General features: G+C 69.5%; 47 protein-coding genes and 1 pseudogene (2 of these 48 running past the window's edge). 35 read left to right on the plus strand and 13 right to left on the minus strand.

Annotated features, from left to right (window positions below; translation table 11 throughout):
• Positions 1-589: the 3' portion of a cysteine desulfurase family protein gene (locus CGUA_RS05655; RefSeq protein ID WP_290198107.1), read on the plus strand. It extends 536 nt beyond the left edge of the window; only the last 589 of its 1,125 coding nucleotides appear in the window; its start codon lies beyond the left edge, outside the window; the stop codon is at positions 587-589.
• A 35-nt stretch (positions 590-624) separates the two neighbouring features.
• On the opposite strand, the gene CGUA_RS05660 is transcribed toward CGUA_RS05655, so the two are convergent.
• Positions 625-1,485 carry a spermidine synthase gene (locus CGUA_RS05660; RefSeq protein ID WP_290198108.1) on the minus strand — a complete coding sequence of 287 codons (861 nt, stop codon included), beginning with the start codon at positions 1,483-1,485 and terminating at the stop codon, positions 625-627.
• A 104-nt stretch (positions 1,486-1,589) separates the two neighbouring features.
• Here CGUA_RS05660 and mnmA point away from each other — a divergent pair, with 104 nt between their 5' ends.
• Both mnmA and CGUA_RS05670 read left to right on the plus strand, forming a co-directional pair.
• Complete coding sequence (mnmA, locus tag CGUA_RS05665; RefSeq protein WP_290198109.1) at positions 1,590-2,675, plus strand: tRNA 2-thiouridine(34) synthase MnmA; 1,086 nt, start codon at positions 1,590-1,592, stop codon at positions 2,673-2,675.
• An 11-nt stretch (positions 2,676-2,686) separates the two neighbouring features.
• Positions 2,687-3,682, plus strand: a complete 996-nt coding sequence (locus CGUA_RS05670; protein WP_290198110.1) for a uroporphyrinogen decarboxylase/cobalamine-independent methonine synthase family protein — start codon at positions 2,687-2,689, stop codon at positions 3,680-3,682.
• Here CGUA_RS05670 and CGUA_RS05675 read toward each other — a convergent pair.
• Both CGUA_RS05675 and CGUA_RS05680 read right to left on the minus strand, forming a co-directional pair.
• The gene (locus tag CGUA_RS05675; protein WP_290198111.1) at positions 3,679-4,698 is read right to left on the minus strand and encodes a bile acid:sodium symporter family protein; all 1,020 of its coding nucleotides are present in this window, start codon (positions 4,696-4,698) and stop codon (positions 3,679-3,681) included. The genes CGUA_RS05670 and CGUA_RS05675 overlap by 4 nt on opposite strands.
• A 154-nt stretch (positions 4,699-4,852) precedes the next feature.
• The gene (locus CGUA_RS05680; protein ID WP_290198112.1) at positions 4,853-5,527 is read right to left on the minus strand and encodes a 3'-5' exonuclease; all 675 of its coding nucleotides are present in this window, start codon (positions 5,525-5,527) and stop codon (positions 4,853-4,855) included.
• Positions 5,528-5,678: 151 nt separating this feature from the next.
• On the opposite strand from CGUA_RS05680, the gene CGUA_RS05685 reads away from it, so the two are divergent.
• The 3 genes from CGUA_RS05685 (at position 5,679) to ligA (ending at position 10,607) form a co-directional block, all read left to right on the plus strand.
• Positions 5,679-7,112 (plus strand): alpha/beta hydrolase, encoded by a 1,434-nt coding sequence (locus CGUA_RS05685; protein ID WP_290198113.1) that lies wholly within the window; start codon positions 5,679-5,681, stop codon positions 7,110-7,112.
• A gap of 265 nt (positions 7,113-7,377) precedes the next feature.
• Positions 7,378-8,535 (plus strand): alpha/beta hydrolase, encoded by a 1,158-nt coding sequence (locus CGUA_RS05690; protein WP_290198114.1) that lies wholly within the window; start codon positions 7,378-7,380, stop codon positions 8,533-8,535.
• Between the two features lie 47 nt (positions 8,536-8,582).
• Entirely contained in the window at positions 8,583-10,607 is a 2,025-nt protein-coding gene (gene ligA, locus CGUA_RS05695) for an NAD-dependent DNA ligase LigA (RefSeq protein WP_290198325.1), read from the plus strand.
• On the opposite strand, the gene CGUA_RS05700 is transcribed toward ligA, so the two are convergent.
• Complete coding sequence (locus CGUA_RS05700) at positions 10,604-11,593, minus strand: glutathione S-transferase family protein (protein ID WP_290198115.1); 990 nt, start codon at positions 11,591-11,593, stop codon at positions 10,604-10,606. The genes ligA and CGUA_RS05700 overlap by 4 nt on opposite strands.
• 157 nt (positions 11,594-11,750) lie before the next feature.
• Here CGUA_RS05700 and CGUA_RS05705 point away from each other — a divergent pair, with 157 nt between their 5' ends.
• On the plus strand, positions 11,751-12,917 hold the full coding sequence (locus CGUA_RS05705) for an alpha/beta hydrolase (RefSeq protein WP_290198116.1): 1,167 nt from the start codon (positions 11,751-11,753) through the stop codon (positions 12,915-12,917).
• Here the strand turns inward: CGUA_RS05705 and CGUA_RS05710 are convergent.
• Positions 12,914-13,576: an ACT domain-containing protein gene (locus tag CGUA_RS05710; RefSeq protein ID WP_290198117.1), complete on the minus strand. Its 663-nt coding sequence runs from the start codon at positions 13,574-13,576 to the stop codon at positions 12,914-12,916. The genes CGUA_RS05705 and CGUA_RS05710 overlap by 4 nt on opposite strands.
• Positions 13,577-13,839: 263 nt before the next feature.
• Between CGUA_RS05710 and gatC the strand changes: the two genes are divergently transcribed.
• The 4 genes from gatC to CGUA_RS05730 all read left to right on the plus strand — a co-directional run bounded on the left by gatC (position 13,840) and on the right by CGUA_RS05730 (position 18,921).
• The gene (gatC, locus tag CGUA_RS05715) at positions 13,840-14,142 is read left to right on the plus strand and encodes an Asp-tRNA(Asn)/Glu-tRNA(Gln) amidotransferase subunit GatC (protein ID WP_290198118.1); all 303 of its coding nucleotides are present in this window, start codon (positions 13,840-13,842) and stop codon (positions 14,140-14,142) included.
• Positions 14,142-15,632, plus strand: a complete 1,491-nt coding sequence (gatA, locus tag CGUA_RS05720; protein WP_290198119.1) for an Asp-tRNA(Asn)/Glu-tRNA(Gln) amidotransferase subunit GatA — start codon at positions 14,142-14,144, stop codon at positions 15,630-15,632. The genes gatC and gatA overlap by 1 nt, the downstream gene beginning before the upstream one ends.
• A 321-nt stretch (positions 15,633-15,953) precedes the next feature.
• Positions 15,954-17,114: a P-loop NTPase family protein gene (locus CGUA_RS05725; protein WP_290198120.1), complete on the plus strand. Its 1,161-nt coding sequence runs from the start codon at positions 15,954-15,956 to the stop codon at positions 17,112-17,114.
• Positions 17,115-17,181: 67 nt separating this feature from the next.
• Entirely contained in the window at positions 17,182-18,921 is a 1,740-nt protein-coding gene (locus CGUA_RS05730) for an ABC transporter transmembrane domain-containing protein (RefSeq protein ID WP_290198121.1), read from the plus strand.
• A 6-nt stretch (positions 18,922-18,927) separates the two neighbouring features.
• Here CGUA_RS05730 and CGUA_RS05735 read toward each other — a convergent pair whose 3' ends face one another.
• Positions 18,928-21,024, minus strand: coding sequence for a glycosyltransferase (locus tag CGUA_RS05735; RefSeq protein WP_290198122.1), 2,097 nt, complete (start codon positions 21,022-21,024; stop codon positions 18,928-18,930).
• The gene (locus CGUA_RS05740; protein ID WP_290198123.1) at positions 21,015-22,052 is read right to left on the minus strand and encodes a WcbI family polysaccharide biosynthesis putative acetyltransferase; all 1,038 of its coding nucleotides are present in this window, start codon (positions 22,050-22,052) and stop codon (positions 21,015-21,017) included. The genes CGUA_RS05735 and CGUA_RS05740 overlap by 10 nt, the downstream gene beginning before the upstream one ends.
• Before the next feature lie 92 nt (positions 22,053-22,144).
• Here CGUA_RS05740 and CGUA_RS05745 point away from each other — a divergent pair, with 92 nt between their 5' ends.
• The 11 genes from CGUA_RS05745 (at position 22,145) to mgrA (ending at position 34,342) form a co-directional block, all read left to right on the plus strand.
• The gene (locus CGUA_RS05745; RefSeq protein WP_290198124.1) at positions 22,145-23,125 is read left to right on the plus strand and encodes a glycosyltransferase family 4 protein; all 981 of its coding nucleotides are present in this window, start codon (positions 22,145-22,147) and stop codon (positions 23,123-23,125) included.
• Complete coding sequence (locus CGUA_RS05750) at positions 23,122-24,189, plus strand: glycosyltransferase (protein WP_290198125.1); 1,068 nt, start codon at positions 23,122-23,124, stop codon at positions 24,187-24,189. The genes CGUA_RS05745 and CGUA_RS05750 overlap by 4 nt, the downstream gene beginning before the upstream one ends.
• A complete protein-coding gene (locus CGUA_RS05755) occupies positions 24,186-25,130 on the plus strand; it encodes a hypothetical protein (RefSeq protein ID WP_290198126.1) in 945 nt (314 codons plus the stop codon). The genes CGUA_RS05750 and CGUA_RS05755 overlap by 4 nt, the downstream gene beginning before the upstream one ends.
• Entirely contained in the window at positions 25,127-25,900 is a 774-nt protein-coding gene (locus tag CGUA_RS05760) for a glycosyltransferase family 2 protein (RefSeq protein ID WP_290198127.1), read from the plus strand. Before CGUA_RS05755 ends, CGUA_RS05760 begins: the two co-directional genes overlap by 4 nt.
• Positions 25,901-25,909: 9 nt before the next feature.
• Positions 25,910-27,328: an MFS transporter gene (locus tag CGUA_RS05765; RefSeq protein WP_290198128.1), complete on the plus strand. Its 1,419-nt coding sequence runs from the start codon at positions 25,910-25,912 to the stop codon at positions 27,326-27,328.
• Between the two features lie 55 nt (positions 27,329-27,383).
• Positions 27,384-28,412, plus strand: a complete 1,029-nt coding sequence (locus CGUA_RS05770) for a 6-phosphofructokinase (RefSeq protein WP_290198129.1) — start codon at positions 27,384-27,386, stop codon at positions 28,410-28,412.
• A gap of 198 nt (positions 28,413-28,610) precedes the next feature.
• The gene (locus tag CGUA_RS05775; RefSeq protein ID WP_290198130.1) at positions 28,611-29,615 is read left to right on the plus strand and encodes a bile acid:sodium symporter family protein; all 1,005 of its coding nucleotides are present in this window, start codon (positions 28,611-28,613) and stop codon (positions 29,613-29,615) included.
• 11 nt (positions 29,616-29,626) lie between these two features.
• A complete protein-coding gene (locus CGUA_RS05780; protein WP_290198131.1) occupies positions 29,627-30,022 on the plus strand; it encodes an SRPBCC family protein in 396 nt (131 codons plus the stop codon).
• A 51-nt stretch (positions 30,023-30,073) separates the two neighbouring features.
• Complete coding sequence (gatB, locus tag CGUA_RS05785) at positions 30,074-31,579, plus strand: Asp-tRNA(Asn)/Glu-tRNA(Gln) amidotransferase subunit GatB (protein WP_290198132.1); 1,506 nt, start codon at positions 30,074-30,076, stop codon at positions 31,577-31,579.
• A 229-nt stretch (positions 31,580-31,808) separates the two neighbouring features.
• Complete coding sequence (locus CGUA_RS05790) at positions 31,809-33,125, plus strand: YkvI family membrane protein (RefSeq protein ID WP_290198133.1); 1,317 nt, start codon at positions 31,809-31,811, stop codon at positions 33,123-33,125.
• 128 nt (positions 33,126-33,253) lie between these two features.
• On the plus strand, positions 33,254-34,342 hold the full coding sequence (gene mgrA / locus CGUA_RS05795; protein ID WP_290198134.1) for an L-glyceraldehyde 3-phosphate reductase: 1,089 nt from the start codon (positions 33,254-33,256) through the stop codon (positions 34,340-34,342).
• Positions 34,343-34,379: 37 nt separating this feature from the next.
• Here mgrA and CGUA_RS05800 read toward each other — a convergent pair whose 3' ends face one another.
• Positions 34,380-34,859 carry a MarR family winged helix-turn-helix transcriptional regulator gene (locus CGUA_RS05800; RefSeq protein ID WP_290198135.1) on the minus strand — a complete coding sequence of 160 codons (480 nt, stop codon included), beginning with the start codon at positions 34,857-34,859 and terminating at the stop codon, positions 34,380-34,382.
• Between the two features lie 123 nt (positions 34,860-34,982).
• Here CGUA_RS05800 and CGUA_RS05805 point away from each other — a divergent pair.
• A pseudogene (locus CGUA_RS05805) lies at positions 34,983-35,924 on the plus strand (aldo/keto reductase).
• A gap of 132 nt (positions 35,925-36,056) precedes the next feature.
• Here CGUA_RS05805 and CGUA_RS05810 read toward each other — a convergent pair.
• Complete coding sequence (locus CGUA_RS05810) at positions 36,057-37,157, minus strand: glutathione S-transferase C-terminal domain-containing protein (RefSeq protein WP_290198136.1); 1,101 nt, start codon at positions 37,155-37,157, stop codon at positions 36,057-36,059.
• 178 nt (positions 37,158-37,335) lie between these two features.
• Between CGUA_RS05810 and CGUA_RS05815 the strand changes: the two genes are divergently transcribed.
• Together CGUA_RS05815 and CGUA_RS05820 are read left to right on the plus strand one after the other, a co-directional pair.
• Positions 37,336-38,049, plus strand: a complete 714-nt coding sequence (locus CGUA_RS05815; protein WP_290198137.1) for an HNH endonuclease family protein — start codon at positions 37,336-37,338, stop codon at positions 38,047-38,049.
• A gap of 85 nt (positions 38,050-38,134) precedes the next feature.
• Positions 38,135-39,238, plus strand: a complete 1,104-nt coding sequence (locus CGUA_RS05820; protein ID WP_290198138.1) for a DoxX family protein — start codon at positions 38,135-38,137, stop codon at positions 39,236-39,238.
• Between the two features lie 53 nt (positions 39,239-39,291).
• Here CGUA_RS05820 and CGUA_RS05825 read toward each other — a convergent pair whose 3' ends face one another.
• The 4 genes from CGUA_RS05825 to CGUA_RS05840 form a co-directional block, all read right to left on the minus strand.
• Positions 39,292-40,572 (minus strand): glycosyltransferase family 87 protein, encoded by a 1,281-nt coding sequence (locus tag CGUA_RS05825; protein WP_290198139.1) that lies wholly within the window; start codon positions 40,570-40,572, stop codon positions 39,292-39,294.
• A 72-nt stretch (positions 40,573-40,644) separates the two neighbouring features.
• Positions 40,645-42,495 carry a dihydroxy-acid dehydratase gene (gene ilvD / locus CGUA_RS05830; RefSeq protein ID WP_290198140.1) on the minus strand — a complete coding sequence of 617 codons (1,851 nt, stop codon included), beginning with the start codon at positions 42,493-42,495 and terminating at the stop codon, positions 40,645-40,647.
• A 79-nt stretch (positions 42,496-42,574) separates the two neighbouring features.
• Positions 42,575-43,195, minus strand: a complete 621-nt coding sequence (locus CGUA_RS05835) for a PH domain-containing protein (protein ID WP_290198141.1) — start codon at positions 43,193-43,195, stop codon at positions 42,575-42,577.
• Positions 43,196-43,206: 11 nt separating this feature from the next.
• Complete coding sequence (locus tag CGUA_RS05840) at positions 43,207-45,054, minus strand: mechanosensitive ion channel family protein (RefSeq protein WP_290198142.1); 1,848 nt, start codon at positions 45,052-45,054, stop codon at positions 43,207-43,209.
• Between the two features lie 368 nt (positions 45,055-45,422).
• Here CGUA_RS05840 and CGUA_RS05845 point away from each other — a divergent pair, with 368 nt between their 5' ends.
• The 10 genes from CGUA_RS05845 to CGUA_RS05890 all read left to right on the plus strand — a co-directional run.
• Positions 45,423-47,333, plus strand: coding sequence for an acetolactate synthase large subunit (locus tag CGUA_RS05845; protein ID WP_374725027.1), 1,911 nt, complete (start codon positions 45,423-45,425; stop codon positions 47,331-47,333).
• Positions 47,333-47,881: an acetolactate synthase small subunit gene (ilvN, locus tag CGUA_RS05850; protein ID WP_290198143.1), complete on the plus strand. Its 549-nt coding sequence runs from the start codon at positions 47,333-47,335 to the stop codon at positions 47,879-47,881. The genes CGUA_RS05845 and ilvN overlap by 1 nt, the downstream gene beginning before the upstream one ends.
• Positions 47,882-48,019: 138 nt before the next feature.
• The gene (ilvC, locus tag CGUA_RS05855) at positions 48,020-49,036 is read left to right on the plus strand and encodes a ketol-acid reductoisomerase (protein WP_290198144.1); all 1,017 of its coding nucleotides are present in this window, start codon (positions 48,020-48,022) and stop codon (positions 49,034-49,036) included.
• Positions 49,037-49,185: 149 nt separating this feature from the next.
• The gene (locus CGUA_RS05860) at positions 49,186-50,190 is read left to right on the plus strand and encodes a cation diffusion facilitator family transporter (protein WP_290198145.1); all 1,005 of its coding nucleotides are present in this window, start codon (positions 49,186-49,188) and stop codon (positions 50,188-50,190) included.
• A gap of 52 nt (positions 50,191-50,242) precedes the next feature.
• Positions 50,243-52,036, plus strand: a complete 1,794-nt coding sequence (locus tag CGUA_RS05865; protein WP_290198146.1) for a GmrSD restriction endonuclease domain-containing protein — start codon at positions 50,243-50,245, stop codon at positions 52,034-52,036.
• On the plus strand, positions 52,020-52,970 hold the full coding sequence (locus CGUA_RS05870) for a hypothetical protein (RefSeq protein ID WP_290198147.1): 951 nt from the start codon (positions 52,020-52,022) through the stop codon (positions 52,968-52,970). Before CGUA_RS05865 ends, CGUA_RS05870 begins: the two co-directional genes overlap by 17 nt.
• Before the next feature lie 160 nt (positions 52,971-53,130).
• A complete protein-coding gene (serA, locus tag CGUA_RS05875; RefSeq protein WP_290198148.1) occupies positions 53,131-54,714 on the plus strand; it encodes a phosphoglycerate dehydrogenase in 1,584 nt (527 codons plus the stop codon).
• 296 nt (positions 54,715-55,010) lie between these two features.
• Positions 55,011-57,278, plus strand: coding sequence for a carbon starvation CstA family protein (locus CGUA_RS05880; RefSeq protein WP_290198327.1), 2,268 nt, complete (start codon positions 55,011-55,013; stop codon positions 57,276-57,278).
• Positions 57,278-57,469, plus strand: coding sequence for a YbdD/YjiX family protein (locus tag CGUA_RS05885; RefSeq protein ID WP_290198149.1), 192 nt, complete (start codon positions 57,278-57,280; stop codon positions 57,467-57,469). Before CGUA_RS05880 ends, CGUA_RS05885 begins: the two co-directional genes overlap by 1 nt.
• A gap of 83 nt (positions 57,470-57,552) precedes the next feature.
• Positions 57,553-57,671 carry the 5' end (the start) of a 3-isopropylmalate dehydrogenase gene (locus CGUA_RS05890; RefSeq protein WP_290198150.1) on the plus strand. Its footprint extends 901 nt past the window's final position, so 119 of the gene's 1,020 nt are visible here — the first part of the coding sequence; the start codon lies at positions 57,553-57,555; its stop codon lies off the right edge, out of view.

Genomic DNA, 57,671 nt, shown 5'->3' on the forward strand with positions numbered 1-57,671 from the left:
TTTCCACGACCTCGGCGCCACGACGCTGGCCTCCTCCGCCCACAAGTACGGCGGCCCGCGCGGAGTCGGCTTCCTGCTGGCCAAGCGCTCGCCGGCGCCGACGGCGATCCTGCACGGCGGGGGACAGGAGCGCGGCATCCGCCCGGGCACCGTCGACGTCGCCTCGGCCGCCGCCATGGCCGCCGCGCTGCAGGAGGCGGTCGACGAGATGGTGGCCGCCAACGGGCGCATCAGCGCCCTGCGCGACGAACTGCGCGAGCGCATCCTCGCCGCCGTCGACGACGTCCGCGTCAACACCGCCGAGCCCGCCCTGCCCGGCCACCTGCACCTGTCCTTCCCGGGCGCGGACGGCGACTCCATGATCATGCTGCTCGACTCCCTCGGCGTCGAGGCCGCCACCGGATCCGCCTGCAGCTCCGGGGTCAGCCGCATGAGCCACGTGCTCGAGGCCATGGGCGTCGCCGACGCCGAGGGCATCGGCTCGCTGCGCTTCACCCTGGGCCGGACCACCACCGCCGAGGACGTTGAGTACCTGGCGGCGCACATCGCCGAGGTCGTGGAGAAGGCCCGCCGCGCGGGTCTGCGCTGATCGGGGGTCGGCCGTACCGCGCCCGGATCGCGGACTCAGTCAGTCCTCGGGACAGCGCCCGAGAAGAAGGCCCGCGTCCAGCGCTCGTCCTTGTAGTGGGCCGGGACCGCGCCCGCGAGCAGGGGCTTGGCGACGCGCGCCGCCCCCGGCGAACCCTCGACCGGCAGCTCGGCGTCCGAGGCGACGAGGATGATGTTGCCGTAGCGCCGCCCCTTGAGCATTGGCGGATCGGCGATGACCGCGACGTGCTCGAAGACCTCGGCCATGCCCGCCAGCTCCGCCTTCGCCCCGGCGAGGTCGGCGTGGTCGCCACAGTTGGCGACGTAGAGCCCGCCCGGGGCGAGGGAGGCCGACACCCGGCGGAAGAACTCGACCGTGGTCAGGGGCCTGGGCGTGGCGTCACCGGCGAAGACGTCGCGGATGAGCACGTCCCGCGAGTCCGGAGCGAAGGTCTCGGTGACGGCGCGGGCCTCCCCGGCGCGGATCCTGACGGTCGGGGAGCGGGGGATGTCGAACCAGGCGCGGACGTAGTCGGCCAGGGTGGCGTCGAGCTCGACGACCGTGTGCCGGGAGGCCGGCCACATGTCCGCGAAGTAGCGGGCCAGCGAGCAGGCCGCGCCGCCCAGGTGGGTCACCCGCAGGCGGGCCGGATCCAGCCGCTCGGCGACGATCTCCTCGACCATCGCCGCGATCCACCGCATGTACTCAAAATCAAGCTCCCTGGGTTGACCCGGGACGATATGCGAGGAAGGTACCCCGTTGACGTGGAGGACGTAGGCGCCGGGCCGGAACTCGTCCTCCCGCACCTCGGCGACGCCGGTGGCGATGTCGTAGGTGCCGAGGATCGACGGATCCGCCGCGCGGTGCCCTCGTCGGGTGGTTCGCTTTCGTGCCATTGATTCAGACTAACCGCTGCCGGGCGCCGGCCGTGCTTGGGGAATACTCCGGCCCGGAGGTAGGTTGTTCCCTGAGTCAACGAGAGTCCCGGGAGGCAGAAGACATGCGCGTACTTGCAGCGATGAGCGGCGGCGTCGACTCGTCCGTGGCCGCGGCCCGCGCCGTGGCGGCCGGGCACGAGGTCATCGGCGTCCACCTGGCGCTGAGCCAGGACGCCCAGCAGACCAGGGAAACCGCCCGCGGCTGCTGCTCCCTGGAGGACTCCGCCGACGCGCGCCGCGTCTGTGACAAGCTCGGCATCCCCTTCTACGTGTGGGACTTCTCTGACCGCTTCAAAGAGGAGGTGATCGGTGACTTCATCGACTCCTACGCCGTCGGCGAGACCCCGAACCCCTGCCTGCGCTGCAATGAGAAGATCAAGTTCTCCGCACTGCTCGAGCGCGGCATCGCCCTGGGCTTCGACGCGGTGGCCACCGGCCATTACGCCGTGCTCGACTCCGACGGCCACCTGCGCCGCTCCCCGGACGACAAGAAGGACCAGTCCTACGTGCTCGGCGTGCTGAGCAGGCAGGACCTCGACCACTGCCTTTTCCCGGTCGGTGACACCGAGAAGCCGAAGATCCGCGAGGAAGCCGCCGCCTACGGCTTCTCGACGGCCGCCAAGCCCGACTCCTACGACATCTGCTTCATCCCCGACGGCAACACCCAGGCCTTCCTCGGCCGCTCCATCGGCCTGCGCCCGGGCATGATCGTCGACCAGGACGGCACCGAACTACGTGAGCACGACGGCGCCTGGAACTACACCATCGGCCAGCGCAAGGGCCTGGACATCAAGACCCCGGCCGCCGACGGCCGACCCCGCTACGTCACCGACATCGACGCCGCCACCGGCACCGTCACCGTCGGCCCGCGCGAGGCCCTGGCCGTGAGCCGCATCGAGGCCGACCGCCTCAAGTTCCTTCACCCGGACATGGACGGGCAGCTCCGCTGCGAGGTCCAGGTCCGGGCCCACGGCTCGGTGGTGGGCTGTACGGTGAGCGTCGACAAGCAGGCGGACCGCATGGTCCTCGACCTGGACGAGCCGCTGCACGGCGTGGCCCGCGGCCAGGCCGCGGTGCTCTACCTGCCGACCGACGACGGGCTCGGCGACATCGTGCTGGGTTCCGGCACCATCTGCGGCACCGACTAACCTGGGGGCCCATGACCCGCGCTTATGGACTAGGACCCCTTCCCGGCACCTCGGTCGCCGAGGCCTGTGACGTCATCGTCTCGGAGACCGGCGGCCTGCCGCACATTCCGCAGCTGCCCGACCGCGGACTCGGCTCCGATCCGGTGGGGCGCACCGCCAGCCTGCTCGAGGCCGTCCACGTCGACCGCGGCCCCCGCTCCTGGCGGATGAGCCCGCGCCCGCAGCTGATCTCCCGGCGCACCGCCGACCGCCTGGAGCGCGACCTCGACGAGTGCCAGGCCGCCTGGAACCGGACCCTTCCCGCGGTCAAAATCCAGCTCACCGGGCCGTGGACGCTGGCCGGGGCGATCGAACTGGCCGACGGCCACCGCGTGCTCACCGACCGCGGGGCCCTGCGCGACCTCACCGACGCCCTCATCGACGGGGCCAACCTCCACATCGCCGACGTGGCCCGGCGCTTCGGCGCCGCCGAGATCCTCGTCCAGCTCGACGAACCCTGGCTCACCGACGTGGTGGCCGGCAACCTCCCGGGCACCACCCGCCTCGACGAGGTCCGCGCCGTCCACCCCAGGGACGCCGGGAAGCGGCTGGCCCATGTCGTCGACAACCTCGACGCCGGCGAGGTCGCGCTCAACCTCACCGGGCAGATCCCGGAATGGGAGGTCGTCCGGCTCTCCGGGGTGCAGACGCTGCAGCTGACCCTAGACAGCATCACCGGCACGAGGCAGCTGGACGCGCTCGGCGAGGCGGTCAGCGGCGGTCTGCGCATCGGCGTCGGCGTCACCGCCGCCGGCGAGGAGATTGATGAACGCCAGGAAAAGCCGAGAACCCGGGCGATGGACATCGCCCGGGTGTGGCGGGAGCTCTCGCTCGACCCGAGCCAGCTCCGCGAGGTCGACGTGCACCCGAAGGGCGCGTTGAGCGGCTCGCTTCTCGACGCCTCCCGCGCGTACGCCATGGCGCAGGCGGTCGCAGGCATCCTGGACCGGGACGCGGGAAACCTCTAGGACTTGACCTCCGCCGGAACGCCCGGCTCGGCGCCGGCGGCCGTGCGCTCCGCCGGGAGCGGAATCCGGCGCATGATGGCGGCGTAGACCGCTCCCGTGATGTTGTGCAGGACGGCGGCGACCGCGCCCGGCAGCGCGGCCTCGGGGCTGAAGAACTTGCCGGCCATGCCCGAGGCCAGCCCCGCCGACTGCGTGGAGACCTCGATGCTCATCGTGCGGTTGGCCCGCTCATCCAGGCGGAACACCCGGCCACCGAGGTAGCCCAGGACGTAGCCGATGACGTTGTGCAGCAGCACCGCGATGATGACCAGCCAGCCGGAGGCGACGATGAGGTCGCCGTTGGCGGCGACGGTGGGGAAGACCACCCCGCCGATGCCGAGGATGGAGATCAGCGGCAGGATCGGGGCGATCCTGGTGATGAAGCCGTCGAAGAGGTAGCGGATGACCAGTCCGCCGATGACCGGGAACAGGACCGTCTGGGCCAGGGACTTGGCCATGCCGAGGCCGTCGACCTCGGTCTGGGCGCTGGCCAGCAGCAGCATCAGGGCCGGGGTGACGATCGGGGAGAGCAGCGTCGACACCGACGTCATGGTCACCGACAGGGCGACGTCGCCGCGGGCCAGGTAGGCGACGACGTTGGAGGTCGTTCCGCCCGGGACGGTGCCCAGCATGAGCAGACCGAGGGCCAGCTGCGGGTTGAGGTTCAGCGCCCAGGCCACGGCGAGGGCGCCCGCCGGCATGATCGTGAACTGGAGGATCACGCCCAGAATGATGGGGAAGGGGCGGCGCAGAACCTCGGTGAAGTCCGGGATGGTCAGCGTCAGACCCATCGAGAACATGATGATCATCAGGAAGTACGTGATGTACTCGCGCATGGGCAGGAAGGGGGCCGGGAAGAAGTAGGCCAGTACCGCCCCAGCGAGAATGAACAGGGGGAAAATTCCCACGATGATGACCGCTGCGCGATCTTCCTGAGGGGTGGCGTCATTGCCGTGCTGATCCGTGGAGATGCTCACCAGCGGGGCCTCTTTTCATCCGATTCGGGGTCACCCCCGCCCCGCGTCTCATTGTCGGGGGAGGGATGACCGGTGGGTGAGACGGATACTAGCAGCCGTCTGTGACAGGGCTGTCATATACCTTGTTGTTGTGGCATGCAACTCACGGCGGGGGTCAGTCCTGCATCGGCCACGACGTGTTGACCGAGGACCCGTCCCGCCCCCGTGACTCGAAGTACTTCCGGCGATTCTCCTGGTTGTCGTAGTAGCCGACGGCCTGGAACTCCATCAGCTCGTCCGTGCTCATCGCCTTGAGGTCCGGGTAGACCTTGTTGACCTGCTTCCAGGCGATGCGCGCCGCGGCGATCGCGTCGGAGGTGGCCTCGTGGGCGTTGTCCAGCGTGACGCCGTAGTGCTTCGACACGTCGGTCAGGGTCCGTCGGCCCTTGCGGTAACGGTCCTTGATGTTATCGACCGTGTACGGATCGTAGACCGGGCCGGTGACGGTGAAACTCCCGGTCAGCTGCCGCAGCACGGTGAGGTCGAAGGGGGCGTTGTAGACGACGAGGGCGAAGCCCTCCTCCCAGGCCTTCTTGATGCGGCGCACGGTCTCCGCCAGCACCTCGTCGTGGGGCTGGCCCTCCGCGCGCGCCTTCTCGGTCGTGATTCCGTGAATTCTGGCGGCCTCCTCGGGAATCTCGATTCCCGGATCCGCCAGCATCTCCAGCATGTCCGTCTGCGCGCCGTCGATGGACACCAGTGCGGAGGTGACGATGCGGGCCTCCATCGGGTCGGCGGAGGTGGTCTCAAGATCAAACGAGAGCATGCGCGAAGCGTCGAAGTGTGCCATGGCGTCAACCCTACTTCGTGGGCCGGACACCAACCTGGCCGGTCGCCCCGGACGGTTGGTTCGCGCGTTCACCCGTCGTTCACCTAAAGTATTACGAAAACCTGGAGAATGCCTCCCAGAATACCGAGTTTTCACCGAGGAGAACGTGATCGTGAACCGCCTACCCACCCGTGCCGGTGCCGTCCTCACAGCCGTTACCGTGGCCTCCCTCGGCGTCAGCGGCGCCATGGCAGTCCCGGTGCCGGCCCCCGTCGTCGAGATCCGGCAGCAGGCCGAGCAGCAGCTGCAGGCGGCGATCCGCTCCGGCGAGGCCGCCCTCGGCCTGGACGGCGTCGACCCGGCCGATCCGAGGACCTGGCCGGTCGAACTCATCGCGGCCGGCGTCGGCGTCACCGCGCTGGCGGCCATTCTGCTGGTGCATTCCTCAAGCACCGCCCACGCCGGGGCCGCCGAGGACGAGACGCCCGTCGAGACCCCTCCGGAGAGCGCCGAGACCTCATCCGAGGAGCAGCTCGACGCGGAGCTCGCGGATTTCGTCGTCGGTTCGTCGCGCACCGTCTTCAACCAGCCGGAGGTGCTCGGTTCCAGCCTCAACGGCCTGGGCGCGCTCGGCTCCTCCGACTTCGCCATTCCGGAGGACGGCTACGACATCGCCGCCAACGGGCCCCAGAATTACTCCGACACCATCACCGAGGCCAAGGTGATCCGCAAGGAGGAGCAGGACATCCGCGACCTGACCGCCGGGGCCGAGGGCATCCAGCGCTGGTGGGTCGCGTCTCCGGCCATGGGCAGGAACGTCGAGATCCAGATTCGCCCGGCCGCGGACACCTCGACCGAGGCTCCGGTCCTCTACCTCCTCGACGGCGTCAACGCCCCGAGCCGCTCCGGCTGGGTCTCCTACGGCGCCCACAGGATCATCCAGGACAACGTCACTCTGGTCATGCCGACGGTGGCGCGGGCATCCTTCTACCTCGACTGGGAGGAGGACGACGAGGTGCTCGGCCGGAACCAGTGGGAGACTTTCCTGACCAGGGAGCTGCCGCCGCTTCTGGAGTCGGATCCCGACCTGAACACCAACGGCAGGTACGGCGTCGGCGGCCTCTCGATGGGCGCGACCGGCGCCGTCACCCTGGCCAACGCCAACCCAGAGCTCTTTGACGCGACCTTCGGCATCTCGGGCTGCTACTCCGCCGAGTCGGAGGTGGGCTACCAGACCATGCGGCTGACGATCGAGTCCCGCGGCGGGGATCTCAACAACCTCCTGGGTCCGCTCGGTTCCGACACCCGGGAGCGCTACGACGTCGTCGGCGACCCGGAGGGGCTGCGCGACCAGGCCGTCTATCTGTCGGCGTCGGCCGGCGAGTTCCCCGAGGGCGCGGAGGCCGGGAACTTCCCGGTCGCCGCCCTGGGCGTGCTCCTGGAGCAGGGCGCGTACCTCTGCACCCAGGATCTCGAGCGAGCGATGGAGGCGGAGGGAATGACCCATCAGCAGGTGGTCTACCAGCGAGAGGGCGTCCACAACTGGGACACCTTCCAGGCCCAGCTGGCCCCGGCGTGGGAGCACATCCGGGGAGCGCTCATGTAGCGGAACCGCTACGCGCCGGGCCCAAGGGGGCGGTTCGGCACAGGACTTGACGGCCAGCGGCGCCCGCGCCTGGCCGTTTCCCGTCCCGGGGCCGGGGTCGGTGAAGCAGCGGCTCGACCGCCCCGGGGACACCGTCGGGCCGCAGCGCGGGCCACCCCGGAAACAGGTCAAGGGGGCGTTACCCGCCGGGGCGGTGGAGTAGCCTCCTAAGAAATCGCACCGGCAACGCCCAGTTGCCGGACACGGACGGCTAAGGGAGCGCACGATGAACACACGCACGACCGTACGATACGCGGCGGCGCTGGTGGTGGCGGCGGTGGCGGCCGCCCCCTTCCCGGCGACCGCCCAACAGTCCGCCGATGACTTCGGCCGTTCGGCCCTGGCCACCTCGTCGCAGTCATCCTGGCCCACCGTCGGATCCGTCGACGCGGCGCTCAGCTCCGCCGACCTGCTCGGCTCAGCCAGCTTGCCGACGCCCCCGCGCACCGGCTCGTCCCTCCCGGCGCCGGTCGGGGAGAGCCCCGTCACCGAGTCGAGGATTGTCTCGATCACCGACGACCGCCTGCCCCGGCTTGAGCGCTGGACCATCGCCTCACCGGCCATGGGCCGGCACGTGGACGTTCAGATCCTGCGCCCCGCGGAGACCACGGAGCCCGCCCCGATGCTCTATCTGCTCGACGGGGTCGACGCGCCCCGGGATTCCGGCTGGCTCCATGAGGGCCACGTGGACGAGCTATTCGCGGAGGAGAACGTGACCCTGGTCATGCCGACCGGAGCCTACGCGTCAATGTACGCCGACTGGTACGCCGACGACCCGGTGCTCGGGCGCAACCAGTGGGAGACCTTCCTCACCGAGGAACTGCCCCCACTGCTCGAGGACCCCGCCAGCGGACTCAACTTCAACGGCCGCCGCGCCATCGGCGGTCTGTCCATGGGCGCCAGCGGCGCGGTGGCGATCGCCAACGCGAATCCGGGCGTCTTCGCCGGCGTGATCGGGATTTCCGGCTGCTACTCCACGACGTCGACCGCCGGGCGAATCATGGTGGGCAGCATCGTGGAGAACGCCGGCGCCTCCGTCTACAACCTCTACGGCCCGCCGGGCGCGCCGGGCTGGGATCGCCACAACGTCGTCAAGGACCCGAGGGGCCTCGCGTCCACCGCGGTGTACCTCTCGGCCGCGGAGGGCGTGGTCACCCCCGAAGAAGAGGAGTACTTCGGTGACCGGACGTCCAGCGCCCTGGCCAACGGCATCGTCCTGGAGTGGGGCTCGCTGAGCTGCACCGTGGATCTTGACCAGGCGATGCGGGCGCGGGGTATGACGCACCAGCAGGTCGATCTTCTGCCCGCGGGCGTGCACAACTGGCCGAACTTCAGCGGCGCGCTCCTGCCGGGCTGGGATCACATCCGTCCCGCCCTGTACTAGCTAGAATTGTCCGGGTGAGTGACCCGACTGATTCTGATGCGCCCGACCTGACCGCCTCCTCCGCCGAGATCCGCGGCCGGTGGACCGAGCTGGCCGAGGAGGTCCGCCGGCACCGGGGCCTCTACTACAACCAGACCCCGGAAATCCCGGACGCGGATTTCGACGCGATGTTCCGGGAACTACAGGAGCTGGAGGCCGAGCACCCGGACCTGGCGGTCCCGGACAGCCCGACCATGGAGGTCGGCGCCCCGGCGGTGGCGACGAGCTCCTTCGCGAACGTGGAGCACCTCGAGCGCCTCATGAGCCTCGACAACGTCTTCTCCCTGGAGGAGCTGCGTGACTGGCTGGGGCGCACCCCGGCGCAGACGTACCTGACGGAGCTCAAGATCGACGGCCTGTCCATCGATCTGGTCTACCGCGACGGCCTCCTCGAGCGCGCCGCCACCCGTGGCGACGGGCGGGTGGGTGAGGACATCACCGTCAACGCGAAGGTCGTCGAGGGCATCCCGCACGAGCTGCGCGGCGAGGCGCCCGCCCTGCTGGAGGTCCGGGGTGAGGTCTACATCCGCCCGGTGGACTTCGAGGAGATCAACGACGAGCGCCGGGAGCGGGAGCAGAAGCTCTTCGCCAACCCGCGCAACACCGCGGCGGGCGGCATCCGCCAGAAGAACGTCGAGGACGTGCGCAAACGCCGCCTCCGCTTCATCGCGCACGGCATCGGTGCGCGGGAGGGCTTCGAGCCCCGCAGTCAGCACGAGGCCTACACGGCGCTGGCGGCGTTCGGTTTCCCGGTCTCGGCGCACACCCGGCAGGTGCACTCCGTCGACGAGATCATCGAGCAGGTCGAATACTGGGGAGCGCACCGCCATGACGCGGAGTTCGAGATGGACGGACTCGTCATCAAGGTCGATTCCCTGGCGGAGCAGCGTGGTTACGGCGCTACCAGCCGTGCGCCGCGGTGGGCGATCGCCTACAAGTACCCCCCGGAGGAGGTCACCACGACGCTGCTGGACATCCAGGCCAGCGTCGGCCGCACCGGCCGCGTCACGCCCTTCGCGGTGATGACGCCGGTGCTGGTGTCCGGATCGACGGTGTCGATGGCCACCCTGCACAACCAGACGGAGGTGGAGCGCAAGGGCGTGAAGATCGGCGACACCGTCATCATCCGCAAGGCCGGCGAGATCATTCCCGAGGTCCTGGGGCCGGTGGAGGAGAAGCGCGACGGGAGCGAGCGCAGCTACATTTTCCCTACGCTGTGTCCCTCCTGCGGCACCCGGCTGGCTCCGCAGAAGGAGGGCGACGCCGACTGGCGCTGCCCCAACACGCGCAGCTGCCCGGCGCAGCTCTCGGCGCGGCTGACCTACCTGGCCGGCCGCGGGGCCTTCGACATTGAGGCGCTGGGGGAGAAGGGCGCCCAGGATCTCATCCGTACCGGCATCCTCGTCGACGAGGGCGACCTCTTCGATCTCACCGAGGAGAAGCTGGCGGCCTCCAGCGTCTACACGACCACCGCGGGCAAGGTCAACGCCACCGGCAGGAAGCTGCTCGAGAACCTCTCGACGGCGAAGCAGACCGAGCTGTGGCGCGTGCTGGTGGCCCTGTCCATCCGCCACGTCGGCCCCTCGGCCGCCCGTGCCCTGGCCGCGCGCTACGGCTCCCTCGAGGCGATGCGCGCGGCCGAGGTCGAAGACCTGGCGGAGACCGATGGCGTCGGCCAGATCATCGCGGAGTCCTTCGCCGAGTGGTTCACCGTGGACTGGCACCGGGGCATCGTCGACAAGTGGGCCGCGGCCGGGGTCACGATGGCCGACGACCAGACCGAGCGGGCGGAGCAGACGCTGGCGGGGCTGACCGTCGTGGTCACGGGCACCCTGGAGAACTTCTCCCGGGACGGGGCCAAGGAGGCCATCCTCGCCCGCGGCGGCAAGGCCTCGGGGTCGGTGTCGAAGAAGACGGACTACGTCGTCGTGGGGGAGAACGCCGGTTCCAAGGAGCAGAAGGCCCGTGATCTCGGCGTCACCATCCTGGACGAGGCTGGGTTCGAGACCCTCCTTGCCACGGGGTCGGCCTAGTAGGGGGCCGGGGTCTTCGGGAGGAACTTCCGGTCCGGGGTGGCGCTCAGCCGGGCCCGCTCGTGCGGGGTGGTCCACCCGGACTGGTCCGGGCCCTTCGGGATGATCGGCTCGCCTTCGCCGATGACGCCCTCGCCGCCGAAGTAGCCCTCCTTGATGGCCTCGAAGTCGGTGGTCGAGCCGAATCCGGGGGTCTGGTAGAGATCGCGGGCGTAGCCCCAGAGATGGGTGAAGTCGATGAGGCGCTGCCGGTTCGCCTTGAAACCGCCGTAGTAGGCGGCGTCGAAGCGCGCCAGCGTCGCGTAGAGGCGGACGTCGGAGTCGGTGATGTGTTCTCCCCACAGGAAGCGTCGCGTCGTCAAGCGTTCCTCGAGCTGGTCGAGGGCGTCGAACAGGGCGTCGTAGGCGGCGTCATATGCCTGCTGCGAGGTGGCGAAGCCGCACTTGTATACCCCGTTGTTGACGTTGTGGAAGAGCCACTCGTTGAACTGGTCGATCTGCCCGCGCTGGTCGGCGGGGTAGAGGTCCGGCGCGTCGGCCTTGTGGAAACGCTCCCAGCTGACCTCGAGTTCGTTGCTGAGCCGGTGGTAGTGGTTGTTGACGACGCGGCCGGTGGCGACGTCGACGATCGCCGGGACGGTGCCGCGCTTGTCGTAGCCCGGGTCGGCGGCCAGGTAGGCCTCCTGCAGGTATTCGACGCCGAGGACGGGGTCGCGGTTGTCCTGGTCAAGCGCGAACCGCCAGCCCTGGCGGGTGCGGCGCGGGTGGACGACGCCGACGCCGATGACGTCCTGGAGACCGAGCAGCTCGCGCACGATGAGCTGACGGTGGGCCCAGGGGCAGATCATCGCGGCGATGAGTCGGTAGCGGCCGGCCTCGACGGGCAGTTCGCCGGGACCGTCGCCGAAGGAGGTGGTGAAGGAGTTGCTCTGCCGGCTGAAACCGCCGCTGCCGTCCGACTCCTGGGTGCGTTCGCTGATGGCCATGGGGTGCTCCTTAACGCGGGCAAGGGGGATGCCGTCGAGCGTAGGGCCCCCGGGACAATTAGTCCAGAGTTAAAGTAAAATGGCCCGGAGGTACCGCCCCGGGTATCCTGGCGCTGCCCATCGTTTCCGTCAATCCTCCCCGGGAAGGCCCGCACCCTTGTCACCGACCCCACGCCGCCTCGCCGCGACGGCCGCCGCCCTGGCGGTCCTGGCCAACGCGTTCCCCGCCGCCGCGCAGAGTTCCTCCCCGCTGCACGACGCCGTGGCGCTGTCCTCGCAGACGTCGGCCTCCTCGACCGGCAGTGCGGTCGGCTCGGCGGCCTCGGCGGTGGACGCCGTCGGTTCCGCCCGCTCCTCCGTCCCCGGCGCCTGGGTCATGCCCGGCAGCGGCAAATACCCGCTGCCGACCGACGAGGGCATCGTCGTGCCCGAGGTCCTGGCCATCGAGCCGGACGTCGGCATCAACGTCCAGAAGTGGTCGGTGGCCTCGCCGGCGATGAAACGCGTCGTCCAGGTGCAGGTCCGGCCCGCGCCGGAGGGCGCGGGCGCGGCGCCGATGCTCTACCTCCTCGACGGGGTGGAGGCCACGCACCCCTCCGACTGGATCATGCTCGGCCACGTCGACACCAAGCTCCGCGACGATAGCGTCACGCTCGTCATGCCCACCGAGGCGAGGGCGTCGATGTGGGCGGACTGGTACGCCGACGACGAGGTCGGGGGCCGGCACCAGTGGGAGACCTTCCTGACCGAGGAGCTGCCGCCGCTGCTCGAGGACCCCGCCCACGGCCTCGACTTCAACGGGAAGCGGGGCATCGGCGGCATTTCGATGGGGGCGACGGGGGCGCTGGCCATCGCGAACCGGAACCCGGACCTCTTCGACGCGGTCTTCGGCATCTCCGGCTGCTACTCGACGACGGAGTCGCTCGCTGCGATCTCGAATTACCTCACCGTCGAGACCAGGAAGAACGATTTCGACAACCTCTACGGTCCCCCCGGCGACTGGCGCTGGCGGCACTACGACACCGAGGCCGACCCCACCGGACTGGCCGACATGACGGTGTACCTCTCCAGCGCCCGCGGCGTCACGCAGGCGTCCTCGGCCGATCACGCCGACGCCGACCTGATCAACTACGTCACCGGCACCGTCATCGAACAGGCGACGCTGGTGTGCACGGAGAACCTGGACGCCGCCATGCGGACGCGGGGGATGGCCCACCAGCGGGTCGACTACGTCGAGGACGGACTCCACAACTGGAGGAATTTCCACCGCTTCATCGAACCCGCCTGGGAGCACATCGCCCCGGCACTCGAAGCGAGTCCCTAGCGCAGCAGCGCGCCGACGATCGTCGCCAGGTTGTGCAGGTGGTCGATCTCGCCGGCCAGGAAATCCGGCCCGCCGGCACGGGCGACGACGATGACCATGTCGGTGCCCTTGAGCGGGGCGGCGGCCAGGGCGGACTCGAGGACGGTCCAGCTCTCGGGGAGCCAGAGATCCTTCTCCGGGTGGAGCGTGCGCGCCCTGTCGACGTCGATGCGCTCGGGGGTGGAGCCGTCGTCCTCGGGCGCGGCGGCGGAGGCGGCGACGCGGGTGATCGGGCCGTCGGTCCGCAGCACCAGCGCCCAGGAGGCGGTCATCGAGGTCGGCAGCACGAGCATGAGGTCGGCCATCGCCTGGGGGACGTTGTGCGCGTGACGGGCGACCTGGGCCAGCATCTCGATCTGGCCCCGTCGGTCGACCCGGCCGGAGAAGGGGCGGATGGAATCGACGTCGGCGCCCTCGACGGAGTTGGCCGCGGTGATGACCACGTCCGCCATCACTCCCGGGGACAGGCTCACGACGATGTCGTCGACCACGACGCGACCCGGGGTGACCTCGACGATGTCGACGGACTGGATGTTGGCTCCGACCCTGCCGAACGCCTCCGCGAGGCGGCCGAGGCTGCCGGGGGTGTCGGGCAGGGCGACACGGATGAGAAAAGACATCGGAAGTGGATCACGCTCCGTCTGGGAGAAAGGGGTCGGTGGGGAAAATCGGTGCTGACTATAAGGCCGGGATGCGCCGTCGTGAGAGTGCGGGCGCCGGGCGTCCGGGAAAAATTCTGTGCGCTATCTCGATATAGGCCCAATATTATGGCGCGCAACACAATACGTCACCGTCGGGGTAGGGGTAAGCGGATTCCCCGCCACGGCGGTGCAGTAGCATTGCTGCTTGACTACCCGACCAACTGCGCAAAGGATTGTTTCACGTGGCTGAAATTTCGCGTGACCAGGTGGCACACCTGGCCAAGCTGTCCCGGCTGGCGCTGAGCGACGAGGAACTCGACGCTCTGGCACCCCAGATCGACGACATGATCGACACCGTCTCGGCCGTCCAGAAGGTCGACACCGCGGGCGTTGAGCCCATGAGCCACCCGCATTCCATCCTGGCGCCCATGCGCGAGGACGTCGTCGTGCGCACCCTCACCCAGGAGCAGGCGCTCGATCAGGCCCCGGACTCCGCCGAGGGCCGTTTCAAGGTTCCGCAGATTCTGGGGGAGGACTCCAACTAATGAGCACCGTCTACACCGTGCCGGGCGAGGGCCTGCTGTCCCTGACCGCGGCTGAGCTGGCAGAGAAGATCCACTCCCGCGAGCTCACCTCCCGTGAGGTCACGCAGGCCTTCCTCGACCGCATCGCCGAGACCGACGGGGAGCTCAACGCCTTCCTGCACGTCGGTGCGGAGGAGGCGCTGGCGGCGGCGGACGCCGTCGACGCCTCCCTCGACGCGGGGGAAAAGCCGGCGTCCGCGCTGGCCGGCGTCCCGATCGCGCTCAAGGATCTGTTCGTCACCACGGACGCGCCGACCACCGCGGCGTCGAAGATGCTCGAGGGCTGGATGAGCCCCTACGACGCCACCGTCACCGTCCGCCTGCGCGAGGCCGGCATCCCGATCCTGGGCAAGACCAACCTCGACGAGTTCGCCATGGGCTCCTCGACGGAGAACTCCGCCTACGGCCCGTCCCACAACCCCTACGACCTGGAGCGCACCGCCGGCGGTTCCGGCGGCGGTACCTCCGCGGCCGTCGCCTCGGGCCAGGCCCCGCTGGGCATCGGCACCGACACCGGCGGCTCGATCCGTCAGCCGGCGGCCCTGACCAACACCGTCGGCGTCAAGCCGACCTACGGCACCGTCTCCCGCTACGGGATGATCGCCGCCGCCTCCTCCCTGGACCAGGGTGGCCCGAGCGCGCGCACGGTGCTCGACACCGCGCTGCTGCACCAGGTCATCGCCGGGCCCGACAAGTTCGACGCGACCAGCGTCGACAAGCCGGTCCCGGACGTGGTGGCAGCGGCGAAGGAGGGCGCCGGCGGCGACCTGACCGGCGTCAAGGTCGGCGTGATCAAGCAGCTGTCCGGCGGCGCGGGCTGGCAGCAGGGCGTGCTCGACCGTTTCCAGGCGGGCGTGGAGCAGCTGACGTCCCAGGGCGCCGAGATCGTCGAGGTCGACTGCCCGTCCTTCTCCGAGGCGCTGGCGGCCTACTACCTGATCATGCCCAGTGAGTTCTCCTCCAACATCGCCCGTTTCGACGGCATGCGCTATGGCCTGCGCGTCGGCGATGACGGCACCCGCTCCGCAGACGAGGTCATGAGCCTCTCGCGCGCCGCCGGCTTCGGCCCCGAGGTCAAGCGCCGCATCATCCTGGGCACCTACGCCCTGTCCGTCGGCTACTACGACGCCTACTACCTGCAGGCGCAGCGGGTGCGAAACCTGGTCGCCCGTGACTTCGCCAAGGCCTACGAGGTCGCCGACGTCCTGGTCTCCCCGGTGACACCGACCACCGCCTTCAAGTTCGGCGCCTTCTCCAAGGACCCGGTCGAGATGTACAACTTCGACCTGTGCACCCTGCCGCTGAACCTGGCCGGCCTGTGCGGCATGTCCGTCCCGAACGGCTTCGCCGCCGAGGACGACATGCCGGTCGGCCTCCAGATCATGGCCCCGGCGTTCCAGGACGACCGTCTCTACCGGGTCGGCGCGGCCTTCGAGGCCGGCCGGAAGTAGAACACGCCACGCGTGAGCCATAGGGCCGGTGAGTTCACCCCGTTCGTCAGGACATGACGGACGGGGTGCGCTACCCTCTGAAAGACTGCACGACCCTCCCACCTTCAGGCGGCGATCTACGAGTCGCATCCTGGCAGGTGAGGAGGGTTTTTCTGTGTGATGGGGCGGAGGTGACTCCCGCGTGGGACAAGCATTAAAGATTATTAATCGCGTTTTCACGGAGATTTCACACCCCCGCTCAACAATGGGAACCATCGCCAGACGAGCAGGCGACCCCCGCCGCCCGCCGGCTTCACCGTCTCTACCGAAAGGGTTCCTCCCATGACCTCCACGTTCGCCTCCGCCACCGCCGTCACCTTCAGCTCCGGCGTCCCCGCCGACGTCTCCGGCATCGTCGCCCCCGCCGCCGCCGCGCTGGGCGAGCGCCGTTCCCTGCCCCTGCCGGAGCGTGTCCAGTTCTCCTACACCACCCGCTTCGTCTCGGAGCAGGTCGCCGCCGACCGCGACGCCTACGCCCTGGTCGCCGGCGCCGACGTCACCCCGCAGGCCGGTGACCTGGTCATCGCCCGGGTCAGCGAGATCGTCAACCACAAGCGCATTGAGACCGAGACCTCCCGCAAGGCAATCCTCTACACCGACGCGATCGTCGCCCTGGCCTACGGCCACCGCTACGCCGCCGACCAGTTCCTCGCCCACGTACCGGGCAACCTGGACCACTGCCACCTCGTCGCCGCCGGCGGCATCGCCGGTGTGGTCACCGAGTGCCACTCCAAGATCGTCGGCCCGACCCAGATCGAGCCGCTCGGCCTGCTGACCCGCAACGGTGAGGTCGTCAACGTCGTGGACACGGCCCCCTTCGCCAACACCCCGGTCTACGGCGCTCCGGCCGGGCGACCCGAGGTCATCGCCGTGCTGGGCACCTCCATGAACTCGGGCAAGTCCACCGTCATGAGCTGCCTCGTCAACGGCCTGACGAAGGCCGGCTACCGCGTGGGGGCCGGCAAGATCACGGGCACCGGCGCCGGCAACGACCGCATGCACTACCACGACGCAGGCGCCCACCAGGTCATCGATTTCACCGACTTCGGCTACGGCACCACCTTCCGCCAGGACTTCGACTCCCTGCGCTCGCTGACGGTCAACATGATCGACGTCCTCGGCGCCGGCAACGACCTCGTCCTCGTCGAGATCGCCGACGGCATCTACCAGGAGGAAACCGCCCGACTCCTGCGCGACGGCGTCTTCCAGGACTCGGTCGACCAGGTCCTCTTCGCCGCGGTCGACGCGCTGGGCGCCCGCGCCGGCGTCGGCGAGCTTCTCGACGCCGGACTCCGGGTCGCCTGCGCCTCCGGCGTCATGACCTCCTCGCCGCTGGCGGCCCGGGAAGCCGACGCCGTGCTGGCCCCCTTCTCCGTCCCGGTGATCGGCACCTTCGACCTCACCGACCACGAGATCGCCTCCGGGCTGCTGGTCCGCCAGTAACCTGGCGGCACGGCCCCGGATGGCCGACCAGCGCCCCAGAGACAGAGGAATCGTCCAGGTTGCACCCATGACTTCACCGACATCAGGGCCGGACGGCACCGGCCCGAACATCGACGCCGCCGAGGAGCGCACGGTGGCGGCCATGCCGGCCGTCTGGGCGGGCCGACGCCGGCGCCTGCTGGTGTTTCTGGCTGTCCTCGGCGTCCTGCAGGCGCTGCTCGCCGTCATCATGGCGCTGACCGTCGCCTCGATCCTCAGTCCTGAGGTCTCCTCGGACCCCTGGGATCTCGCCGCGCTGCTCGGTTCCGTCCTCGGCATCGGACTCGCCCGCTGGATGGAGCGGGTGCTGGCCGAGGACCTGGGGCAGCACTACGTCTCCGAGCAGCGTCGACGCCTGGTCACCGCCGCCATCGGCGACGCGGACTACTCCCAGTCCCTCGGCGTGACCGTCACCCGCGCCTCCAACGACCTCAGCGCCCTGCGCAACTGGGTCGCCCTCGGCATCGTCCCGCTGGTGACGGGCGTTCCGCTGATCGCGGTGCTGCTGGCCGCGCTGTTCGTCTACGAGTGGCACATCGGCGTGGCCGTGGCGGCGCCGCTGGTGCTCATCGGCTCGCTGCTTCCCTCGCTGTCCCGGCTCACGCTGGAGCGCGCCCGCAGACTGCGCAGGCGTCGCGGGCGCATGTCCGCCCGGATAGCCGACACCGTCCTGGCCGGCGAGTCCGTCCGGGTCGCGGGAGCGGTGCAACGCGAGGTACGCGCCGTCGACCGGGAGTCCAGCCGGGTCGTCACCGCCGCCGTGGACCGCGCCTGGATCACCGGTTTGACCCGTTCCCTGACGGCCACCGCGGCGTCCCTGTCCACGGTCGGGGTGGTGGTGCTGTCCATGCTCGGCACCATCACCTCCGCGGAGGTCGCGTCCGTCATGACGCTGCTCGGCGTGCTGGCCACCCCGGTCGGTGACCTCGGGCGCGTGGTCGAGTACCGGCAGAACTACCGGGCGGCCACCCTCATCCTGGCGCCCGTGCTGGGCCAGGCGGACCAGCTCCGGGCCCAGGAGCGCGACCGCCTCCGGCAGTGGCGCGACGAGTACGACGGGCTGGAGCTGGATCCGGATCGACCCCGCGGCGTGCGGGTGAGCGGGCTCATCGCCAACGACCGACACGTCCCGGATCTTACGGCCCGCCCCGGCGAGCGCGTCCGGATGGTGGCCACCGACCCGCATCACCTGCGCGTGGTGATGGGCATGCTCAGCGGCTTCGGCGAGGAGGGGGTGCTCAGCATCGACGGCCACGACTACGGCGTCGCCCCCGGCAAGATCCGGCGGATGCTGGTGGGCATGGCCAGCGAACACATCCCGCTGGAGCGCGGCAGCATCCGACGGCTGGTGTCCTTCCGCGCCCCGGCCGCCACGGACGCGGAGGTCGAGGACAAGCTCGTGCGCGTCGGGCTGTGGGATCTGGTCCAGGCCGATCTGCGGGGCTGGAACCTCAAACTCAAAAATGACGGGCAGCCGTGGTCCATCCGCAACGTCACCCTGCTCAAGATCGCCCGCGCGATGCTCGGCCACCCGCCGCTGCTGGTGCTCGAGGGCGTGGACAACCTACTTGACGACGCCGCCGTGGCCCGGGTCCGTCGGCTGCTCGCCGACTACGAGGGGGTCGTCGTGTTCTCCTCCGCTGCGCCGGGGGATCTGGTCGGGGAATACTCCGTCTGGAACGTCGACGGCGTCGAGGTCGACCCGGAGGAGAGGGGCGACGACGACACACCGCCCGCCGCCGCTGGGCCGGGCGACGACGAGGGCTAGGAACGGCTACCAGCCGGCGAAGCGTCTCTCCAGACGCACCGGGTCGGACAGGAGCGGCCAGTCGACGTGGACAACGGCCGGTTCCTCGGCCGGGTCGTGACGCGGGGCGGTCACCTCAGCCAGCGCCTGCCCGTCGCCCCGGACCCGCGCGCGCCCGCCGAGCGCCTCCACCCGTGCGACCAGGTCCGCGGGGGAGGAGACCGGGACCACCGCGGCGGTCAGCCGCACCTCCACCCGGCCGCGGGCATCCGGACCGACCCGGGGGTCGGCGGCGGCCAGCGCCGGGGCCTGCCCGATCGAGACATGGACGTCCCCGGCCGCCAGCCAGGCGCTGACGAGCTCCTCGAGAACGCCCGGGTTAAGGCCCTCCGACAGCTCGCCGGGAATCCGGAGCAGGATGTCGGCCTCGGCGAAGACGACGCCGCGGGGGCGCGCCAGCGGGTGCGTGACGCGGTGGGCGAGGGCGACCGATTCCCGGTTCTTCTGCGTGACCCCATCCAGGGACAGCCCCTGGCCCGCGTCGTGGCGGGCACCCCAGTCGGGTTCCCGGTGGGTGGCGACGGCCTCCGGGTCATGGCGGAACCGGGCGCCGGCGTTGTAGCACCGCCACCCGAACTCCCAGTCCTCCCCGCCGTAGCCGACCATGCTCGCGTCGAAACCGCCGACCTCGTGGAAGAGGGTGGCCGAACAGGTCAGGACGGAGGAGATGACGAAGCGCCAGGAGGCGTCGTCGAGGTGTCGCAGCTGCCGGGTGTCGCGCCAGGCGTCGGCAAGCCATCCCGGCTCCCCGCCGTCCTGCCGGCGCGCGCCGACGACCAGGGCGCGCTCGTCGGCGGCGACCCAGCGGGCGGCGGCCCGCAGGTAGCCGGGGGCCGGGACCGTGTCGCCGTCGAGGAACACGAGCACCTCGTGGCGGGCCGCGGCGGCCCCGAGGTTGCGGGCCGCGGCCGCCCGGAAGCCCAGGTCATCCTGGTGCACGACGGTCACGTCCAGATCCGTGTCCGTCCGGGGCGGGGCAGCGGAGCCGTCGTCGGCGACGATCACCTCCAGCGGGCCCGGGTACGCGGCGGCCGAGAGTCCGGCCAGCACCTCGTCGAGACCGGCCTGATTCTCGTAGTAGGGGATGACCACGCTGATCGGCGGGGTCGCCGCCGGTGCCTGCGGGGGCAGGCGGTTGCCGCGGAAATCCTCGGCGAAGCAGGTCACCCACGCGTCCTGCCACGCCCTGGCCACCTCCGCCCAGCCCCAGCGGCGGCGCGAGGCGTCGGTGACGGGCGTCGAAAAGCCCGGATCGGCGGCGGCCGCAGCCAGCGCCGCGGGCCAGTCGGTCACGGGCACGATCTGCCCCGGCCACAGGTCGGCGATCTCCCGGGTGTAGGCGCTGTCGGCGACCAGGACCCGGCGCCCCGCCGCCAGCCACCGCATCAGTGACCCGGAGGCGGAGAAGTGCCGGTGCGCGCAGACGGGCACGGCAATCCGCGCCATCTGCCGCCACAGTTCCTCATCGCTGAGGTAGCCGGTGATCTCCATGCCGGGCAGGTCCATGTCCTCGTGACCGGCGGAGAATCCGCCGAGGGCCCGGACGCGCAGGCCATCGGCGGCCTCGAGCACGGTCCGGTGGCCCTTGCCGGGGTAGATGAAGCCGAGAATGCCGACGCTGCCGGGCTCGGGCTGGACCGGGATCCGCGGGGCGTTGGGCAGCGGCAGATGGATGACCCTGAGCCGGCCGTCCGGGAGCCGGCCGTGGAAGAAGGACGCCTCGTGGCGGGAGTTGCACACCACCACGTCGGCCGCCTCCGCGAGCCGGCGGTAGGCCGGGGCGCGCCGGGCGAAGCGTTCCCGGCCCTCCTCCGGCTGGGGAATGTCGTGCAGGGAGACGCTGAACGGGCGATCGCCCACGGCCGCCAGGACCGCGTCGACGGCGTGGTCGGGGCTCGGGCCGAAGAGGTGGTCGGTGAAGGTCACATGCACGGGGCCGGAGGCGCCGGGTTTCAGGGCGGAGAGCTCGCGCACGTGGTCCCCGCCGGTGGCGCGGTGCAGGGCCAGGGCGTACTCGGTCACCCCGTGTTCGGCGGGGCCGACGATGACGTGGGTCAGTCGCATGCGCTCTGCTCCTCGGGACGGTGGGATGCGGGATCGTGCGGGGCACCCTGCGCGGTCAGTCCGAGCAGGGCGAGCCGCTCGGCGTGCCGAGTCAGGCCCGCCGCCACGACGTCCGGGTGTCGGCGGTAGAACTCCAGGTGGGCCTCGGTCAGTTCTTCCGCCCCGGGGCGCCATCCGTCGCGGCCCTGGACACGCACGCCCAGGGCGGCCGCGGCGGCCGGGTCGACGGGGGCCTGCACGGCGCCGAGCATCTCCCGGTCCGCCGGGAGCTGGACCGCACCGGGGGCGGGGGTGCCGAGGGCGTCATGGAGGGCCCGGGCGATGGCCTCGGCCAGGACGCCGAGGGTGGCGTTGTCGGGGTGGTTGATGGTGTGCCACACCGGGGCGGTGGCCAGGTGCCCGGACACCCGCACCGTGCCGTGGGCCTCCTCCCGCCGGCGCAGCTGCGCCACCGACATGGCCGCGAGCCGGCGCAGCGCGTCCGCCCCGGGGGCGGGATCGGGGACGTCCGCCGACGTGCCCCCGGTGGCGGCCGTGGCCAGGATCCGCAGGTCGTGATAGGGGACGAGGGGCGGGTTCAGGGAGGGATCGCTCGGTGAGCGGACGATGGCCTGGTAGGGCATGAGCCCGTCGTAACGCAGCACCGGGAAGGTGACCACCCGCCCGTGGGCGGGCAGCAGGTCGGCGAGCTGCGCGGTGCCGCAGGCCAGGCCCCGGTAGTTGTCCCGCACCGGCTGCATGACCAGCGCGTCGGTCTCGGGCAGCAGGGCGTGGACGCGTTCGGCGTCCTCGCGCGTCCATTCGTGCACGGGCGGGATCCGGAAGGACACGGCAGTTCCGGTCGAGGTCACCAGCTGGCGGGTCGCCTCCGCCTGGCAATTGCCCACGACGAGCATGCGCGGCCGGTCCGGGGAGCCTTCCGGCAGTGGCCGGAGTCCGTAGAATTCGCCGTAATGAACCCGTCGGGCCTGCTCAGCCGGCGTGGGGGACGAGGATGCGCTCGATTCGGAAACACTGTCATAAATCATCGGTTATAATTCTACGCTGATAGTCAGGTAAACACGGACAGTGGAGAAGGTTTGAAAACTCTTTCGATCAGGGAGGCGGCCCGGCAGTGGACGTGAGCGTACAGCCGGTGCCGGCCGGGCACCCCTACACCCGGTCGGTGACGATGCCCACGCCGGCCGGCGTGCGGATTCTCCCCGATCCGGTCGTCGACCCGGGCGAGCCCGGGCGGTGGTGGCCACACCCCGCGTTGGAGCCGGAGTTTCACGCCCGCCACGACGTCGACGTGCTCCACATCCACTTCGGGTTCGAGCATCTCGGTGCGCAGCGTACCGCTGACCTGCTGCGGGCGCTGGACGAGCGGGGAGTGCGACTGGTCCTCACCGTTCACGACCTCGACAATCCCCACCTGGCGAATCAGGCGGAGTTTCACCGCCAGCTGGCCCTGCTCGTCACGCGGGCAGACCACGTCATCACCCTGTCCCCGGCGGCCGCCGCGGAGATCCGCTCCCGGTACGGGCGCCCGGCGGAGGTGCTGGCCCACCCACCGATCGCCCTGCCCGGCACCCATCCGGCCGCGCGGCCGGGGCAGAGGCCCGACTGGTCGGGACGCAGCGGCACCGCCGGGGTCTTCCTGAAGTCGTTGCGCGCCAACGTCGTCACCGATCCGGGGTTCTACCGCGCACTGGCCGCGGAGACCTACCTCCACGAGGGAGTGGACGCCCCCGACCTGGCGGGCCTGGTCACCCACCGGCATCCGCCGATGGCCGACGCCGAGCTTTTCGACGCGGTCGCCCGGCACCGGGTCGTCGTCCTGCCGTACGCCCGGGGCACCCACTCCGGATGGCTGCGGATGTGCCGCGACCTGGGGACCTCCGTGGCGGTCCCGGACTGCGGCTGCTACGCCTCGCAGGCGGGCGCCGGTGAGGGGGTGGCCGTCTACCGCACCGGCGACGGCCCGGACGCGGCGCGCGCCGTCGAAGAACTCCTGCGTGACGGCCCCGCGCCGGTCCCACCCGTCGACGCCGCGGCCATCCGGGCCCGCCATCATGAGATCTACCGCGGCCTGGCCGCAGGAAGGGGACTACCCCGATGAAGATCGCTGTCGTGGCGCCCGCCCGGTTCCCCATCCGCGAACCCTACGCCGGGGGACTGGAGGCGTTCTGCGGGTTGCTCGTCCGCGGTCTGCGCGCCCGGGGCCACACCGTGGACCTCTACGCCGCCCGCGGCTCCGAAGGGCACCGCCGGGACCTGGAATTTCCCGGGGTGGACTGGTCGGGCACCCAACTGCCCCCCACCGACCACACGTTGCCGCCGGGGCAGCGGGAACTCGACGACGCGGCGTTCCGGGCCCTCCGGGACCACCTGGAAGCCGGTGACTACGACGTCGTCCACAACAACAGCCTGCACCCCGAGCTGCTGCGCTCCACGACGCTCCCGCTGGTCACCACGCTGCACTGCCCGGTCATCCCCGACATGGCCGCGGCGATGGCCGACACCACCAGCGTCGTCACCGCCGTCAGCCGCGCGGTGACGAGCACCTGGACCTTCCCCGGGGACCCCGTCATCATCCCCAACTGCGTCGACGAGGAGATCTGGACCTACGGCGCCGGCGGTCGGGGAGCGTTGTGGTTCGGACGACTGACCCCCGAAAAGGCACCGCACCTGGCCATCGACGCGGCCCGGCAGGCGGGTCTGCCCCTGACCGTCGTCGGGCGCCGGGCCGACCCGCTCTATTGGGAGACCGAGCTGGCCCCGCGATCGGGCCCGGACGTCACGTGGCGCGCCCCCATGCGCCACAGTGAACTCGCGGCGCTGGTCGGGCGTGCCTCGGTGGTCGCCGTGACACCCATGTGGGAGGAACCCTTCGGGCTGGTGGCCATCGAGGCAATGGCCACCGGCACCCCGGTCGCCGCCTTCGCCCGGGGCGGGCTCGCCGAGGTGCTCGCCCCGGCCCCGAGCGTCATGGTCCGCCCCGGAGACGTCCACGACCTGGCCACCGGGCTGCGGTTGGCCGCCTCCATCCCCCGACGGGAGGTCGCCGACTACGCCCGCGAGCACTTCAGCCTGCGCCGCTTTCTCGACGACTACCTCGATCTCTACCGGCGCATCGCGGAGTCGCACACCGCCCGGCAACCGCTGCGGGAGGTCGCCCCGTGACCTCTGGACCCGTCATCGGCATCTACGCCCACCACGCGGGCAGTGGACATCTGCACCGCGTGCGCGCCATCCGCGAGCGTCTCGCCGACCCCGGCGCGGCGACCATCTTCTCCTCCCGCGCCGGGGCAGACGTGAGACTGCCCCTGGACACGCCCGGGCGCCCGGGTTCGGAGGCCGATCCCACCGCCGGCGGCACCCTCCACTACGCCCCGCTGCACGTGACCGGACTGAGCACCCGCCTGGCCGTCATCGCCGACTGGATCGCGGCGCACCGGCCGCGCGCCTTCTTCGTCGACGTCTCCGTCGAGGTGGCCGCCTTCGTCCGGCTCATGGGCGTCCCGGTCGTCACCCTCGCGATGCCGGGGGAGCGCCCCGACCCCGCCCACCAGCTCGGCTACGCCCAAGCCGCGGCGATCATCGCGGCCTGGCCGGACTGGGTCCCCGTCCCCGGCCACCTGCAGGCGCACGCCGACCGCCTGCACTGCGTCGGCGGAATCACCCGTCTGCGCCCGCGCCCCGGAATCCGCCGGGGCCGTGACCTGCTCGTCCTCCGCGGCGCCGGGGGCGACGACTGGGACCGGGCCGCCTTCCCGCCCGCCACCGTCCTCGGCGGGGCGAACCGGGTCGAGGATCCGATGCCGCACCTGCAGGCGGCCGGCTGCGTCGTCGCCGCGGCCGGCCAGAACTCCGTCGCGGACCTCGCCGCCGCCCGGGCCCCCGCCATCGTCCTGGCGCAGCGGCGTCCCTTCGGTGAGCAGACGGCCACCGCCCGCGTGCTGGCCGACGCCGGGCTCGCCGTCTGTCCCCAGGCCTTCCCCGAGCCCGGGGATTGGGCGCCGCTGGCCGAGCTGGCGCGTCAGCGCGCCGGGAACTGGGAACGCTGGCAGACCGAGGGAGCGGCCGGGCGGGCCGCCCGGATCATCGAGGAGGTGGCCCGATGACGCCGACCACCGCCGTCGTCACGCTCTCGGACGATTCCCGGCTGCCCCACGTGCGCAACCAGATCGCCGCGCTGCGGCGATGGGCGCCCGGCGTCACCCATTACCGCGCAGACCTGGGGACGGAACGCAACCTGGCCCGCGCCCGCAACGCCGCCGCCGACGCCGCCGTCGGGGACGGCGCGGATCTGCTCATCTTCCTGGACGCGGACTGCATCCCGGGTCCCACCCTGGTCCCCGCCTACCGCTCCGCTCTCGAGCGGGAACCTGAGGCGATTCACTGCGGCCCAGTGACGTATCTGCGCCAGGGGGCACTGGAGCCGGCGGATCCCCTGGGCGGCCTCACCGCCCTTACCGACCCGCACCCCGCCCGGCCGAACCCCCGGCCGGGGGTCCTGCAGGAGGCCGACGCCGGGCAGTTCAACCTCTTCTGGTCGCTGTCCTTCGCGGTGCACGCCCGCACCTGGCGCGGTGGCCCCCGCTTCGACGAATCCTATGAGGGCTACGGCGGGGAGGACACCGACTTCGCCTGGCTCCAGCGCCGGGCCGGCCGACGGATGTTCTGGGTCGGCGGCGCACACGCCTACCACCAGTGGCACCGGGTCTCCTCTCCGCCGGTGGAGCATCTCGACGACATCCTCGCCAACGCCACACGCTTTCACGCCAGGTGGGGCTCGTGGCCGATGCTCGGCTGGTTGCGCGAGTTCGAGGAACTCGGCCTCGTCCGCTTCCAGGACGGCAGGTGGCGCCGCGCGTCGGCCCCCGCACCCTAGACTGTCCGCATGAGATCACCGTCCGCGCAGGAAACCACGCCCCCCACCGTCCAGGCGCCCCGGCAGGCCTGGCTGGCGCTGGCGGCGCTGAGCCTCGGATTCTTCATGACCCTGCTCGACCAGTCCGTCGTCGCGGTGGCCCTTCCCGAGATCGCCGCGGACTTCGACGCCGACCTCACCGCCACGGTCTGGGTCTCGTCGATCTACCTGCTCGCGGTCGCCGGCCCCCTGCTGGTCACCGGCCGCCTCGGCGACCGCTTCGGGCACCGGCGCCTGTTCATGCTCGGCGTCTTGGTGTTCACCCTGGGCGCCCTGGCCAGCGCCAGCGCCACCGGGCTGGGGCCGCTCATCGGCGCCCGTGCGGTTCAGGGGCTGGGGGCGAGCCTGCTGATGCCGCAGACGATGGCCGTCATCAACCAGGTCTTCCCGCGCGAGAAGCGCGGCACCGCCCTGGGCGTGTGGGGCGTGGTCGGTTCGGTGGCCAGCCTCATCGGGCCGGTCGTGGGCGGGGCCGTGGTCAGCGTCTTCGGCTGGAACGGCATCTTCGCCATGCACCTGCCCGTCGGGGTGCTCGCGCTGTTGCTGGCGGCGATGTGGGTGCCGAAGCTGCCGGTGGTCCCCGCCCGCATCGACGGGGCGTCCGTCGCGCTGGCCCTGCTGGCGGTCGGCCTGATCATTTCCGCGATCCAGGTCGGCCCGCAGTACCTGCCGGCCTGGCTGGCGTGGGCCATGCTCGGCGCCGGGGTGGCGGCGGGGGCCTGGTTCCTGGCGCGGCAGCGGCGCGTCGACGATCCCCTCGTGCCGCCACGGGTGTTCGCCGACCGCAACTTCAGCGCGGCGACGCTGGCGATCATGGCCATGGGCTTCGTCGCGGCCTCTGTGATGATTCCGGTGATGATGTGGCTGCAGACCGGGCTCGGCGTCAGCCCGGCCGTCGCCGGCTGGTCGGTCGCCCCGATGGCCGTCGTCTCCATGGTCATGGGGCCGGTCATCGGCGTCCTCGCCGACCGGATGAATCCGCGCACCCTGTCCGTGACCGGGTTCCTCACGATGATCCTGGCGATGGGGATGCTGTGGTTCGCGACCCGCGCCGCCGGGGCCGGGCTGGGGACCGTGATCGCGGCCGTGGCGGTGCTCGGCGCCGGCCAGACCTTCATCTGGGCGACCAACGCCGCCACCGCGATGCGGGACCTGGCTCCGGACGTCATGGGCGCGGCCTCCGGGGTCTACAACACCGCCCGCCAGCTGGGGTCGGTCACGGGCGTGGCCGTGGTCGGCGCGGTCATGGGGGCGGGCGTGGCCGCCCTCGGGTCCGTGGCCGGAGTGGGCTGGGCGTTCCTGGCCATCGGAGTGGCCCTGGCGGGCGGGTTGATCGCCTCGCTGTTCTTGCACCCGACGCTGCCGGGGCAGGGCGGGGTGCGGTCCTGAGTGCTGGACGAGTGGCTTCGCGCACACGCCGGAGGGAACGATTAGAGTGTTCGGCATGCGCCTTGCAACCCTTACTTCCGGCGGCGACTGCCCCGGACTCAACGCCGTCATCCGCAGTATCGTCCGAGCCAGCGCCGATTACGGCTCCACTGTCGTCGGCTACAAGGACGGCTGGGTGGGGCTGCTCGAGGACAGGCGGGTCAACCTCTACGACGATGAGGAGATCGACCGCATCCTCCTGCGCGGCGGCACCATCCTCGGCACCGGTCGGCTGCACCCGGACAAGTTCAAGTCCGGCATCGACCAGATCAAGGAGAACCTGGCCAACGAGGGCATCGACGCCCTGATCCCGATCGGCGGGGAAGGAACCCTCAAGGGCGCCAAGTGGCTCGCCGACAACGGCGTCCCGGTCGTCGGTGTCCCGAAGACGATCGACAACGACGTCAACGGCACCGACTACACCTTCGGCTTCGACACCGCCGTCTCGGTGGCCACCGACGCCATCGACCGGCTGCACACCACCGCCGAGTCGCATGACCGTGTCATGATCGTCGAGGTCATGGGCCGGCACGTCGGCTGGATCGCGCTGCACGCGGGCATGGCGGGCGGGGCGCACTACACCGTCATTCCGGAGGTTCCCTTCGACATCAACGAGATCGTCAAGGCGACGCAGCGTCGGTTCCAGATGGGGGAGAAGTACGCCATCATCGTCGTCGCCGAGGGTGCCGTGCCCAAGGAGGGCACCCTGGAGTACGACGAGGGCGAGGTCGACCAGTTCGGGCACAAGACCTTCACCGGCATGGGTCAGCTGATCGGCAACGAGATCAAGCGCCGTGTCGGCCAGGACGTGCGCACCACCGTCCTCGGCCACATCCAGCGCGGCGGCACCCCGACCGCCTATGACCGCGTGCTGGCCACCCGTTACGGTTCCCATGCCACCCGCGCCGCCCACGAGGGCCGATTCGGCACCTCGGTCGCGCTGCAGGGCGACAAGATCAACGTGATCAGCCTGGACGAGGCGATCGGCGAGCTCAAGACCGTCCCGGTCTCGCGCTATGAGCACGCCAAGGCGATGTTCGGCTAGTCCGCTGCCCGTCGGGTTTGGCAGGCGCTGGGGAGCGCCCCGGCGGTCGCTGGCATTCCCGGCCAGTGGGATGGATTCCCGCGAAGTGGGACGACTGCCGTAGGGTGACGGTATGACCATTTCGGTCCCGCGGAGGCGGGGCCGAGCCTCCCGACGTCGGCCCCGTCACCGGCAACCACGAAAGCAGGTGTCTCCACCGTGAGCACAGCTACCGACCATCGCCCCTCCACCGCGACGGCCAGCGCCGACCGCAACGCGCTCCTGGCGACCCTGGGCTTTCCCGTCCTGGTGATCATCGGCGGCCTCATCGGCTTCACCGTGCCGGACTTCACCAGCCAGGGAGCCGCGTGGGTCAACCCGTTGCTCGGCATCATCATGTTCGGTATGGGGCTGACCCTCAAGCCGGTCGACTTCGCCCTGGTGGCCAGGCGCCCGCTGCCGGTGCTGCTCGGCGTCGTCGCCCAGTACGTCGTCATGCCGCTGCTGGCGCTCCTCGTCGTCTGGCTCATGAAGCTGCCCCCGGAGATCGCCGTCGGCGTCATCCTGGTCGGCTGCGCCCCGGGCGGAACCTCCTCCAACGTCGTCAGCTACCTGGCCCGCGGCGACGTCGCCCTGTCGGTGACCATGACCTCGATCTCCACCCTGCTCGCCCCGGTGATGACGCCGCTGCTGGTCAGCCTCCTGGCGGGGCAGATCATGGAGGTGGACGCGGGTGCGATGGCCCTGTCCATCGTCAACGTGGTCCTCATCCCGGTCGTCGCCGGTCTGGCGGTCGCGACCTTCCTGCCCAGGCTCGTCAGGGTCGTCGCGCCGATCCTGCCCTGGATCTCGGTCCTGGCGATCTCGTCGATCGTCGCCATCGTCGTCGGCGGCTCCCACGAGCGCATCCTGGAGGCCGGCCTGACGGTCCTGGTCGCCGTCATCATCCACAACACCCTGGGCTACGTCCTGGGCTACGGCGTCGGTGCGCTCTTCGGCCAGCCGGGCCCGTCCCGCCGCACCATGGCCGTCGAGATCGGCATGCAGAACTCCGGACTGGCCGCGGGCCTGGCCACCACCTACATGACCCCGATGGCTGCCCTGCCGGCCGCCGTGTTCTCCGTCTGGCACAACCTCTCCGGGGCGGTCGTCGCGGCCCTGTTCCGTATGCAGGTCGCCCGCCGGGCCCGGAGACTGGACGAGCAGGTGGCTGGAGACGCCTAGACTGGGGCGGCATGGACCACTCCAGGCACGTCTCCCGCGTCATCCGGCGCAGCCCGCAGGCCGTCTACGGCTATGCGGCCGACCTGAGCCACCTGCAGGAGTGGGCCGCCGGCGTCGTCGCCGGCTCGGTGACGGTGCTTGATGACACACGGGTGCGGGCGAGCTCCCCGATGGGGGAGGTCCTCATCACCTTCGTGGCCCGCAACTCCCTCGGCGTCCTCGACCACACGGTGGTGCTCCCGGACGGGTCGAAGACCGAGAATCCGATGCGCGTCGTCAAGCATCCCGACGGCGCCGAGGTGATCTTCACCCTGCGCCACGCCGGCCGACCCGAGGCCGACGTCGCTGCCGACGCGGCCGCGGTGGCGGCCGATCTGGCGCGGCTGGCGGAGCTCCTGGACGGCTGATCCCGGACCGGTCGGCGCACGCCCGGAGGCGGGGAACTAGACTGTCCGACTATGACTGCCGCCACCTATGATCTGATGGACTTCGACGAGGTCCTCGAGAAGTTCGACCCTGTCATGGGCCTCGAGGTCCACGTCGAGCTCCACACCGCCACCAAGATGTTCTCCGCGTCCTCCGCCGCCTTCGGCGACGCCCCGAACTCCAACGTCGACCCGGTCTCCCTGGGTCTGCCGGGCGCGCTGCCGGTCGTCAACCACACCGGCGTCGAGTACGCGATCAAGATCGGCCTCGCGCTGAACTGCTCCATCGCCGAGTCCTCCCGCTTCGCCCGGAAGAACTACTTCTACCCGGACCAGCCGAAGAACTACCAGATCTCCCAGTACGACGAGCCGATCGCCTACGACGGCTACCTCGACGTCGTCCTCGAGGACGGCACCGAGTGGCGTGTCGAGATCGAGCGTGCCCACATGGAGGAGGACACCGGCAAGCTGACCCACCTCGGCGGCGCCGGCAGCCGCATCCACGGCGCCACCGCTTCGCTGGTCGACTGCAACCGCGCGGGCGTCCCGCTCATCGAGATCGTCACCAAGCCGATCGAGGGCGCCGGCGAGCGAGCCCCGGAAATCGCGAAGGCCTACGTCGCCGCGCTGCGTGAACTGGTCGTGGCCCTCGACGTCTCCGACGCTCGCATGGACCAGGGTTCCATGCGCTGCGACGCCAACCTCTCCCTGCGCCCGATCGGGCGGCAGGAGTTCGGCACCCGCACCGAGACCAAGAACATCAACTCCCTCAAGTCGGTCGAGCAGGCCATCCGCTTCGAGATGATGCGCCAGGCCGCCGTGCTCGAGGACGGCGGCGTCATCGAGCAGGAGACCCGTCACTTCCACGAGGCCGACGGCTCCACCTCCAAGGGCCGCCCGAAGGAGTCCGCCGACGACTACCGCTACTTCAACGACCCGGACCTGCCGCCGGTCATCGTCTCGCGCGAGTGGGTCGAGGAGATCCGCGCGACCCTGCCGGAGATGCCGTGGCTGCGCCGCGCCCGCATCCAGGAGGCGTGGGGCCTCAAGGACGAGGAGATGCGTGACCTGGTCAACGCCGGCGCCCTGGACCTCGTCATCGCGACCGTCGAGGCGGGCGCGACCCCGGACGAGGCCCGTTCCTGGTGGGTGTCCTACCTCTCGGGCAAGGCCAACGAGTCCGCAGTCGAGCTGGCCGATCTGGCCATCACCCCGGCCCAGGTCGCCCGCGTCGTCGTGCTCATCAACGAAGGCAAGCTGACCAACAAGCTGGCCCGGAAGGCCGTCGACGGGGTGCTCGCCGGTGAGGGCGACGTCGACGAGGTCGTCGCTGCCCGCGGTCTGGAGGTCGTGCGCGACGACGGGGCCATCGAGGCCGCCGTGGAGGAGGCGCTGGCCGCCAACCCGGACATCGTCGAGAAGTACAAGGCCGGCAACACCAAGGTCACCGGCGCCATCGTGGGTGCCGTGATGAAGACCACAAAGGGCAAGGCGGATCCGAAGACCGTCAACGAGATCATCGCCAGGAAGCTGGCCTAGCCTGGGCCTCCCGTGAGTCGGCGCGTTCCCCGGGGAACGCGCCGTTTTCCGTTTTCCCAGCGCACGGACTCGCGCGGGGTGATTTCCCGGCTGAGATTCGTTAAGGTGTCCTACCGTGCGTAACCCCGGTCACGCATGAGCGGACCTTCCGCCCGCCCAACCGCAGGGCGTGGAGGACGCTACTTTGACATACTTTGCTTATTGAATGCTTTTCAAGGACTGATTCCTCGTGCTCAGGAAAACCCTGACCATCGCCCTCGCTTTCGTCGGACTGCTTGTCGGTGCCGGCTTCGCCTCGGGACAGGAGGTGGTCCAGTACTTCATCGCCTTCGGCTTCCCGGGGCTCCTCGGCGTCCTCGTCGCCGCCGTGCTCATGGTGATCGCCGGTGGCGTCCTGTTCCAGCTGGGCTCCTACTACCTCGCCGACGAGCACTACACCGTCTTCCGCAACGTCACCCACCCGGTCGTCTCGAAGATTCTCGACGCGGCGACGGTGCTCACCCTCTTCTGCATCGGCTTCGTCATGCTCGCCGGCGCCGGCTCCAACCTGGAGCAGCAGTTCAACACCCCGACCTGGGTCGGCTCCCTGATCATGGTGGCCATGGTGATCGTCTCCGGGTTCCTCAACGTGGAGAAGGTCACCCGGGTCATCTCCGCGATCACCCCGCTGATCGTCATCGCCGTGCTGCTGGCCGGGGCCATCACCCTGATGGGCATGCCCTCCGACCTCGCCGCCCTGGAGTCGGTCGCCCTGGCGCAGAGCCCGGCGTCCGGCGTCGCCGGCAACTGGTTCCTGTCCGCCATCAACTACACCGCGATGGCGCTCATGCTGGGCCTGTCGATGATCCTCGTCATCGGCGGCAACCACTTCTCCCCGAAGGCGGCGGGCGTCGGCGGCCTCCTGGGCGGCCTGCTGTTCTCGGTGCTGCTCGGTGTGCTCGCCTTCGTCATCTTCTTCAACATGGACAAGGTCGCGGGCATGGACTTCCCCCTGCTCGGCGTCTTCGACGCGATGCACCCGACGGTCGGCCTCGTCGTCTCGATCATCATCTACCTGATGATCTACAACACCGCGATCGGCATGTTCTACGCGCTGGGCAAGCGCCTGGCCGCCGGCAACCAGGCCCGGTTCACGCCGATCTTCGTCGGCGTCACCCTGGTCGGCTTCCTCGTCTCCTTCGCCGGGTTCACCGACCTGATCGGCTGGGTCTACCCGCTCATCGGCTACGTCGGCATGTTCATGCTGCTGGTGATGTTCGGTTCGTGGGTCAAGAACCGTGGCCTGATTCGGGAGGAGAACGAGCGTCGTGAACGCCTGGCCCGGCTGGCGGAGGCCAAGCTTGATCCGGCCGAGGACTTCGACGACGCCGACCGCCGTGAGGTCCGTTCCCTGGCCCGTGCCAGCGAGGTCGACGCCAGGGAACTGTGGCAGTCGGTTCAGGAGGAGGTCGCCGAGGAGCTGCACCGGGACCCGGAGTGCACCTTCGACCTCAGCGACCACCCGGAGCTCGACCCGAATCTGGCCGTCTCCCGTGTGAAGGGTTGAGTCGGCCACCGGCGAGTCCCGGCGTGCCCCCATTTCCGGGGGCACGCCGGGACTCTTTCACGCCGTCGTCGACCGGGTGGGGTGGGCACACCTGGCGAAACCGGGGCGAGTGCACGCACAATGGGGGCATGACTTTCCAGAAGGACGCTTCCGTCCCGTATACCCCGGCCGAGGACCGCTACCAGTCGATGCCGTATCGGCGCGTGGGCCGTTCCGGCCTCAAGCTGCCCGCCATCTCGCTGGGCCTGTGGCACAACTTCGGCGACGACCGCCCGTTGCAGACCCAGCAGGAGATCGTCCGCGCCGCCTTCGACCGTGGCGTCACCCACTTTGATCTGGCCAACAACTATGGCCCGCCGGCCGGTTCGGCGGAGGAGAACTTCGGCTGCATCCTGCGCGAGGACTTCCTCAACCACCGCGATGAGCTGATCATCTCCACCAAGGCCGGCTGGAACATGTGGCCCGGGCCCTACGGTTTCGGGGGCTCCCGCAAGTACCTGCACGCCTCCCTGGACCAGTCGCTGGAGCGCCTCGGCGTGGACTACGTCGACGTCTTCTATCACCACCGTCCGGATCCGGACACGCCGCTGGAGGAGACGATGTACGCGCTGCGCGACATCGTCAACCAGGGCAAGGCGCTCTACGTCGGCATCTCCTCCTATGGTCCGGAGCTGACGGCCGAGGCCGCGGAGATCATGGCGGGGGAGGGCGTTCCGCTGATCATCCACCAGCCCAGCTACTCCATCCTCAACCGCTGGATTGAGCAGCCGGGGGAGGACGGGCGCAGCCTGCTCACCGAGGCCGCGGACAACGGGCTCGGCGTCATCGCCTTCTCCCCGCTGGCGCAGGGGCTGCTCACCGACAAGTACCTCAACGGGGTGCCGGAGGATTCCCGGGTCGGTGCGGGCAAGATGAACCCGGACTTCCTCTCGCCGGAGAACCTCACGATGGTCCGCGCGCTCAACGACATCGCCAACGAGCGCGGCCAGTCGCTGGCGCAGATGGCCCTGTCCTGGGTCCTGCGCGATCAGGGCGTGGAGACCGTCGCCTCCACCGTGATCGGCGCGTCCTCGGTGGCGCAGCTCGAAAACAACCTGGGCGCGCTCGACAACCTCGAGTTCACCGAGGCCGAGCTGGCCTCCATCGACGAGGTCGCCCATGACGCGGGCATCAACCAGTGGGCCGGGGCGACGCAGTCACGCATCCACGGGGACTGATCGGCGGGCTTGCCGACGCCCGTCGACACGCCCGGCCTCACACGTTCGGCAGCTGCGGCGGATCCAGCGTGCGCAGGATCTTGCCCAGCAGGCGTCCGAGTTCCCGGTTCTCCTCCGGGGTGAGCGGGTCGAAGACGAGCTGTTTGACCCGCTCGACGTGGCCCGGCGCAGCGGAGCGGATGAAGTCGCGGCCGGCGTCGGTGAGTGAGGCGATGTTGGTGCGGCGGTCGGCCTCGGAGGGGTTGCGCTCGACCCAGCCCCGCTTTTCCAGGCGGCTGACCACGTGCGAGAGCCGCGAGGGCGACATGTCGGAGACGGCGGCGAGCTCGGTCATGGTCAGCTGCTCACCGGGGGCCATGGAGATCTGGGCCAGAGCGAAATAGTCGTGGAGGTTGACCCCCATGTCACGCTTCAGCTGCTCGTCGAGGCGGGTGGGCATCCACTCGGTCACGGACCAGAGTGCGAGCCAGGTGTCCTGCTCTTCCGGGTTGAGCCATCGGGGCTGCTCAGTACTCATAAAAATACAGTGTAACCAGGGTGTGAAAGTTTTAATGGATTAACTCGCGCAACTTCACTTGAATTTTAAATTAATGCCGCTAGGGTGGGACCCGGAGCCGACAGCCATCCCCAGGAGAACACCATGGTCACCATCCCCAACACCGCCTTCGACGTCTACCCGCTCAACCTCGGCGCCAACCCCTTCGGCTGGACCGCCGACCAGGAGACGTCCTTCGAGATTCTCGACGCCTTCGTCGCGGCCGGCGGCAACTTCATCGACACCGCCGACTCCTACGCCATGTGGTAGGACGGCTCCGACGGCGGCGACTCCGAGCGCGTTCTCGGAGCCTGGCTCGCCGGGAACCTGGGCGTCAGGGACAAGGTCATCATTGCCACCAAGTCCGGCGGCAAGCCAGGCGTCGACGGCCGTTCCCGCGAGAACACCCTCAAGGCCGTCGACGGCTCGCGCGAGCGTCTCGGCATCGAGACCATCGACATCTTCTACTATCACTACGACGATGAGAACGTCTCCATCCGGGAGCAGGTCGACGTCGCCGCCGAGCTCATCGAGGCCGGCAAGATCGGGCACCTGGCCCTGTCGAACTACTCCCTCGAGCGGATGCGCGAGTTCCTCGAGACCGCCCGGGACACCACGGCCGCACCGGTCGCCATTCAGCCGCAGTACAACCTGCTGGCACGCAGGGACTACGAGCAGGGGTACGGCCCGCTCGCCCAAGAGTACGGCGTCGCCGTCTTCCCGTACTTCGCGCTCGCCTCCGGCCTGCTGACCGGCAAGTACCGCTCCCGTGACGACCTCCGGGGAGTGTCCCGGGAGGGCTTCGCCTAGGCCTACCTGGAGCCGTCCCCGGCTCCGGTCGTCGAGGAGCTGGTCCGCATCGCCGAGGCGCGCGAGGTCGGAGTGCCCACCGTCGCACTGGCGTGGCTGCTGGCCAAGGGTGTGACTGCCCCGATCGCCTCCGTCTCGCGGGCGTCCCATCTGGACGCCCTGATAGCGGCGCCGGCATTCGAGCTGAGCGCCGAGGAGGTTGCCGCCCTGGACCGGGTCTCCGCTGACCGCGCCTAGGCCTGCCGACCAGCGGCCGGCCCCGACACCTGTGACGGGTGTCGGGGCCCGACCCTTCTCCGGCGGGCTTGTTGCGCCCGCGCCGAACAAACGAACGCGCCGCAGGGCGCGGCGCGTCGAGAAGCGGGGGGCTTAGCTCCAGCCGAAGAACTCGGCCTGGAAGTCCTCCGGGTGCCTGACCTTCTCGGAATCGGGCAGCTCGTCCGGGGCGGTGACGCCCGGGGCGAAGGGGGTGCCGCCGAGGCGCTCGCGGCCGTGGGGCTCGACGATGCCGGACATGTCCGGGCCCAGCGGCACGATGCGCGTCGGGTTCACGTCGGAGTGCGTGTAGTAGTAGTGGTCCTTGATCTCCTGGAAATCGGTCGTGTCGCCGAAGCCGGGGAGCTGGAAAAGTTCGCGGAGGTAGCCGTAGGTGTTCGGCATCTCGGTGATCTTGTTGCGGGAGGCCTTGAAGTGGCCCTGGTAGACCGGGTCGAAGCGGATCAGGGTGGGGAAGAGGTAGACGTCGGCGAGCGTGATGTGCTCGCCAACCAGGTAGCGGTGGGTGGCCAGGTGCTCCTCGAGCTTGTCCATCGCGGCCCACAGGCGGTGGTAGGCCTTCTCGTAGGCCTCCTGGGTGCCGGCGAAGCCGGCCCGGTAGACGCCGTTGTTGATCTCGTGGAAGAGCCAGACACCCATCTCGTCGATCTCGCCGCGCAGCTGCTCGGGGTAGAGATCCGGGGCGCCCGCGCGGTGGAACTGTCCCCACTGGGTCTGGAAATCGACCGGGATGGACGGGAAGTGGTTGGTGACGACCTTCCTCGACGCGGTCTCGACGATCGCGGGGACCGTGATGCCGCGCGGGTAGTCGGGGAAGCGGTTGAAGTAGGCCTCCTGCAGGCGGTGCAGGCCGGTGGCCGGGTCCTTCTCCTCCGGGTCGAGGTCGAAGACCCAGGAACGCCAGTCGTGGGTGGGGCCGGCCAGGCCGAGGGAGATGACGTCCTCCAGGCCGAGCAGGCGGCGGGTGATGATGGTGCGATGGGCCCACGGGCAGGCGCGGGCGGCCATCAGGCGGTAACGGCCGGCCTCGACGGGCCAGTGGAAGCTCTGGTCGTCCTGTGCGACGGGCTCGGAGCCGGCCGCGAGGTCCGCGACGATGCGGTCCTCGATGTAGGTGGTGTCGCGGACGAACTCGCCGTCCGGGGAGGCGTTCCTCGCGTCGCCGTCCCAGTCCTTGGTCCCGATGTCTGCCATGTCGATCAGCCCTCTCTGTTAGTGATGTGTCAACAAATCTATGGGAAGTGCGCTGACGTGTCAACGGCGCGGGCATTCTCCGGGGAATCGACCCCCGGCCGACCCGCGATGACGATCCGATAGAGTCAACCGGCGATCAAAGATGAAAAAAGCCAGAAAGAATCGACGCACCTCCACCATGACCATAGTTTTGTCCCTCCTCCTCGCGCTGCTGAGCGGACTGGGGCTGCTCAACCAGGCCGACCTGCCCTCACTGCAGCCGCTGGAGACGACGCAGACCGCCCCGGGCTCCTCCGGACATCCGGGCGCGGGGGAACAAGCCCCAGCCGCAGCCGCCCGCCAGCAGCTGGCCGAACTGCCGATCAAGGGCCGCGCCCCGTTGACCGGATACGACCGGGACGCCTTCGGCCCCGCCTGGACCGATGACGTGGCCGTCACCGGCGGACACAACGGCTGCGACACCCGCAACGACATTCTCCGCCGCGATCTCGTCGACACCGTGATCCGGGAAGGCACCCACGGCTGCCTGGTCGAGTCGGGCGTCCTCCACGATCCCTTCAGCGCGCAGACCATCGACTTCAACCGCGGTGACGGCCAGGTCGACATCGACCACGTCGTCGCGCTGGCCAATGCCTGGGTCACCGGCGCGCAGTTCTGGGACGACGCCACCAGGCGCGACTTCGCCAACGACCCCGTCAACCTCCTGGCCGTCGACTCCGGCCTCAACCGCCAGAAGGGCGCCGGCGACGCCGCGACCTGGCTGCCGCCCAACACGTCCTTCCGCTGCGACTACGTCAGCACCCAGATCAGGGTCAAGCACACCTACGGCCTGTGGGTGACCCAGGCCGAGGCGGACGCGATGTCCCGCGAGCTCGACAGGTGCCCCGCCTGACGTCGGCCACCCGAAGGCGCCGAATCGACCGGCGCGCCGGACAGGACGGCGGAACCGACGCGGATTCTCCCCTACGCTGGGGGCCATGAGCCAGACACCTCAGCGACCGGATCGCGCCAACGACAACGACTTCGACGACATCGACGTCCCTGCTTATCGGGGCACCACCGACCAGCCCGGCGACTCCGGCGCGGCGGGTCAGGACACCGGCCCGCGGAGCAGGGACACCAACGCCACCACCCGCTGGTACCAGCGGGCCGGACGCGCCGCCCCCCAGTCCATCCCCCCGACCCAGGGGCAACCCACCACGAACCTGCCCGCCCAGCCGACGCAGGAAAACCGGACCGGCCAGGTCCGCCCGCAGCCCTCCGTGGAGGGGGCTCCCACCACCGTCCAGGGCGCGACCACCGGCTGGGGAGCCAACGGCGCCCCGGCTTCGGGCCGGGCCGCCGCCCCCGGCGGCTACCAGGAATCGCCCGAGCGCCAGCCGGCCGCCGGCCCCCACTCCTACGCGGACGAGGATTTCGCGCCCACGACGGTGACCCCCGCCCCCGGCCCGGCGCACGACCCGGCCCCGGCCACCGGGGCCACCGCCGCCACGGCCGCCGCCACCGCCACGGACGCCTCGCCCCACCCGACGCAGGAGACCTACGTCGAGGAACCGGTGGAGGCCCGCCGCGGCACAATTGACCTGGGCATCTTCATCATCCGCGTGGGCCTTGCCGCGTGGCTGATTCTCGAGTCCATCGCCACCTTCTTCACCCTCGGCGGCAGCGAGGGGCTGGCCGGGCTGGAGGCCGAGTACGCGGGCTACGCCTTCCCGGGCATCCTCGCCCTGGCGGTGCCGACCGCGCAGCTGGCCGCCGGCCTATTCCTTCTCTTCGGCCTGGTCACCCCGCTCTTCGCGGCGGTGGCGACCGTGGTGACCGGCTTTACGGCGCTGCACGCCCTGGCGTCCTCCGGCGCGGGCCTGAACCTCTTCGCATGGCCCGAGGGCGTGTGGCTGTCGGTGATTCTGCTCGTCATCTCGGTGGCGCTGCAGTTCACCGGCCCGGGCCTGTACTCCCTGGACTTCGGGCGCCGCTGGGCGCGCCGCCCGCTGGCAAGCTCCTGGATCTTCATCGTCCTGGCCATCGCCGGCGTCGTCGCCGTCTGGTGGTTCGGCACCGGCATCAACCCCTTCGCCTGAGCCGCGGAAGGACAGCGCCCCGGAACCGAATCGGTTCCGGGGCGCTTCTGCGTTTAGCGGGGGCGCGGTTCGGCGTCGTCAAGCGTGCCGACCCCGCGCAGCCCCACCGCCAGCGCGAGCATGGTCAGGCCGGCTAGCCACACGAAATCGGAGACCAGAAACTTCTCGACGCCGGTGAGCGCAAAGACGTCGATCGCGTCGCCGTACCACCATTTCGGTGGGTTCGTCACCAGGAGCACCGCCCAGACGGTGACGACCGAGCCGAGGAACCAGCCGTGATTGAGGACGGTGAGCGCGCGCCAGCCCAGCACCGGCAGGATGAGCACCAGCCACACCCAGTGGTGGGACCAGGAGATCGGGGAGATCAGCAGCATGACCATGGCGTTGACGAGCATCGCGTCGACGGTCATGTTGCGGCGGAAGAGGGCCGCCATGAGCCAGCCACCGAGCACGACGGTGAGCAGCGAGAGCACCAGCCAGGAGACGTTGACGAGGGTGGAACTGGCCTCGAGCGCCTCCGCGGAGGTGGCCCAGCGCATGAGCATGCCCTTGATCGAGGAGTTGGACTGGTAGGTCGTGTCGACGCCGATCTCCTCGCCCGAGCCCATGCCCAGCAGCGTGCCGAGGTAGAACTCGACGGTGGCGTCGAAGCGCCACAGCGCCGCCAGGAGCGTGCAGATGACGGCGCTGACGGCGGTGACCAGGATGGCCTTCCAGTCGCGGCGGACCAGGAAAAAGAGGGCCATCGCCAGCGGGCTGAGCTTGATGGCCGCGGCGACGCCGGTGAGCCAGCCCTGCGGCAGGAAGCGGCGGCGTCGGCGGGGGACCAGGTCCAGGGCCACCAGCGCCATGATGACGATGTTGATCTGGGCGAAGCCGTTGTTGAGGGTGACCGGCTCGAAGCTCATCGTCAGGGCCCAGACGACCGTGGCCGCCGCGAACCGGACGGGGCGGGAAACCTGCGGCATGACCGCGCGCAGGAGGAAGACGAGGCACAGCAGGACCAGCAGATCGGAGACGAGGACAAGGATGTCGCCGGCGACGCTGTCGCTGAAACCCAGCCACACGAAAGGGGCCAGGATCAGGGCGCCGAAAGGCGGGTAGATGAACGGCAGCGCCAGATCGCCGGCGAACATCGGCTCGGCGTACATCTCACCCCCCGACAGGAACGCGCGCACGCCCTCCAGGTAGATGATCATGTCGATCGGGAAGTCGGTGATGGTGACGTGCCGGTGCACGCCGGCCAGCCCGCCGAACAGGCCCGCGATCATCACCAGCAGCGTCAGGGGCCGTGCCCAGGTGGGGTGTCCGGTGGGCTTTTCGACGGTTTCCATGACTGACTAGGTTAGACCAGAGCCCCGGCGCCGGTGATACCGGTGCCGGGGCTGGCCGGGGGAATGCGGGGCCTAGTCGACCTGACGGACCGCGCCCTTGTCGGCGCTGGTGGCCATCTTGGCGTAGGCGCGCAGGGCCTTGGAGACCTCACGCTCACGGTTGAGCGGCGTCCACGGGTGCTCGCGCTGCTCCTGCTTGACGCGGCGGCGCTCCAGCTCCTCGGCGTCGACCTCCAGCTCGAGCCTGCGCTCGTGGATGTCGATGGAGATGGTGTCGCCATTCTCGATCAGCCCGATCAGACCGCCGTGGGCGGCCTCGGGGGAGATGTGGCCGATGGACAGGCCGGAGGTGCCGCCCGAGAAGCGGCCGTCGGTGATGAGCGCACAGGCCTTGCCCAGACCGGCGCCCTTGAGGAAGGACGTCGGGTGCAGCATCTCCTGCATGCCCGGGCCACCGGAGGGACCCTCGTAGCGGATGACGACGACGTCGCCCGGCTGGACCTCCTTGCGCAGGATCATCGAGACCGCCTCCTCCTGGGACTCGTAGACGCGGGCCGGGCCCGAGAAGGTCCAGACGTCCTTGTCGACGCCCGCGGACTTGACGATGGCCCCGTCCGGCGCGAGGTTGCCGCGCAGGACGACCAGACCGCCGTCGGCGGTGAAGGCGTGCTCAACGTCGTGGATGCAGCCGTCGACGGCGTCGGTGTCCAGCTCGTCCCAGCGGGAGTTCTGGGAGAAGGCCTCGGTGGTGCGGACCCCGCCCGGGGCGGCGTGGAAGAGCTCGACGGCTTCCTCGGTGGCGGAACCGCCGCGGACGTCCCAGTCGTTGAGCCAGGTGTCCAGGTCCGGGTAGGAGACGGAATGGACGTCGGTGCTCAGCAGACCGGCACGGTGGAGCTCGCCGAGGATGGCGGGGATACCGCCGGCGCGGTGGACGTCCTCGATGTGGTAGACGCCGTTCGGGGCGACCTTGGAGATGGTCGGGATGTCGTAGGAGAGGTCGTTGATGTCGCTGAGGTCGAAATCGATCTCGCCCTCCTGGGCGGCGGCCAGGATGTGCAGGACCGTGTTTGTCGAGCCGCCCATGGCCATGTCCAGGGCCATCGCGTTGCGGAAGGCGTCCTTCGTGGCGACGGAGCGCGGCAGCACCGACTCGTCCTCGTCGCCGTAGTAGCGCTTGCACATGTCGACGATCATTGAGCCGGCGTCCTCGAAAAGCTGGCGGCGCGCCTCGTGGGTGGCCAGGGTGGTGCCGTTGCCCGGCAGCGACAGACCCAGCGCCTCGGTGAGGCAGTTCATCGAGTTCGCCGTGAACATGCCGGAACAGGAGCCGCAGGTCGGGCAGGCGGCCTGCTCGATCTCTAGGAGCTTCTGGTCGCTGATTGCGTCATTGGCCGACTGGGCGATGGCGGTGATGAGGTTGGTCGGGGTGGTGCCGGAGTGGGCGACGCCGTCGATGACGACGGCCTTGCCCGCCTCCATCGGGCCGCCGGAGACGAAGATGGCGGGGATGTTCAGGCGCATCGCGGCGTTGAGCATGCCCGGGGTGATCTTGTCGCAGTTGGAGATGCAGACCATGGCGTCGGCGGTGTGGGCGTTGACCATGTACTCGACGGAGTCGGCGATGATCTCACGGCTGGGCAGCGAGTAGAGCATGCCGCTGTGCCCCATGGCGATGCCGTCGTCGACGGCGATGGTGTTGAACTCCTTGGGGACGCCGCCGGCGGCGCGAACCGCGTCCGCGACGATGTCCCCGACGTTCTTGAGGTGCACGTGGCCCGGGACGAACTGGGTGTAGGAGTTCACGATCGCGACGATCGGCTTGCCGAATTCATTTTCCTTGGTGCCGGTCGCGCGCCAGAGCGCGCGGGCTCCTGCGGCCTGACGGCCGACAGTCGTGACCTTGGAGCGAAGTGGGATCATGGTGAAACTCCTTGTGACGGACAACGGCGCCGACACTTCCTGCCGCGCCTAGCGAACATTAACTACTTTACTTTCCGGTTTATTCCCGGTCGTCGCCAGCCTCGGCGGAGGACTCCCCGGCCGCTTCCGCCCGGCGACGACGCTGCTCCCGGCGCACCCGCTCGGCCATGTATGCCGCGTGCTCCTCCCGGGACATGAGGACCTGGTTTCCGTCCTGGTTGATGACGGAGTACTTGCCGTCCAGCGACTCAAGGCCGGCCGTCAGGGCGTCGGGGATGCGGCCGCGGGAGGCCTCGGCCAGTTTCGGCAGTGAATTGAAGGTCACACCCGGCATGGCGTGGCTCCTGCCGCCCGTGGTCTCCAGGAGCGCGGAGGAGCCCTTGAAGCCGACCCCCCGGATCTCCTCCCACGGCACCGCCACGCCGGGGCGGAAGGCGTAGCGGATCCGGATGCCACGCTCGTCCACGGTCGTGCATGAGCGCAGCACCCAGAAGATGAACAGGGCCGGGAACACGAGCAGCCAACCCAGGTACAGCGGAGCGGCGCCAATGACGAGGAGGGCGATGCCCATCATCACCAGGGCCGCGAAGATGTGGGTGCGCTCCGGCTGGAACTGCACCGGGGCGGGGAACCCGGCCGGGCCAGCCGCGGGGCGTGCGTGTCGGTCGTCGCTAACAGGTCCATGATCACCGGTGGTCATGAGTGATCAGACTAGTTCAGGGCACCGGTTGTCGGCGATTCCTGGGCGGGGGTCGGGCTGGCGGTCGTCGCCGGAGTCTGCGTGGGGGTCGGGGCGGTGGTCGGGGGCGCAGGGGGGTTCTGCCGTGGGGCCGGCTGGCCCGTTGTCTGGGTGCCGGTTGCCGTCGGCGCCGGGGTGGCGGGCACGTCCCGGACCCCGGTCGGGGGTGTGGTCGGTGTGGCGGGATCAGTCTCGACCACGCTCGGCGCCGGCGCCGTTTCCTGCGGGACCGGTGTCGGCGTCGGCGCTGGCGCCGGCTCCGGGGCGGTGGAGGTGGCGACCGGGGGAGCGAGGGGGCCGGAGACCTGCTCGCCGGCGGCGGTCTCACCGGTGATGGTCAGCGAGCGCAGGAACAGCAGCACCAGAAGCAGCAGGGCAAGCAGCGTGCTCGACGGGCGGAGGCGGCCGTTGACGCTCAGCACCTTCTTGAGCGGGAGCCACCGGACGTCCTCTTCATCCTCCGTCCCATCTCCGGCGTCGTCTTCGGCCGGGTCCGCGGCCGGGTCCGCGGCCGGGTCCGCGACGGTCGTGTCGGCGTCGGCGGGCCCCGCCTTCGTCGACGTCGCGGCGACGGCCGGGATGAGTGCGGTCCTCGTCTCTGTGTCCCGGTCTCCGTCAGCGTCAGGGGCGTCATCCCGGAGTTTCTCGAGCTCGTCCTCGTCCTTGCGGCCGCCCGTCACCGACAGCGCGGCCGGATCGGAGCCGTCGGCCTCCGCCTTCTCCGCCGGGGGCGTGGAGGACTCGGCGTTCTTCTTCGAGTCCTCCACCTCCGGGAAAGGGTCCTCGTCGTGGGGTTTCGGCACGGCCGGCAGCCTGTCGGTCACCGGGCGGGATTGACTGGTCGCCGCGTGCGCCTGAGTCGCCGCGTGCGCCTGAGTCGCCGCGTGCGCCTGAGTCGCCGCGTGCGCCTGGGTCGGCGTCTGAGCTGGTGTCCTGGCCGGCCGGCGGACGGTGTCGGAGAGCTCTCCGGACGTGGTGGGCGCAGAGCCGTACTCGTCCCAGAACTCCTCGAGGATGGCCATGCGCACGGCGCGCTCGACGGCCCACTGGGAGCCCGGCTCGACCTGGACCATGAACCGCATGTCCACGGTCCACGGCATGCCGACCGTGGCCGGGGGATTGACCGAGACGCCCGGCTGGACGTCGAGCTCGCCGATGAGCTCCTCGGCGATCGACTCGTCCTCCAGGGCCCGGCGGGTGGCGGACTCGGCACGCTCGGCGGCGTCCATCGGGGAGTCGGACCCCAGCAGCGGCACCGGCATGACGATGACGGCGCGCGACCAGTAGTTGGAGGTGTTGATGGAGACCCGCGCGGTGGAGTTGGCGATGACGACGGTCTCCTGCGCCAGGGTGCGGATCTGGGTGGCGCGCATCGTGATCTGGATGACGGTGCCCTCGACCTCGACACCGTTGCCCACGAAACGGACCCAGTCGCCCACGCCGTACTGCTTCTCCGTCAGGATGAAGAAGCCGGCCAGGAAGTCGGCGATGATGGACTGCGCACCGAAACCGATGGCCGCCGACACGACGGTGGCGGGAATGGCCGCCCCGGCGAGCGAGAAACCCAGCTGTTGGAGGAAAGCGATGGAGAGCAGGAAAAAGGCGACGATCTGCCCGATGTAGATCAGGACGCCTGCGTAGGCGAGGGTGTTCTTCGACTCCTCTTTGTCCGCCTTGGCCTTGACGTCCCTTTCGACGAACCTCTCGATCAGCCTGCCCACCCGCGGAATCAGGAGGGCGATGACCAGAAGGATGGCGAGATTGATGCCGGTGCCGGCCAACCAGTGCCACGCCTGGTTGATGAGATAAGAGATATGCATATGTATCACCATCTTAAGGGTGGGAGTTGCCAATCATGTGGGGGTTGTCAGTAGGGAACCTGGGAAGCCATGTGTATGATGGCTGCCATGACCATCCGGCGAATTCAGGTAGTAGTAGCTGCGCGGCGCTTGCCGTAGCGGCCGACTGACCCACCCTGAAGTCGACCACGGCAAGCGCCCTCGAGAAGCACACCACCCAGCGTGCGGCTCGAGGGTTTTGCTGTTTAAGGTCTGTTGTACACCGATCAGACACTCACCGCCGAAAGCTGATCACCAGGATTGCGTCCGCCGGAACCCGGACGGCGTATCCGTCGGCAACACAGGTACGAATAAGAACCGAAAGTACATAAGCACAAGGAGTTTTCACCGTGGCAGCTTCCCAGCCCACTCCGGCCCCGACACCGGCCACAGTGGCCCAGCGGGCGGCGGCCGGCGACGCCCCGTCCCGTGCCGGGTCCACCTCCGGCACGGAGCGCATGACCGGCGCCCAGGCTATCGTCCGATCCCTCGAGGAGATCGGCGCCGATCTGGTGTTCGGCCTCCCCGGCGGTGCCGTTCTTCCCCTGTACGACGCCCTGCACGAGTCCACCCGTCTGCGTCACGTCCTGGTCCGCCACGAGCAGGGCGCAGGCCACGCGGCCGAGGGTTACGCCACCGCCTCCGGCAGAGTCGGCGTGTGCATCGCCACCTCCGGTCCCGGCGCGACCAACCTGGTCACCCCGCTGGCCGACGCCAACCTGGACTCCGTCCCGGTCGTGGCCATTACCGGCCAGGTCGGCTCCTCCCTGCTGGGCACCGACGCCTTCCAGGAAGCTGACATCCGTGGCGTCACGATGCCGATCACGAAGCACAACTTCATGGTCACCGACGCCGACGACATCCCGCGCGCCATCCACGCGGCCTTCCACATCGCCGAGTCGGGTCGCCCGGGCCCCGTTCTGGTGGACATCCCCAAGGACGTCCAGAACGCGTACATGGACTTCTCCTGGCCGCCGCAGTACGACCTGCCCGGCTACAAGCCGGTCACTACGCCGCATAACCGCCAGATCGACCAGGCCATCAAGCTCATCTCCGAGGCCGAGCGCCCGGTCTTCTACATCGGCGGCGGCGTCATCAAGGCCGACGCGTCGGCTGAGCTGGCCGCGGTCGTCGAGGAGACCGGCATCCCGGTCGTCACCACCCTCATGGCCCTGGGCGCGTTCCCGGAGTCCCACCCGCTGCACATGGGTATGCCGGGCATGCACGGCACGGTGGCGGCGGTCGGGGCGATGCAGAAGTCCGATCTGCTGATCACCATCGGTGCCCGCTTCGACGACCGCGTCACGGGTGCGACGGAGACCTTCGCGCCGTACGCGAAGGTCATCCACGCCGACATCGATCCGGCCGAGATCGGCAAGATCCGTCCCGTCGACGTGCCGATCGTCGGTGACGCCAAGGAGGTTCTGCAGTCCCTGCTCAAGCGTGCACGGGCCGCCCAGGCCAAGGCCAAGCGCCACGACATCTCCCGCTGGGTCGCCTACCTCAACGGCCTCCAGGAGAGCTTCCCGCGCGGCTACGACGAGCAGGAGGACGGTTCGCTGTCCCCGCAGTTCGTCATCCAGGAGTTGAGCAAGCAGGCCGGTCCGGACGCCGTCTATGTCGCCGGCGTCGGCCAGCATCAGATGTGGTCCGCGCAGTTCCTCGACTTCGAGAAGCCCCGCACCTGGCTCAACTCCGGCGGCCTGGGCACCATGGGCTACGCCATCCCGGCCGCGGTCGGCGCCAAGGCCTCCCTCCCGGAGAAGGAGGTCTGGGCGATCGACGGTGACGGCTGCTTCCAGATGACCAACCAGGAGCTGACCACCGCCGCCATCGAGGGCTTCCCGATCAAGGTCGCCCTCATCAACAACGGCAACCTGGGGATGGTCCGACAGTGGCAGACGCTGTTCTACGACCAGAACTACTCGAACACCAAGCTGCACTCCGACGGCACCTACATCCCGGACTTCGTCCAGCTGTCCGAGGCGCTGGGCTGCGTCTCCTTCCGCGTGACCAGGGCGGATGAGGTTGCGGACGCGATCGCCCGCGCCCGTGAGATCAACGACCGCCCGGTCGTCGTGGAGTTCATGGTCGGGGAGGACGCCCAGGTCTGGCCGATGATCGCCGCCGGCAACTCGAACTCCGACATTCAGTACGCTCGTGATCTGCGCCCGGATTTCGACGGCGAGGATTCCGTGTCGGAGCCGGTCGACGAGCTCGCCGAGGCCCTCGACGGCGTCCAGCAGGAGGAGAAGAACTAATGGCAACCACCACCCCGCATTCGATCAACGAGATCGAGAACTCGCGCCGCCACATCCTCGCGGTCCGCGTCGAGGACGTCGACGGCATCATCTCCCGGGTGACGGCCATGTTCACCCGCCGCGGCTTCAACCTGGTCTCGCTGGTCTCCGCAAAGACGGAGACTCCCGGCATCGCACGGTTGACCATCGTGGTCGACGCCGACGAGCACTCGATCGAGCAGATCACCAAGCAGCTCAACAAGATCATCCCGGTCCTCAAGGTCGTCCGCCTGGAGGAGGAGTCGACGGTGTCCCGTTCGCTGCTCCTGGTCAAGGTCAACGCGACCAACGAGAATCGTCCGCAGGTCGTCGACGCGGCGAACATCTTCCGGGCGCGCATCGTCGACGTCGCCCCGGAGTCCGTCGTCATCGAGGCGACCGGCACGCCGCAGAAGCTGCGCGCGATGCTGGACGTGATGGAGACCTTCGGGGTGCGCGAACTCATCCAGTCCGGTCTGGTCGCGCTCAACCGCGGCCCCAAGACGATGGCCCCGTCCCAGCGCGGCTGACGACTCGGCCACCAACTCCTTAAATCTCACATGGTGGGACGCGGCACACCCGATGTCCCACCATATGACATGAACTACTGCCCCTCTGTGGTAGAAACTAATTAGATCCCTTCACAGCACGAAAGGCTGCATCCTCTTATGGCTATTGATGTTTTCCACGACGCCGACACCGATCTGTCCATCATCCAGGGCAAGAAGGTTGCCATCATCGGTTACGGCTCCCAGGGCCACGCTCACTCCCAGAACCTGCGCGACTCCGGCGTCGAGGTCGTCATCGGTCTGCGCGAGGGCTCCAAGTCCGCCGACAAGGCCCGGGAGGCCGGCTTTGAGGTCAAGACCAACGCCGAGGCTGCCGCCTGGGCCGACGTCATCATGCTGCTGGCCCCGGACACCTCCCAGGCAGAGATCTACACCAAGGACATCGAGCCCAACCTCAACGAGGGCGACGCACTGCTGTTCGGTCACGGCCTGAACATCCACTTCGGCCTGATCAAGCCGGTCGACAACGTCATCATCGGCATGGTCGCCCCGAAGGGTCCGGGCCACCTGGTCCGCTCCACCTACGTCGACGGCAAGGGCGTTCCGGCGCTCATCGCCATCGACCAGGATCCGAAGGGCGACGCCCAGGATCTGCTGCTGTCCTACGCCTCCGCCATCGGCGGCGCCCGCGCCGGCGTCATCCCGACCACCTTCGAGGCGGAGACCGTCACCGACCTCTTCGGTGAGCAGGCCGTGCTCTGCGGCGGCACCGAGGAGCTCGTCAAGACCGGTTTCGAGGTTCTGGTCGAAGCCGGCTACGAGCCGGAGATGGCCTACTTCGAGTGCCTGCACGAGCTCAAGCTGATCGTCGACCTCATGTACGAGGGCGGCATCAAGAACATGAACTACTCCGTCTCTGACACCGCTGAGTTCGGCGGCTACCTGACCGGCCCGCGCGTGATCACCGCCGACACCAAGAAGGTCATGCAGGACGTCCTCAAGGACATTCAGGACGGCACCTTCACCAAGCGTCTGGTCGCCAACGTCGAGGGCGGCAACAAGGAGCTCGAGGGTCTGCGCGAGTCCTACAACACCCACCAGATCGAGGAGACCGGCGCCAAGCTGCGCGGCATGATGAGCTGGGTCGACTCCGGTCTGACCGCAGGCACCGCCTAGGTCCCCCGCGTCATCGGCGGGATCACGCTCTTCGATGCGCACCGTCCACTGCCCCCGAGCGGCCTCGTTCGGGGGCAGTGCCCCGTTTCCCGGGTCATTTTATTTTCAATATGTTTTCAATAAAGCGCCGGAGCGGATAGGCTCAGGCCATGGCACAGACACACGGCCACGGCCCCCGGGCGCATCCGCGGGACGCCGACCAGGAGCAGGAGCATGGTCACGACCACGACCACGACCACGGCCACGGCCACGGCCACGGCTTCGGCGGCACCCACACGACCGACGCTCCGCTGCGCGCACTGATCGTCGCACTGCTGATCACCGGCACCGTATTCCTCGCCGAGCTCGTCGCGGGCCTGGTCTCCGGTTCCCTGGCCCTGCTTTCGGACGCGATGCACATGCTTTCGGATTCCACCGGCCTGATTCTGGCTCTGGTGGCCATGCTCCTGGGCAGGAGGGAGGTCACCAGCCGCTCCACCTACGGGCACCGCCGCGTCGAGGTGGTCGCCGCGATGATCAACGCGGTCGTCGTCACCGGCGTGGTGGCCTGGATTCTCATCGAGGCCCTGGGCAGGTTCACCGGGCCTCGTGACATCGATGCGCCGTTGATGATCGCCGTCGCGATCCTCGGCCTGGCCGCCAACGCACTCAGCGCCGCCGTCCTGGTCCGCCACCGGGACGCCAGTCTGAACATGCGCGGCGCGTTCCTGCACGTGCTGGCCGACATGCTGGCCTCGGTGGCCGTCATCGTCGCCGGCGTGGTCATTGTGCTGACCGGGTGGACGGCGGCGGACACCATCGCGTCGCTGGCCATCGTCGCGCTCGTCGCCCCGCGCTCAATCCGGCTGCTGCTGGAGTCGCTCTCGGTGCTGCTCAACCGCGTCCCGGAGGGCATCGACCCGGCCGAGGTGGCGCGGCGGATGCGGGAAATTCCCGGCGTCACCGACGTCCACGACCTCCACATCTGGTCCACCGAGGGCGTCACCTCCCTGGCCACCTGCCACCTCGTCGTCGACCCCGACCGAGAGGAGGGCTGCCACGTGCTCGACGCCGCCCAGGCCCGACTCCGGGAGCTCGGCATCGAGCACTCCACGATCCAGCTGGAGCTCCCGGAACACCGGTCCCACGAAGACATCTGCGTGCCGCCGGCGTAGGCTCGCCTTGCTGGTGAGGACACCGGAACGTATCACCAGTAGTATCAGGTGCATGGCCTTTACCACGCCCAGTTACTCACTGCCGGATCTGTTCTCCCGCATCAACCACGGTGAGCTCCAATTGCCCGACTTCCAGCGCGCCTACCTCTGGAACAGCGACCGCATTCGCTCGCTGCTGGTGACGGTCCTGCGCGGTTACCCGATCGGATCGTTGCTTGCGCTGGACACCCGCAACGCGGACATGCGCTTCAAGCCCCGCCCCATCTCAGGCGCGCCGGAGACGGGGCAGAACCCGGGTCTGCTGCTGTTGGACGGCCAGCAGCGGGTGACCAGCCTTTACCACTGCTTCCAGGGCGGCGGTCACGTCGACACCGTTGACTTCCGCAACAAGAAGATCACCCGGCGCTTCTACGTCGACGTGTCCAGGGCGGTGCAGAAGGAGGTGCTGCCGCAGGAGGCCGTCTTCGCGGTGGATGAGAACGGTGTGGTCAGCTCCCACTTCGGGCCCCGGGTGGACGGCTCGCTGAGCGATCGTGAGGTCGCGGTGGCGGCCCGCGTCATTCCGGTGGACGCGCTGCTGACTTCCGAGGGCTCCTCGATGCTCTTCGACATGGCCGCGCAGGCCACGCCGGAGGAGATGGAGGAGATCAAGCTGTTCAACGCCCGGGTGGCCACGCCGCTCAACGCCTATGACGTTCCGATGATCCGCCTGGCGCGGGAGACCGCCCAGGCCGGCGTCGGCTCGATCTTCGCCCAGGCCAACGCGGTCGGCCTGCAGATGGACGTCTTCGATCTGCTGACGGCGGTCTTCGGTATCGAGGATCCGGACTTCGACCTTGACGCGGACTGGGCGCGCACCGAGTCGATTCTGCGCCAGTACCCGGCGCTGGACGAGATCGACAAGACCTCCTTCCTCACCGCCGTGAGCCTGCTGGTCACCGCCCCGGGCGGGCACGCGGTCGGCCAGCGCGAGGACATCATCAACCTCAAGCTCGCGGACTACCAGTCGGTGGTCAGCCGGCTGCGCGCCGGCTTCCGGGCCGCCGCCGAATTCCTGGCGCAGCGCTGCATTCTCAGCGTCGAGCAGGTCCCGTACTCGGCCCAGATCGTCCCCCTGGCAGTCATCCTGGCGCTGCTGGACGAGTCGCCCGAGTCCCTGGGCGCCGAGCGCGCCACCGACCGCCTCAACCGCTGGTTCTGGTCCGGGGTCTTCGGTGAACTCTACGGCTCGGCGGCGGTCATCATCCGCGCCGGCCGTGACGTCGACGAGGTGGTGCCGTGGATTCTGCGGGAGGATGCGCCTGAGCCGCAGACGCTCCACGACGCCACGTTCGCCGAGTCGCGCTTCTTTTCCATCGACGAGCACTCCGGCGTGTGGCACGGCATCTACGCCCTGCTCATGGCCCGGGGTGCCCGTGACTGGCGCACCGGCCGGGTCTTCGACCGCTGGACCTATTCAGATCTGGATCCGAGCTTCGAGCGGGTCTTTCCGCGCCAGTGGTGCGCCGACAACGGCGTCGAGCAGGTCCTGGCCGACTCGGTGCTCAATCGCACGCCGATGGGCAAGCGCACCGAGGTCGTCCTCGACGGCTTCGACCCGTCGCGCTACCTCACCCGCGTGCGGTCGAAGTCGCTGATGGAGGACGACGAGTTCGACTCGGTCATCGCCTCCCACGAGATCACCCCGGAGCTGCTCTTCCGGGCTGACGCACGGGGTTTCTTCGAGGATCGGCTCCAGCGCATGATCGGCATGGTCGAGCACGCGATGGCCAAGCCGGTGCTGCGTGACGTCGAGGGGTCGGACTACACCAGCGGCGTCGAGGGGCCGGGTGCCTTCGCCCGCTAGGCGGACCCGCCGACGACGCCGTCACGGCCCCCTCGCCCTCCTCCTGGCGGCGGCGCTGTCCTCCTCGGCCTGCGCCGCGGTCCTCGGTGACCAGCAGGCCGGGCAGGGGGACCGGCCGCCACCGATGGCGGCCCCGGGCCCGGCCGGGGCGCTCTCGGTGGCGGACACGCGCGCGGAGAACCGCAACCGCACCGTCGACGAGCATTTCGCGCAGGTCCCGACCGTTCTGCGCGACGACGCCGGTCTGGCCACCTCCCGCCTCTTCTTCGACGACTCCGACACCGTCGTCATCGCCGGCCCCTCGGACGCCGCCCAGCTGCGGGCCGCGTCGATCGCGGTGTTCACGCACGCGCCGATGCTGTCCTATTCGCGTCCGCGCCACGCCGAGATCGTCGCCGAGATCGGCCGCCTGGGCGCCACCCGCATCCTCACCGTCGGGGCGGTGGAACTGGCCGAGACCACCGGCGTCGTCACGGTCACCGCCGACCCGGGCACCGACGCCGGGCTCGGGGATCTCACCGCCCACCAGTTCCACGACGCCGTGGTCCGTGACCCGGCCGGGATGGTGGGGGCGGTGGCCTCCCTGGACGGCTCGACGCCGGTGCTGCTGACCGCGGGCTGGGAGACGCTGCCCCCGCGGCCGGGGCCGACCGCGGCGTTTCCCATCTCCTCGCGTCGCGACGCGCAGCGGGCCCCCACGACGGTGGCCACCGCGGCCAGCCCCCTGGTTTCGGTGACCAACGCGCGCAGCTTCGGTGCGTCGGTCCGTGTCGTCGACACGCCTGACCCCCGGGAGTCCGAGGAGACGATGCGGGCCATGGTGGGGCTGGCTGATCGGCCCCTGCTGGCGCTGGGTGAGCAGTTCGGCAGCGGGCCGACGCTCGCTGACTCCATCGTGCAGGCGGAGCAGAAGCTTCTTCGAAAGATCCGATGAATTATGGGCCGACCCATAACGGGGTATTGATCCGGATCAGATAACAGTGAGGGGTTAAAGTGTTCACCATCCAATACACAGCACGCTTTGAACGCAGGAGCGTCCGGCAGTGTGGCGGAAGCAAACTACTTTAAACCTGAGCCTGAGGAGTCACCCCGAAGTGTCGAAGCCAGTCGTTCTCATCGCTGACAAGCTTGCCCAGTCCACCGTCGATGCCCTCGGCGACGCAGTTGAGGTCCGCTGGGTGGATGGCCCGAACCGCGAAGAGCTGCTCGCCGCCGTTCCGGAAGCAGACGCCCTCCTGGTCCGCTCCGCCACCACCGCCGACCGCGAGGTCATCGAGGCCGCCCCGAACCTGAAGATCATCGGCCGTGCGGGCGTCGGTCTGGACAACGTCGACATCGAGGCCGCCACCGAGCGTGGCGTCATGGTCGCCAACGCCCCGACCTCCAACATTCACTCCGCCTGTGAGCTGGCCATCTCCCTGCTGCTGGCCACCGCCCGCCAGATCCCCGCCGCCGACAGCACGCTGCGCGAGCACGAGTGGAAGCGCTCCCAGTTCAAGGGCGTCGAGATCTTCGGCAAGACCGTCGGCATCGTCGGATTCGGCCACATCGGCCAGCTCTTCGCTCAGCGTCTGGCCGCCTTCGAGACCGAGATCATCGCCTACGACCCGTACGCCAACCCGGCTCGCGCCGCTCAGCTCGGCGTCCAGCTGGTCGACCTCGAGGAGCTCGTCGGCCGCTCCGATTTCGTCACCATCCACCTTCCGAAGACCAAGGAGACGGCCGGCATGTTCGACGCCGAGCTGCTCGCGAAGTCCAAGAAGGGCCAGATCATCATCAACGCCGCCCGTGGCGGCATCGTCGACGAGCAGGCGCTTGCCGACGCCATCAAGTCCGGGCACATCCGCGGCGCCGGCTTCGACGTGTACGCCACCGAGCCGTGCACCGACTCCCCGCTCTTCGAGCTGGATGAGGTCGTCGTGACCCCGCACCTGGGCGCCTCCACCGTCGAGGCCCAGGATCGCGCCGGCACCGACGTCGCCGATTCCGTCCTCAAGGCGCTGGCCGGCGAGTTCGTCGCCGACGCCGTCAACGTCTCCGGCGGCAAGGTCGGCGAGGAGGTCTCCGCCTGGCTGGACCTGGCACGCAAGCTCGGCCTGGTCGCCGGACGCTTCTTGAACGCGGCCCCGGTCAACCTCGAGGTCGTCGCCCGCGGCGAGCTGTCCACCGAGGACGTCGACGTCCTGGCGCTGTCTGCCGTCCGCGGCCTGTTCTCGGCCATCACCGATGAGTCCGTGACCTTCGTCAACGCCCCGCAGATCGCCGAGCAGCGTGGCCTGGGCTACTCCGTGTCCACCGCCCCGGAGTCCGAGAGCCACCGCTCCGTCATCGAGGTCAAGGTCGCCGGCGCCAACGGCGAATCCGCCGTCGTCACCGGTGCACTGACGGGTCTGGAGCGCGTCGAGAAGCTCGTGCGCATCAACGACCGTGGCCTGGACCTGCGGGCCGAGGGCAAGAACCTCTTCCTCAGCTACACCGACCAGCCGGGTGCGCTGGGCAAGGTCGGCATGGCGCTGGGGGAGCAGGGCATCAACATCCAGGCCGCCGCCCTGACCCAGGCGGCCCGGGGCGATTCCGCCACCCTGATCCTGCGCGTCGAGTCCGAGGTTCCGGCCGAGCTGGAGGAGAAGATCGAGGCGGAGCTCAACGCCACCGCGTTCCAGGTTGACCTGGACTAGTTCCCGGCCTGGTTCAACTCGACCGCCGCGGGAGACTGTCTCCCGCGGCGGTCAGTGTTTTCCGGGGGAGGGAGGCTGGGCCCGAAAACCGGGACCCTGCCCGTGCCTGTCAGATCGTTGGCAATTCTTTGGATGTTGAATGGGAAATTAGTGTCCGGTTGTGTTTAGATTGGGCCTGCCTCACACCCGAGGTCACTGCGTGCGATGGGACACCCCTGCTCCGTCCATGCGTTCCCCGTATCAGTTGCGTGTCGGCTGCCCGGCACCTCAAGCCAGCTGGAGAAGCATCCGTGAGTATTTCAGTAGATCGGGATCCCCGTCCCGACATCGAGTTCAACGTCGTCGACGGCAAGGACGTCCCCGTCGCCGTGCGCCCCACCAAGCGCATCACCGGCGTCGAGAAGATCGTCATCGCCCTGGCGTCGCTCGTCGCCGCCCTGGGCTGGGCCGCCATCGCCCTCAACCGTGACGAGACCATCAACTCCGTCTGGCTGGTCTTCGCCGCGATCGGCTCGTACATCATCGGCTACAGCCTCTACGCCCGTCTGATCGAGTACAACATCGTCAAGCCGCGCAACACCCGTGCGACCCCCGCCGAGTACGTCAACGACGGGAAGGACTTCGTCCCCACCCACCGGGGCGTCCTCTTCGGCCATCACTTCGCCGCCATCGCCGGCGCCGGCCCGCTGGTGGGCCCGGTCATGGCTGCCCAGATGGGGTACCTGCCGGGCACCCTGTGGATCGTCGTCGGCGTGATCTTCGCCGGCGCCGTGCAGGACTTCCTCGTGCTGTGGGTCTCCACCCGGCGCCGGGGCCGTTCCCTCGGCCAGATGATCCGGGATGAAATGGGCAGGGTCGGCGGCGCCGCCGGCATCCTGGCCACCATCGCCATCATGATCATCATCATCGCCGTCCTGGCGCTGATCATCGTCAACGCGCTGGCGGACTCCCCGTGGGGCGTCTTCTCCATCGCGATGACCATCCCGATCGCCCTGTTCATGGGCGTCTACCTGCGCTACCTGCGCCCGGGGCGCGTCTCGGAGGTCTCGGCCATCGGGGTGGTCCTGCTCATGGCCGCCATCATCGGCGGCGGCTGGGTCGCCGAGCAGGACTGGGGCCAGGCCTGGTTCACCCTCTCCAAGGAGGCCCTGGCCGCGGCGATCATCATCTACGGCATCGTCGCCGCCATCCTGCCGGTCTGGCTCCTGCTCGCCCCGCGTGACTACCTGTCGACCTTCATGAAGATCGGCGTCATCGCCTTGCTGGCCGTGGCCATCCTCCTGCAGCGACCGGAGGTTCAGATGCCGGCCGTGACCTCTTTCGCCATCGAGGGCAATGGCCCGGTCTTCGCGGGCAGCCTCTTCCCCTTCCTCTTCATCACCATCGCCTGCGGCGCCCTCTCCGGCTTCCACGCCCTGATCTCCTCGGGCACCACCCCGAAGCTGATCGAGAAGGAGTCCCACATGCGCGCCATCGGCTACGGCGGCATGCTCATGGAGTCCTTCGTCGCGATCATGGCCCTGATCACCGCCGTCATCATCGACCGGCACATGTACTTCGCCATGAACGCCCCGGCCGCCCTCACTGGCGGCACCTCCGAGGGCGCGGCCGCCTTCGTCGGCACCCTGGATCTGCCGGGCACCCCGATCACCGCGGGGGAGCTGGACGCGGCCGCCGCCGCCATCGGCGAGGCCACCATTGTCTCGCGCACCGGCGGCGCGCCCACCCTGGCCTACGGCATGGCCGAGATCATGACCGACCTCTTCGGAAACCCGGCGCTGCAGGCCTTCTGGTACCACTTCGCCATCATGTTTGAGGCGCTGTTCATCCTCACCACCGTCGACGCCGGCACCCGCGTCGCCCGCTTCATGATGAGCGACTCCCTCGGCGCCATCCCGGGACTGGGCAGGTTCCGCGACCACAGCTGGCGGCTGGGCTCCTGGCTGTCGACCTTCATCGTCTGCGCACTGTGGGGCGCGATCCTGATCATGGGCGTGACCGACCCGCTGGGCGGCATCAACGTCCTGTTCCCGCTGTTCGGTATCGCCAACCAGCTGCTCGCTGCCATGGCGCTGTCCCTGGTGGTGGTCGTCGTCCTGAAGAAGGGGCTGTACAAGTGGGTCTGGATTCCGCTCATCCCGCTGGTCTGGGACCTGGTGATCACGATGACCGCGTCCTTCCAGAAGATCTTCCATTCTGACCCGGCCATCGGCTACTGGGCACAGCACGCCCGCTTCAAGGAGGCCGCGCAGCAGGGGCTGACCGAGTTCGGCACGGCCAAGAGTCCGGAGGCCATCGACGCCGTCGTCCGCAACACCTTCGTCCAGGGCTCGCTGTCCATCCTCTTCGCCGTTCTCGTCCTCGTGGTCGTCCTCGCCGCGGTCGCCGCCTCCGTCAAGGCCGTCCGGGAGCGCGCCGCGGGCCTGGAGCCGGAGACCTCCGAGGAGCCGGACACCCCCTCCGAGATCTTCTTCCCGGCCGGCATGGTCACCACGCGTGAGGAGAAGCAGGTCATTGAGGAATACGCCATCCCGAACTACCACGCCACGCACGGCGGCCACTAGTGCAGGGCGTCGTCAAGGCCGTGCGGTCGGTGCGCTGGTACGTCGGTGAGCTGATGGGTGATCACGCCTACGCCCGCTACGTTGAGCACCTCAGGCGTCATCACCCCGACGCCGAGGTACCCACCGAGCGGGAGTACTGGAGGGCGCGCTACGCGGAGCAGGACGCCAATCCCGGTGCGCGCTGCTGTTGACGCGCGCCGGGTAGGGGTGAAGCGGGGGAGAGGTTGCTAGAATGGGCGCAAACGTCCATCAGGTGAGAGAGGAATCCCACATAATGAAACTCGCAGTGATCGCCGGCGACGGCATCGGCAAGGAAGTCGTCCCCGAGGCGCTCAAGGCGCTCCACGCCGTCCGCGACGACGTCGAGGCCACCGACTTCGACCTCGGCGCGGA

The sequence above is a fragment of the Corynebacterium guangdongense genome (assembly GCF_030408915.1).
Classification (GTDB): domain Bacteria; phylum Actinomycetota; class Actinomycetes; order Mycobacteriales; family Mycobacteriaceae; genus Corynebacterium; species Corynebacterium guangdongense.

Coding starts and splice junctions, on each gene's coding strand:
- CGUA_RS05660 (WP_290198108.1), bottom strand. CDS start 1,485: ATGGCACGAAAGCGAACCACCCGACGAGGGCACCGCGCGGCGGATCCG.
- mnmA (WP_290198109.1), top strand. CDS start 1,590: ATGCGCGTACTTGCAGCGATGAGCGGCGGCGTCGACTCGTCCGTGGCC.
- CGUA_RS05670 (WP_290198110.1), top strand. CDS start 2,687: ATGACCCGCGCTTATGGACTAGGACCCCTTCCCGGCACCTCGGTCGCC.
- CGUA_RS05680 (WP_290198112.1), bottom strand. CDS start 5,527: ATGGCACACTTCGACGCTTCGCGCATGCTCTCGTTTGATCTTGAGACC.
- CGUA_RS05690 (WP_290198114.1), top strand. CDS start 7,378: ATGAACACACGCACGACCGTACGATACGCGGCGGCGCTGGTGGTGGCG.
- CGUA_RS05700 (WP_290198115.1), bottom strand. CDS start 11,593: ATGGCCATCAGCGAACGCACCCAGGAGTCGGACGGCAGCGGCGGTTTC.
- CGUA_RS05710 (WP_290198117.1), bottom strand. CDS start 13,576: ATGTCTTTTCTCATCCGTGTCGCCCTGCCCGACACCCCCGGCAGCCTC.
- gatA (WP_290198119.1), top strand. CDS start 14,142: ATGAGCACCGTCTACACCGTGCCGGGCGAGGGCCTGCTGTCCCTGACC.
- CGUA_RS05725 (WP_290198120.1), top strand. CDS start 15,954: ATGACCTCCACGTTCGCCTCCGCCACCGCCGTCACCTTCAGCTCCGGC.
- CGUA_RS05730 (WP_290198121.1), top strand. CDS start 17,182: ATGACTTCACCGACATCAGGGCCGGACGGCACCGGCCCGAACATCGAC.
- CGUA_RS05735 (WP_290198122.1), bottom strand. CDS start 21,024: ATGCGACTGACCCACGTCATCGTCGGCCCCGCCGAACACGGGGTGACC.
- CGUA_RS05740 (WP_290198123.1), bottom strand. CDS start 22,052: ATGATTTATGACAGTGTTTCCGAATCGAGCGCATCCTCGTCCCCCACG.
- CGUA_RS05750 (WP_290198125.1), top strand. CDS start 23,122: ATGAAGATCGCTGTCGTGGCGCCCGCCCGGTTCCCCATCCGCGAACCC.
- CGUA_RS05760 (WP_290198127.1), top strand. CDS start 25,127: ATGACGCCGACCACCGCCGTCGTCACGCTCTCGGACGATTCCCGGCTG.
- CGUA_RS05765 (WP_290198128.1), top strand. CDS start 25,910: ATGAGATCACCGTCCGCGCAGGAAACCACGCCCCCCACCGTCCAGGCG.
- CGUA_RS05770 (WP_290198129.1), top strand. CDS start 27,384: ATGCGCCTTGCAACCCTTACTTCCGGCGGCGACTGCCCCGGACTCAAC.
- CGUA_RS05780 (WP_290198131.1), top strand. CDS start 29,627: ATGGACCACTCCAGGCACGTCTCCCGCGTCATCCGGCGCAGCCCGCAG.
- gatB (WP_290198132.1), top strand. CDS start 30,074: ATGACTGCCGCCACCTATGATCTGATGGACTTCGACGAGGTCCTCGAG.
- mgrA (WP_290198134.1), top strand. CDS start 33,254: ATGACTTTCCAGAAGGACGCTTCCGTCCCGTATACCCCGGCCGAGGAC.
- CGUA_RS05800 (WP_290198135.1), bottom strand. CDS start 34,859: ATGAGTACTGAGCAGCCCCGATGGCTCAACCCGGAAGAGCAGGACACC.
- CGUA_RS05810 (WP_290198136.1), bottom strand. CDS start 37,157: ATGGCAGACATCGGGACCAAGGACTGGGACGGCGACGCGAGGAACGCC.
- CGUA_RS05815 (WP_290198137.1), top strand. CDS start 37,336: ATGACCATAGTTTTGTCCCTCCTCCTCGCGCTGCTGAGCGGACTGGGG.
- CGUA_RS05820 (WP_290198138.1), top strand. CDS start 38,135: ATGAGCCAGACACCTCAGCGACCGGATCGCGCCAACGACAACGACTTC.
- CGUA_RS05825 (WP_290198139.1), bottom strand. CDS start 40,572: ATGGAAACCGTCGAAAAGCCCACCGGACACCCCACCTGGGCACGGCCC.
- ilvD (WP_290198140.1), bottom strand. CDS start 42,495: ATGATCCCACTTCGCTCCAAGGTCACGACTGTCGGCCGTCAGGCCGCA.
- CGUA_RS05835 (WP_290198141.1), bottom strand. CDS start 43,195: ATGACCACCGGTGATCATGGACCTGTTAGCGACGACCGACACGCACGC.
- CGUA_RS05840 (WP_290198142.1), bottom strand. CDS start 45,054: ATGCATATCTCTTATCTCATCAACCAGGCGTGGCACTGGTTGGCCGGC.
- ilvN (WP_290198143.1), top strand. CDS start 47,333: ATGGCAACCACCACCCCGCATTCGATCAACGAGATCGAGAACTCGCGC.
- ilvC (WP_290198144.1), top strand. CDS start 48,020: ATGGCTATTGATGTTTTCCACGACGCCGACACCGATCTGTCCATCATC.
- CGUA_RS05860 (WP_290198145.1), top strand. CDS start 49,186: ATGGCACAGACACACGGCCACGGCCCCCGGGCGCATCCGCGGGACGCC.
- CGUA_RS05865 (WP_290198146.1), top strand. CDS start 50,243: ATGGCCTTTACCACGCCCAGTTACTCACTGCCGGATCTGTTCTCCCGC.